At 68.6% G+C, this 55,474-nt stretch carries 52 protein-coding genes (2 of these 52 running past the window's edge); 29 read left to right on the top strand and 23 right to left on the bottom strand.

The window, feature by feature from the left end; genetic code table 11:
* The 4 genes from SJY11_RS04820 to SJY11_RS04805 all read right to left on the bottom strand — a co-directional run.
* Positions 1-106, bottom strand: partial view of an aspartate aminotransferase family protein gene (locus tag SJY11_RS04820; protein ID WP_376985281.1) — the 5' portion only. 1,340 nt of this gene lie to the left of the window's left edge; only the first 106 of its 1,446 coding nucleotides appear in the window; it begins with the start codon at positions 104-106; its stop codon lies off the left edge, out of view.
* Positions 103-1,107 carry an NAD-dependent epimerase/dehydratase family protein gene (locus SJY11_RS04815; RefSeq protein WP_376985280.1) on the bottom strand — a complete coding sequence of 335 codons (1,005 nt, stop codon included), beginning with the start codon at positions 1,105-1,107 and terminating at the stop codon, positions 103-105. Before SJY11_RS04815 ends, SJY11_RS04820 begins: the two co-directional genes overlap by 4 nt.
* Positions 1,108-1,245: 138 nt before the next feature.
* Positions 1,246-1,614, bottom strand: a complete 369-nt coding sequence (locus SJY11_RS04810) for a DMT family transporter (RefSeq protein ID WP_376985279.1) — start codon at positions 1,612-1,614, stop codon at positions 1,246-1,248.
* Positions 1,615-1,765: 151 nt separating this feature from the next.
* The gene (locus tag SJY11_RS04805; RefSeq protein WP_376989254.1) at positions 1,766-3,649 is read right to left on the bottom strand and encodes a sigma 54-interacting transcriptional regulator; all 1,884 of its coding nucleotides are present in this window, start codon (positions 3,647-3,649) and stop codon (positions 1,766-1,768) included.
* Positions 3,650-3,881: 232 nt separating this feature from the next.
* Between SJY11_RS04805 and SJY11_RS04800 the strand changes: the two genes are divergently transcribed.
* From SJY11_RS04800 to cynS, 4 genes are all read left to right on the top strand, one after another.
* Complete coding sequence (locus tag SJY11_RS04800; protein ID WP_376985278.1) at positions 3,882-5,255, top strand: CmpA/NrtA family ABC transporter substrate-binding protein; 1,374 nt, start codon at positions 3,882-3,884, stop codon at positions 5,253-5,255.
* 124 nt (positions 5,256-5,379) lie between these two features.
* Positions 5,380-6,225, top strand: coding sequence for a nitrate ABC transporter permease (ntrB, locus tag SJY11_RS04795; RefSeq protein ID WP_376985277.1), 846 nt, complete (start codon positions 5,380-5,382; stop codon positions 6,223-6,225).
* 7 nt (positions 6,226-6,232) lie between these two features.
* On the top strand, positions 6,233-7,117 hold the full coding sequence (locus SJY11_RS04790) for an ABC transporter ATP-binding protein (protein ID WP_376985276.1): 885 nt from the start codon (positions 6,233-6,235) through the stop codon (positions 7,115-7,117).
* 44 nt (positions 7,118-7,161) lie between these two features.
* Entirely contained in the window at positions 7,162-7,650 is a 489-nt protein-coding gene (gene cynS, locus SJY11_RS04785; protein WP_066717228.1) for a cyanase, read from the top strand.
* 18 nt (positions 7,651-7,668) lie between these two features.
* On the opposite strand, the gene SJY11_RS04780 is transcribed toward cynS, so the two are convergent.
* Positions 7,669-8,964: a DUF3422 family protein gene (locus SJY11_RS04780; RefSeq protein ID WP_376985275.1), complete on the bottom strand. Its 1,296-nt coding sequence runs from the start codon at positions 8,962-8,964 to the stop codon at positions 7,669-7,671.
* 164 nt (positions 8,965-9,128) lie between these two features.
* Between SJY11_RS04780 and SJY11_RS04775 the strand changes: the two genes are divergently transcribed.
* From SJY11_RS04775 to SJY11_RS04760, 4 genes are all read left to right on the top strand, one after another.
* A complete protein-coding gene (locus SJY11_RS04775; RefSeq protein ID WP_376985274.1) occupies positions 9,129-9,752 on the top strand; it encodes a hypothetical protein in 624 nt (207 codons plus the stop codon).
* Positions 9,753-9,854: 102 nt separating this feature from the next.
* Positions 9,855-10,361: a hypothetical protein gene (locus SJY11_RS04770; protein ID WP_376985273.1), complete on the top strand. Its 507-nt coding sequence runs from the start codon at positions 9,855-9,857 to the stop codon at positions 10,359-10,361.
* A gap of 354 nt (positions 10,362-10,715) precedes the next feature.
* Positions 10,716-11,642: an ABC transporter ATP-binding protein gene (locus SJY11_RS04765; RefSeq protein ID WP_376989253.1), complete on the top strand. Its 927-nt coding sequence runs from the start codon at positions 10,716-10,718 to the stop codon at positions 11,640-11,642.
* Positions 11,639-12,430, top strand: a complete 792-nt coding sequence (locus tag SJY11_RS04760) for an ABC transporter permease (RefSeq protein ID WP_376985272.1) — start codon at positions 11,639-11,641, stop codon at positions 12,428-12,430. Before SJY11_RS04765 ends, SJY11_RS04760 begins: the two co-directional genes overlap by 4 nt.
* Before the next feature lie 230 nt (positions 12,431-12,660).
* Here SJY11_RS04760 and SJY11_RS04755 read toward each other — a convergent pair whose 3' ends face one another.
* Positions 12,661-14,340: a methyl-accepting chemotaxis protein gene (locus SJY11_RS04755; RefSeq protein WP_376985271.1), complete on the bottom strand. Its 1,680-nt coding sequence runs from the start codon at positions 14,338-14,340 to the stop codon at positions 12,661-12,663.
* 162 nt (positions 14,341-14,502) lie between these two features.
* On the opposite strand from SJY11_RS04755, the gene SJY11_RS04750 reads away from it, so the two are divergent.
* The gene (locus SJY11_RS04750; protein WP_376985270.1) at positions 14,503-16,125 is read left to right on the top strand and encodes a peptide chain release factor 3; all 1,623 of its coding nucleotides are present in this window, start codon (positions 14,503-14,505) and stop codon (positions 16,123-16,125) included.
* Between the two features lie 153 nt (positions 16,126-16,278).
* Entirely contained in the window at positions 16,279-16,965 is a 687-nt protein-coding gene (locus SJY11_RS04745) for an OmpW/AlkL family protein (RefSeq protein WP_376985269.1), read from the top strand.
* 82 nt (positions 16,966-17,047) lie between these two features.
* On the opposite strand, the gene SJY11_RS04740 is transcribed toward SJY11_RS04745, so the two are convergent.
* Entirely contained in the window at positions 17,048-17,527 is a 480-nt protein-coding gene (locus SJY11_RS04740) for an Lrp/AsnC family transcriptional regulator (RefSeq protein WP_376985268.1), read from the bottom strand.
* A 180-nt stretch (positions 17,528-17,707) separates the two neighbouring features.
* Between SJY11_RS04740 and SJY11_RS04735 the strand changes: the two genes are divergently transcribed.
* Together SJY11_RS04735 and SJY11_RS04730 are read left to right on the top strand one after the other, a co-directional pair.
* On the top strand, positions 17,708-18,229 hold the full coding sequence (locus SJY11_RS04735) for a cysteine dioxygenase (RefSeq protein WP_376985267.1): 522 nt from the start codon (positions 17,708-17,710) through the stop codon (positions 18,227-18,229).
* Positions 18,230-18,342: 113 nt separating this feature from the next.
* On the top strand, positions 18,343-18,930 hold the full coding sequence (locus tag SJY11_RS04730) for a glycoside hydrolase family 19 protein (protein ID WP_376985266.1): 588 nt from the start codon (positions 18,343-18,345) through the stop codon (positions 18,928-18,930).
* 109 nt (positions 18,931-19,039) lie between these two features.
* On the opposite strand, the gene SJY11_RS04725 is transcribed toward SJY11_RS04730, so the two are convergent.
* Complete coding sequence (locus SJY11_RS04725) at positions 19,040-20,194, bottom strand: trans-sulfuration enzyme family protein (protein ID WP_376985265.1); 1,155 nt, start codon at positions 20,192-20,194, stop codon at positions 19,040-19,042.
* A gap of 118 nt (positions 20,195-20,312) precedes the next feature.
* Between SJY11_RS04725 and SJY11_RS04720 the strand changes: the two genes are divergently transcribed.
* Positions 20,313-20,816 (top strand): TspO/MBR family protein, encoded by a 504-nt coding sequence (locus SJY11_RS04720; protein ID WP_376985264.1) that lies wholly within the window; start codon positions 20,313-20,315, stop codon positions 20,814-20,816.
* Between the two features lie 7 nt (positions 20,817-20,823).
* On the opposite strand, the gene SJY11_RS04715 is transcribed toward SJY11_RS04720, so the two are convergent.
* The 3 genes from SJY11_RS04715 to SJY11_RS04705 all read right to left on the bottom strand — a co-directional run bounded on the left by SJY11_RS04715 (position 20,824) and on the right by SJY11_RS04705 (position 22,680).
* Positions 20,824-21,198, bottom strand: a complete 375-nt coding sequence (locus tag SJY11_RS04715) for a response regulator (protein WP_326910121.1) — start codon at positions 21,196-21,198, stop codon at positions 20,824-20,826.
* A 3-nt stretch (positions 21,199-21,201) separates the two neighbouring features.
* A complete protein-coding gene (gene hpt, locus SJY11_RS04710) occupies positions 21,202-21,762 on the bottom strand; it encodes a hypoxanthine phosphoribosyltransferase (RefSeq protein ID WP_326910124.1) in 561 nt (186 codons plus the stop codon).
* A 138-nt stretch (positions 21,763-21,900) separates the two neighbouring features.
* A complete protein-coding gene (locus tag SJY11_RS04705; protein ID WP_376985263.1) occupies positions 21,901-22,680 on the bottom strand; it encodes a zinc-ribbon domain-containing protein in 780 nt (259 codons plus the stop codon).
* Positions 22,681-22,916: 236 nt separating this feature from the next.
* On the opposite strand from SJY11_RS04705, the gene SJY11_RS04700 reads away from it, so the two are divergent.
* The 5 genes from SJY11_RS04700 to SJY11_RS04680 all read left to right on the top strand — a co-directional run bounded on the left by SJY11_RS04700 (position 22,917) and on the right by SJY11_RS04680 (position 26,746).
* Positions 22,917-23,540, top strand: a complete 624-nt coding sequence (locus tag SJY11_RS04700; protein ID WP_376989252.1) for a cell division ATP-binding protein FtsE — start codon at positions 22,917-22,919, stop codon at positions 23,538-23,540.
* Positions 23,533-24,501, top strand: coding sequence for a cell division protein FtsX (locus tag SJY11_RS04695; protein WP_376985262.1), 969 nt, complete (start codon positions 23,533-23,535; stop codon positions 24,499-24,501). Before SJY11_RS04700 ends, SJY11_RS04695 begins: the two co-directional genes overlap by 8 nt.
* A gap of 166 nt (positions 24,502-24,667) precedes the next feature.
* Positions 24,668-25,387, top strand: a complete 720-nt coding sequence (locus tag SJY11_RS04690; protein WP_376985261.1) for a YdcF family protein — start codon at positions 24,668-24,670, stop codon at positions 25,385-25,387.
* Between the two features lie 50 nt (positions 25,388-25,437).
* Positions 25,438-26,223: a lysophospholipid acyltransferase family protein gene (locus tag SJY11_RS04685; protein ID WP_376985260.1), complete on the top strand. Its 786-nt coding sequence runs from the start codon at positions 25,438-25,440 to the stop codon at positions 26,221-26,223.
* Between the two features lie 73 nt (positions 26,224-26,296).
* Positions 26,297-26,746 (top strand): hypothetical protein, encoded by a 450-nt coding sequence (locus SJY11_RS04680; RefSeq protein WP_376985259.1) that lies wholly within the window; start codon positions 26,297-26,299, stop codon positions 26,744-26,746.
* Positions 26,747-26,895: 149 nt separating this feature from the next.
* Here the strand turns inward: SJY11_RS04680 and SJY11_RS04675 are convergent, their stop codons facing one another.
* A complete protein-coding gene (locus SJY11_RS04675; RefSeq protein WP_376985258.1) occupies positions 26,896-27,456 on the bottom strand; it encodes a gamma-glutamylcyclotransferase in 561 nt (186 codons plus the stop codon).
* 141 nt (positions 27,457-27,597) lie between these two features.
* Between SJY11_RS04675 and SJY11_RS04670 the strand changes: the two genes are divergently transcribed.
* Positions 27,598-28,647, top strand: coding sequence for a DUF2125 domain-containing protein (locus SJY11_RS04670; RefSeq protein ID WP_376985257.1), 1,050 nt, complete (start codon positions 27,598-27,600; stop codon positions 28,645-28,647).
* A 67-nt stretch (positions 28,648-28,714) separates the two neighbouring features.
* Here SJY11_RS04670 and rpoH read toward each other — a convergent pair whose 3' ends face one another.
* The 4 genes from rpoH to SJY11_RS04650 form a co-directional block, all read right to left on the bottom strand.
* Entirely contained in the window at positions 28,715-29,611 is an 897-nt protein-coding gene (rpoH, locus tag SJY11_RS04665) for an RNA polymerase sigma factor RpoH (protein ID WP_326910260.1), read from the bottom strand.
* Between the two features lie 214 nt (positions 29,612-29,825).
* A complete protein-coding gene (locus SJY11_RS04660; RefSeq protein WP_376985256.1) occupies positions 29,826-30,869 on the bottom strand; it encodes an RluA family pseudouridine synthase in 1,044 nt (347 codons plus the stop codon).
* 58 nt (positions 30,870-30,927) lie between these two features.
* The gene (locus tag SJY11_RS04655; RefSeq protein WP_376985255.1) at positions 30,928-32,664 is read right to left on the bottom strand and encodes a heme biosynthesis protein HemY; all 1,737 of its coding nucleotides are present in this window, start codon (positions 32,662-32,664) and stop codon (positions 30,928-30,930) included.
* Between the two features lie 17 nt (positions 32,665-32,681).
* Entirely contained in the window at positions 32,682-34,769 is a 2,088-nt protein-coding gene (locus tag SJY11_RS04650; protein WP_376985254.1) for a uroporphyrinogen-III synthase, read from the bottom strand.
* Between the two features lie 294 nt (positions 34,770-35,063).
* Between SJY11_RS04650 and tsaD the strand changes: the two genes are divergently transcribed.
* From tsaD to SJY11_RS04630, 4 genes are all read left to right on the top strand, one after another.
* The gene (gene tsaD, locus SJY11_RS04645; protein WP_376985253.1) at positions 35,064-36,128 is read left to right on the top strand and encodes a tRNA (adenosine(37)-N6)-threonylcarbamoyltransferase complex transferase subunit TsaD; all 1,065 of its coding nucleotides are present in this window, start codon (positions 35,064-35,066) and stop codon (positions 36,126-36,128) included.
* Positions 36,125-37,138: an NAD(P)H-dependent glycerol-3-phosphate dehydrogenase gene (locus SJY11_RS04640; protein WP_376985252.1), complete on the top strand. Its 1,014-nt coding sequence runs from the start codon at positions 36,125-36,127 to the stop codon at positions 37,136-37,138. Before tsaD ends, SJY11_RS04640 begins: the two co-directional genes overlap by 4 nt.
* On the top strand, positions 37,138-37,473 hold the full coding sequence (locus SJY11_RS04635) for a hypothetical protein (RefSeq protein ID WP_326910247.1): 336 nt from the start codon (positions 37,138-37,140) through the stop codon (positions 37,471-37,473). Before SJY11_RS04640 ends, SJY11_RS04635 begins: the two co-directional genes overlap by 1 nt.
* Before the next feature lie 76 nt (positions 37,474-37,549).
* Complete coding sequence (locus tag SJY11_RS04630) at positions 37,550-37,957, top strand: EVE domain-containing protein (RefSeq protein WP_376985251.1); 408 nt, start codon at positions 37,550-37,552, stop codon at positions 37,955-37,957.
* Positions 37,958-38,117: 160 nt separating this feature from the next.
* Here SJY11_RS04630 and SJY11_RS04625 read toward each other — a convergent pair whose 3' ends face one another.
* Positions 38,118-39,245 (bottom strand): DUF2235 domain-containing protein, encoded by a 1,128-nt coding sequence (locus tag SJY11_RS04625; RefSeq protein WP_376985250.1) that lies wholly within the window; start codon positions 39,243-39,245, stop codon positions 38,118-38,120.
* Positions 39,246-39,467: 222 nt separating this feature from the next.
* On the opposite strand from SJY11_RS04625, the gene acs reads away from it, so the two are divergent.
* From acs to SJY11_RS04605, 4 genes are all read left to right on the top strand, one after another.
* The gene (gene acs / locus SJY11_RS04620) at positions 39,468-41,420 is read left to right on the top strand and encodes an acetate--CoA ligase (protein ID WP_376985249.1); all 1,953 of its coding nucleotides are present in this window, start codon (positions 39,468-39,470) and stop codon (positions 41,418-41,420) included.
* A gap of 132 nt (positions 41,421-41,552) precedes the next feature.
* Positions 41,553-42,467 (top strand): hypothetical protein, encoded by a 915-nt coding sequence (locus tag SJY11_RS04615; RefSeq protein ID WP_376985248.1) that lies wholly within the window; start codon positions 41,553-41,555, stop codon positions 42,465-42,467.
* A 623-nt stretch (positions 42,468-43,090) separates the two neighbouring features.
* A complete protein-coding gene (locus SJY11_RS04610; protein ID WP_376985247.1) occupies positions 43,091-44,227 on the top strand; it encodes a hypothetical protein in 1,137 nt (378 codons plus the stop codon).
* Positions 44,224-44,895, top strand: coding sequence for a hypothetical protein (locus SJY11_RS04605; protein ID WP_376985246.1), 672 nt, complete (start codon positions 44,224-44,226; stop codon positions 44,893-44,895). Before SJY11_RS04610 ends, SJY11_RS04605 begins: the two co-directional genes overlap by 4 nt.
* Here the strand turns inward: SJY11_RS04605 and SJY11_RS04600 are convergent, their stop codons facing one another.
* Genes SJY11_RS04600 through SJY11_RS04590 form a run of 3 tightly spaced genes read right to left on the bottom strand, consistent with a single transcriptional unit; the run spans position 44,896 to position 50,003 of the window.
* Entirely contained in the window at positions 44,896-48,123 is a 3,228-nt protein-coding gene (locus SJY11_RS04600; protein ID WP_376985245.1) for an efflux RND transporter permease subunit, read from the bottom strand.
* Between the two features lie 12 nt (positions 48,124-48,135).
* The gene (locus tag SJY11_RS04595) at positions 48,136-49,311 is read right to left on the bottom strand and encodes an efflux RND transporter periplasmic adaptor subunit (RefSeq protein WP_376985244.1); all 1,176 of its coding nucleotides are present in this window, start codon (positions 49,309-49,311) and stop codon (positions 48,136-48,138) included.
* 56 nt (positions 49,312-49,367) lie between these two features.
* The gene (locus SJY11_RS04590; protein ID WP_376985243.1) at positions 49,368-50,003 is read right to left on the bottom strand and encodes a TetR/AcrR family transcriptional regulator; all 636 of its coding nucleotides are present in this window, start codon (positions 50,001-50,003) and stop codon (positions 49,368-49,370) included.
* Positions 50,004-50,255: 252 nt separating this feature from the next.
* On the opposite strand from SJY11_RS04590, the gene SJY11_RS04585 reads away from it, so the two are divergent.
* Positions 50,256-51,041: a glutamine amidotransferase gene (locus tag SJY11_RS04585; RefSeq protein WP_376985242.1), complete on the top strand. Its 786-nt coding sequence runs from the start codon at positions 50,256-50,258 to the stop codon at positions 51,039-51,041.
* Positions 51,038-52,279 carry an NAD(P)/FAD-dependent oxidoreductase gene (locus SJY11_RS04580; RefSeq protein WP_376985241.1) on the top strand — a complete coding sequence of 414 codons (1,242 nt, stop codon included), beginning with the start codon at positions 51,038-51,040 and terminating at the stop codon, positions 52,277-52,279. Before SJY11_RS04585 ends, SJY11_RS04580 begins: the two co-directional genes overlap by 4 nt.
* Before the next feature lie 271 nt (positions 52,280-52,550).
* Here the strand turns inward: SJY11_RS04580 and SJY11_RS04575 are convergent, their stop codons facing one another.
* The 3 genes in view from SJY11_RS04575 to sdhA are tightly spaced (at most 12 nt apart) and all read right to left on the bottom strand, a layout consistent with a single transcriptional unit that may run on beyond the window.
* Complete coding sequence (locus tag SJY11_RS04575; RefSeq protein ID WP_376985240.1) at positions 52,551-53,336, bottom strand: succinate dehydrogenase iron-sulfur subunit; 786 nt, start codon at positions 53,334-53,336, stop codon at positions 52,551-52,553.
* A complete protein-coding gene (locus tag SJY11_RS04570) occupies positions 53,329-53,637 on the bottom strand; it encodes a hypothetical protein (RefSeq protein ID WP_376985239.1) in 309 nt (102 codons plus the stop codon). The genes SJY11_RS04575 and SJY11_RS04570 overlap by 8 nt, the downstream gene beginning before the upstream one ends.
* A 12-nt stretch (positions 53,638-53,649) precedes the next feature.
* Positions 53,650-55,474: the 3' portion of a succinate dehydrogenase flavoprotein subunit gene (gene sdhA, locus SJY11_RS04565; protein ID WP_376985238.1), read on the bottom strand. 8 nt of this gene lie beyond the right edge of the window; only the last 1,825 of its 1,833 coding nucleotides appear in the window; its start codon lies beyond the right edge, outside the window; its stop codon occupies positions 53,650-53,652.

Here is a 55,474-nt window from a genome sequence, read left to right as displayed (position 1 = left end):
GCTCCTTCACCGTCTGCACGTCGAGCTGCTTGGCCTCCTCGACGCTGTAGAGCTTCGGGCGAGCCGGCGTGGCCATGTCGTCGGTCTTGAAAGCGGGCATGCTCATGCGGCGACACTCCTGGGCGCGTGCTGGGAGGGCGCTTTGGCCCGGCGATATTCGGTGTAGGCGGCGAGCAGCATGTCCTCGTCGCGATGCAGCGGCTTCCAGCCCAGTTCGCGCTTGGCCTTGGAGGTGTCGAGGATGCAGATCTCGTCGGCGATCATGTACTGCTCGGGGTCCATGATCGGCAGGTTGATCGCATCGAGCGCGTTCAGCGTCAGCTTGACCAGCGGCGCCGGCGTCGGCAGCAGGATCGACTTCGAGCCGGCATGCTTGATCAGGTCGCCGAGCAGCTTCTTCACCGGCGGCGGATCGTCCGAGCCGAGATTATAGGCCGAGTTCGGGAAACCCGCCTTCCAGGCCGCGATGCAGGCGCTGGCGCAGTCGAACACCGAGATGAACTGGTAGGGGTTCTTGCCCGAGCCGATCATCGGCACCGGCAGGTTGAGGTCGATCAGCTTGAACAGCTTGACCAGGATACCCAGCCGCCCGGGCCCGATGATCAGCCGCGGCCGGAAAATCGGGATCTGGAAGCCGCGGTCGCGATAGGTCTGGGCCAGCGTCTCGGTCGCGAGCTTGCTCTCGCCATATTCGCCCAGCGGCTTGGCGGGATGCGTCTCGTCCTGCGGCACGGTCACCGAATGGCCGTAGATCATGTCCGTGGTGAAGTGGACGAGCCTGTGGGCGCCTCCCTTCTCCATCCAGCTCAGGATGTTCTGCGTGCCGTGATAGTTCACCGGCCAGAAGAAATCGTGCCGCTCCGCGCGGGTCACGATCGGCGAGAGCATCTTGGCCGAGAGATTGTAGACGAGGTCGTCCTGGCGCAGCGGAATGCCGGCGACGCTCTGCGCATCGGTCACGTCGATGCGATGGAAGGGCACCTTGGCATAGTGCGGATGCGGGCTCTTGACGATGTCGGCGACCAGCACCTCCTCGCCCATGGCCGCGAGATCGGCCGCCAGATGCGAGCCGACGAAGCCGTCGCCGCCGATGATGATGTGCTTCATCTGCAGTCTCTCCGGCTCAACGGGGCTGGCGCGGACGCGGATTGCGCACCGGGACCGGGATGGGCTTGAGCACAGGCTGGGGCTCGAGCAGCGCGCCGAGGCGCATGAACAGGCGAACGATCAGATCCATGATGTCCCTCAGCTTTGTGCGATGAAGATGGTGCCGAGCACGATGAGACCGATGCCGGCGAGGCGCGCCGGCCCGAGATCCTCGTGGAAGACGAAGAAGGCGTAGGCCGCGACCACGACATAGGCGAGGCTCAGGAAGGGGTAGGCGTAGGAGATCTGCACCTTCGAGAGCACGATCAGATGCGAGGCCATGCTGATGACGAAGGTGCACAGCCCGGCGAAGACGAAGGGGTTGAAGACCACGCGGAAGACCGTCGAGACCAGCCCGTCGCCGGCCACATCGAGCGTTCCCACGCCGGTCATGCCGCGCTTCAGCATGAGCTGGGCCGCGGCGTTGGTCAGCACCGTGAACAGGATCAGGGGCAGATAGGCGTTCATCGGCGCAGGAGCACTTTCGCGGTCATCCGCCGTTCCAAGTCATCGGGCGGCTGGTGTGTCGTCGGGCCTCTGGATGACGTGGAAAATACTTCAAATGCGTTGCGCCGCGGGTCTTACCTCGGCGTAACGTTAAGATGATCCTGACGAGATCTCAGAAAGACGCGCTTCCCCCACTGGGGCGCTCGGGCGCCAGCCTCGTCCCGCTGCGCGGCGCGATGCCCAGCGTCTTCATCCGCGAGGCCAGCGTGGTCGCGGGCACGCCGAGAAGGGCGGCGGCGCCCTGCGGTCCGCTGACCCGGCCGCGACATGTCTCCAGCGCGGCGAGAATGCTGGCGCGGTCGCGCTCGCGCCGCTCCGCCTCGGTCAGAATGGCGCCGGGCGCAGGCAGCGGCAGCGGCGGCGCCTGGACCTGGCGCCCGCCCTCCGGCAGCGCGATGAAGAGCCGCCCGTTGCGCGCCAGGATCGCGGCACGCTCGATGACGTTCTGCAGCTCGCGGACATTGCCCGGCCAGTCATAGGCACGCAGCCGCGCGACATCGCCCTCGCTGAGCTTCAGCCCCTCGGTCTTCAGCTTGCGCTGCGCCCCACCGAGGAAATGCAGCGCCAGCAGCGGAATGTCCTCCACCCGCTCGCGCAGCGGCACGGACAGGATCGGGAAGACGTCGAGCCGGAAATAGAGGTCCTCGCGGAAGCGGCCCTCCCGCACCTCGCGGCGCAGATCTCGATTGGTCGCTGCGATGATGCGGACATTGACGTGCCGCGTGCGTTCCTCGCCGACGCGCTCGAACTGCCCCTCCTGCAGCACGCGCAGCAGCTTGCCCTGCAGCTCGAGCGGGATCTCGCCGACCTCGTCGAGGAAGAGCGTGCCGCCATCCGCGAGCTCGAAGCGGCCGATGCGGTCGCGCAGCGCGCCGGTGAAGGCGCCCTTCACATGGCCGAAGAACTCGCTCTCGAACAGCTCGCGCGGGATCGCGGCGCAGTTCACCCGGATCAGGGGCCGCACATGGCGCTCGCTCGCCTCGTGGATGGCGCTCGCGATCAGCTCCTTTCCGGTGCCGGATTCGCCTGTGATCAGCACGGCGGCGTCGGTGCGCGCCACCAGCTCGACCTGGCTGAGAATCTTCTGGATCGCGCCCGAGCGCCCGACGACGCCGCGATGGTTGCGCTCCAGCCGCATCTCCTCTTGCAGATAGGCGTTCTCCTGCTGCAGCCGCTCGCGCAGGCTGTCGACCTCGGCCAGCGCCGCCCGCAGGCGCTCATCGGCCTCGTGACGCTGGCTGATGTCGCGAAAGATGATCACCGCCCCCACCAGCCGGCCCCGGTCGCGGATCGGCGTCGAGGTGTACTCGACCCAGAACCCCGTGCCGTCCTTGCGGAAGAACATCTCGTTCTCGACATGGTGCACCGCCCCGTCGCGGAAGGCGGCGTAGATCGGGCACTCCTCATGCGGGTAATGCGTGCCGTCGGGCCGGTGGTGATGCACGCAGGCATGCATATCACGCCCGATCAGCTCGCCCGTCTCCCAGCCCAGCATTGCCTCGCCGGCCGGATTGACGAAGGTGGTGCGGCCCTCCGCATTGACGCCGAAGATGCCTTCGCCCGCGGCGCGCAGGATCAGCTGGTTGCTGCGCTCGATCTCCTGGAACAGCCGCTCCGTGCGCCGCCATTCGGTCAGCCCGGCGCGGACATGCTCCTCGGCATCGGCATCGAGGTCGCGCCGGTGGCGCGCATCGAGATCGTAGAGCGTCAGCAGGATCGACGGGTCGGGCTGGGTCAAAAGCCGCGCGCCGATGCACTCGGCATGGAACGCCGCGCCATCGGCCCTCTGCGGCGAGAGCGAACGTGTCCAGTAGCGGCCCTTGTGCAGCACCGCCTCGGTGAAGACCGTCAGCGCCGCCGCTTGGCCCGCAAACACTGACAGGACCGAGGCGCCGACGAGTTCGCGTTCCGGCGGCGTCAACAGGCGCCGGGCCTCCTCATTGGCCGCCAGGATCCGGCCCGTCGTCACATCCACCGCCAGCGCGGCGTCGACCATGCTCTCGAACAGCCAGGTGGTCTGCGGCGATACGGGTGAAGCGATCACGGCAGCTCACGAAATGTCGTTATCGGGAACACGAATTCTCGTCATTTACGAGAATTCGTCAAGCGCGATCCGCCGCTAAGTCCCTGATGTTTCGACCGCCATTCCGGTCGGCCGGGTTGGCCCGCCGCTTGCTAATCCCCTTGCAGCGACCAGCCGCCCACTCGATCAGCCGGAGGACACGCGCATGGCCTTGTTCAAGAACCCGTTCGACGCCGACCGCCGCATCCGCCGCGGCTGCGATTGCGGCCGACACGAGAGCCAGTCCGTGCATGAGCGGGCGATACGGGCCGAGGCCGTCGAGGTTTCCGCGACTGAGGACGGACGTTACACCCGCGTCGTCGAGAACGCCGTCATGCGGGCGCTGTTTCCACAGGATGCGCAGCGCCGCTTCTTCCTGAAGCAGGTCGGCGCCTCGACCGCCCTGGCGGCGATCTCGAGCCTGTTCCCGCTGGCGGCCGCCACCGAGGCCTTTGCCCAGGCGGTGCCGGAAAAGAAGGACCTCAAGGTCGGCTTCATCCCGATCACCTGCGCGACGCCGATCATCATGGCCTCGCCGATGGGCTTCTATGCCAAGCATGGCCTGAACGTCGAAGTGATCAAGACCGCCGGCTGGGCCGTCGTCCGCGACAAGACGATCAACAAGGAATACGACGCCGCCCACATGCTCTCGCCGATGCCGCTGGCGATCTCGATGGGCGCGGGCTCGAACCCGATCCCCTATACGATGCCGGCAGTCGAGAACATCAACGGCCAGGCCATCACGCTGGCGATGAAGCACAAGGACAAGCGCGATCCGAAGTCGTGGAAGGGCTTCAAATTTGCCGTGCCCTTCGACTATTCGATGCACAACTACCTGCTGCGCTACTATCTCGCCGAAAACGGCATCGACCCCGACACCGATGTCCAGATCCGCGCCGTGCCGCCGCCGGAGATGGTCGCCAACCTCCGCGCCGACAACATCGACGGCTTCCTCGCCCCCGATCCGGTGAACCAGCGCGCGGTCTTCGATGGCGTCGGCTTCATCCACATTCTCTCGAAGGAAATCTGGGACGGGCACCCCTGTTGCGCCTTCGCCGCATCCAGGGAGTTCGTGACGCAGACCCCCAACACCTATGCCGCGCTGTTGAAGGCGATCATCGACGCCACCGCCTTCGCCTCCAAGGCGGAGAACCGCAAACAGATCGCGGAGGCGATCGCGCCGGCGAACTATCTCAACCAGCCGGTGACCGTGGTCGAGCAGGTGCTGACCGGAACCTATGCGGACGGGCTCGGCAACATCAAGCGCGACCCCAAGCGGATCGATTTCGACCCCTTCCCCTGGGAGGGCTTCGCCGTCTGGATCCTCACCCAGATGAAGCGCTGGGGCCAGATCAAGGGCGATGTCGACTACGCCAAGGTGGCGAAGGAGGTCTTCCTCCAGACCGATACGGCGCGGCTGATGGCCGAGGTCGGACTGACGCCGCCCGCCGGCTCGAAGACCATCGTCGTGATGGGCAAGACCTTCGATACCACCAAGCCGGAGGACTACATCAAGAGCTTTGCGATCAAGCGGACATGAGGCGCTTGATGTCGCACGAAGCGCCAACCGTCATTGCGAGCACAGCGAAGCAATCCAGCGCCTCGCCCCGAAGCTGGATTGCTTCGTCAGCTGCGCCTCCTCGCAATGACGGCGGAGCCGTGACATGACCCTCCCCCTCAACCTGCGTGCGCTGGTGCTTTCGCTGGCGATTCTCGTCGTATTCCTCACCGCCTGGCATATCGCCACGCAGACCGGCGGGGCCGGGCCGGCCGCCAATATCGACCCCGAATACGCCAAGCTGATGGGCCTCGAGGTCACACAGGGCAAGTCGGCGATGCCGGGCCCTCTCGACGTCGCCGCGACGATCTGGGGCCATCTGCGCGACCCGTTCTACGACAAGGGCCCCAACGACAAGGGGCTGGGCATCCAGCTCGCCTATTCGCTCGGCCGCGTCCTGCTCGGCTATGCGCTGGCGGTGCTGGTCGCCGTCCCGCTCGGCTTCCTGATCGGCATGTCGCCGCTGATCTCCCGGGCGTTCGACCCGTTCATCCAGGTGCTGAAGCCGATCTCGCCCTTGGCCTGGATGCCGCTCGCGCTCTACACGATCAAGGATTCGAGCATCTCCGCGATCTTCGTGATCTTCATCTGCTCGGTCTGGCCGATGCTGCTGAACACCGCCTTCGGCGTCTCCGCCGTGCGCAAGGAATGGCTCAACGTCGCCCGCACGCTCGAGGTCGGCCCGATCAGGCGCGCCTTCACCATCATCCTGCCGGCGGCGGCGCCCACCATCCTGACCGGCATGCGCATCTCGATCGGCATCGCCTGGCTCGTCATCGTCGCCGCCGAGATGCTCGTGGGCGGAACCGGCATCGGCTACTTCGTCTGGAACGAGTGGAACAACCTCTCGATCACCAATGTCATCGTCGCGATCTTCGTCATCGGCGTGATGGGCATGATGCTCGACCAGACACTCGCCCGCCTGCAGCGCGCCGTCACCTATCCGGATTGAGGCGACCATGAGCGACCGCTTCATCTCGATCGAGGGCATCGCGCGCGGCTACCCCAGGGCCGGCGGCGGCACCACCACCGTCTTCGAGGACCTCTGGTTCTCGATGAAGAAGGGCGAATTCGTCTGCGTCATCGGCCATTCCGGCTGCGGGAAGACGACCGTCCTCAACATCCTCAACGGGCTCGACGCGCCCGATGCCGGCGCAGCCATCGTCGACGGCCGGGCGATCGAGGGCCCCTCGCTCGACCGCGCCGTGATCTTCCAGGGTCATTCGCTGCTGCCCTGGCGCAGCGTGCTCGGCAATGTCGCCTATGCGGTCGCCGCAAAACACCGCGACTGGCCGAAGGCGAAGGTCACGGCCCACGCCCTGGCCTTCATCGAGACGGTCGGCCTCAAGGGCTCGGAGCTGAAGAAGCCCTCAGAACTCTCCGGCGGCATGAAGCAGCGCGTCGGCATCGCCCGCGCGCTCTCGATCGAGCCCAAGATGATGCTGATGGACGAGCCCTTCTCGGCGCTCGACGCGCTCACCCGCGGCACGCTGCAGGACGAGGTCCGCCGGATCTGCCTGGAGACCGGCCAGACCGCGTTCATGATCACCCATGACGTCGACGAGGCGATCTATCTCGCCGACCGCATCGTGCTGATGACCAACGGCCCGCAGGCGATGATCGCCGAGATCGTCGAGAACCCGCTGCCGCGCGAGCGCATCCGTACCGAAGTCCACCACCACCGCGACTACTACGCCATCCGCAACCACCTGATCGACTTCCTCGTGGTGCGCTCGAAGAGCTTCAGGGACGCCATCCCCGAGGGCTACGACCGCCGCCACCCGCCGGTCGTGCGACCCAGCGCCGACGGGCCCGGCCCCGACGCCGGCCGCAAGGCGGCCTGACGACCACCACCTCAAGAAACTGACACGCCAAGGAGACCGACCCCATGAAGCGCGAAGAGCTCACCGAGAAGATCCTCGACATCAAGCGCGAGAAGGGCTGGAGCTGGAAATACATCACCGAGGAAATCGGTGGCATGTCCGAGGTGCTGATCGTCGGCGCCCTGCTCGGCCAGATGAAACTGGTCAAGCCGCTCGCCGAGAAGGCCGCCGCTCTCTTCGGCCTGACCGAGAATGAGAAGCGCATGCTCAACGAGGTGCCCTATCGCGGCACCGGCACGCCGATGCCGCCGACCGACCCGCTGATCTACCGCTTCTACGAGATGGTGATGGTCAACGGCCCGGCCTGGAAGGCGCTGATCGAGGAGGAGTTCGGCGACGGCATCATGTCGGCGATCGACTTCAACATCGAGTTCGAGCGCGAGCCGAACCCGAAGGGCGACCGCGTCAAGATCGGCATGTCCGGCAAGTTCCTGCCCTACAAGTACTATGGCAACGAGCAGGGCATCCCCGATTACGGCTTCAAGGAAGCCTGAGCCCAGTGGCGGGGGCGCTCAGCCCTCGCCATGGCCGCGGCGGATGCGCCGCACCGCCGCCCAGACGCCGAGCAGCGCGACCGGCACGAACAGCGCGGTTGCGAGGCCGGGCTCGATCTTGAGCCAGCCCGAATCCTTCGCGCCCTTGGCGAGATAGCCGAACAGGCTGACGATGTAATAGGCGATCGCCGCGACCGAGAGCCCCTCGACCGTCTGCTGCAGGCGCAATTGCAGCCGCGTGCGCTCGTTCATCGCCGCCAGCAGGTCGCGGTTCTGCTGTTCGAGCGCGACGTCGACGCGGGTGCGCAGCAGGTTGGCGGCGCGCGCCAGCTTGGTCGCGAGATCGGCCTGGCGCTCCTGCAGCATCTGGCAGGTCCGCATCGCCGGCGCCATCCGCCTTGCCAGGAAGGCCTGAATCGTCGGCCAGCCGCCATGCCCCTGCTCGCCGATGGCGACGAGCCGCTGCTGGACGATGTTGTCATAGGCGCGGCTCGCCCCGAAGCGGTAGTTCGAGGAGGCGGCTTCCGCCTCCAGCTTCGAGGCAAGCGCCGTCATCTCGTCGAGCAGCGCATGGTCGGCCGCCAGCCCGTCCGTCTGCGTCATCGTGCCGGCGATGCGCACCAGCGTTTCCTCCGCACGGCGCACGGACGGGCCGATCCGCTGCGATTCCGGCATGCCGAGCAGCGCCAGCGTGCGATAGGTCTCGATCTCGAGCAGCCGCTGCGCCAGCGCGCCCGCCCGCGCCGGTGTGAGTTCGCGGTCGAGCACCAGGATGCGCACGAATCCGTCCGCCCCCGCCCGGAAATCCGTCGCCGCGATCGCTCCGCCATTGTCGACCAGCGAGGCGGCGAGGCTCGCGGGATCGAACAGCGCGCCGAGATCGGGCTCGGCCGCCGCCGGCATCAGATGCAGATCGGCCGCGACGAGATGCGGACCCGGCTGCGCCAGTCCGCGCATGCCATGCGGCAGCGCTCCCGTCGGCGGCAGGAAGGGCGTCGCCTCCGTGCCCGGCAACTCCCAGCTATAGGTGGTGAACTCGCTGTGCTGCTCCCAGCGCAGGCTGGTCTCGCCGAAGCGGGCGCGGTGATGCTTGGCCTCGTCGAGCGGGCCCGGCACGCCGCGCTCGGCGCAGAAGCGGCCGAGCGCGATGCGGTCGGCGGCGGCTTGGCGGGAATCGGTCATGAAGGCGAAGTGTAAAAGCCGCCGCGGCGTCTCCAGGGGCGCGAAGGGTCGGGCATGCACCTCCGCCAGGATGGCGCCGCGCTCCGGATGCGGAACAAGCGACGCCGGATCGTCGAAGCTGCTGGCCGCCATGCCCCACCCCTCCGGAGCGGGTCTGCGCCCTCTCCCACCGGAAGCTTGCGTCATGGCAGGGCAGCTTGCCAAGCCCACCCGCCGCCGCAGCCTGATCCGCGCAGCCTGCTGTCGCGATCGGGCCGGTCAGTCCCTAGGATGCGGCGCCGGATCAGGAGACCGTCATGCCCCTGCCCAACCGCGTCGCGCCCGATGGCAGCCTGCTCGCCGTGCCGGCCCGCGGCCTGCTCATGGGCAATCGCGGCGGGCGCTTTCATGATGCGCAGACCCGCGCTGTCCCGCGCAGCATCCAGGCGAGCCGGCAATGGATCTGCTGCGTCCTCACCTTCAAGGAGCGGCGCCGGACCGTCTGGAGCCAGGGTTACACCGAGCTGTTCTTCTGCGACGAGGTCACCGCGCTTGCCGCCGGCCACCGCCCCTGCATGGAATGCCGCCGCAAGGATGCCCTCGCCTACCGCGCTGCGCTGGTCGAGGGGCTGGGCTTCAGCGAAACCCCGCTCTTTCCCGAAATCGACCGCCTGCTGGATGGCGAGCGACGCGACGGCCGGGGCAAGTGCACGCATCGGCGGCCGGCCGAGGCCCTGCCGGACGGAGCGATGATCCGCGAGGACGGCCGCTTCCTGGCGCTGAAGGGCGACAAGGCCCTGCTCTGGTCGCCCGCAGGCTATGTCGGCGAGGCGAGCCGGCCGACGGGAACGGTGACGGTGCTGACCCCGCCGGCCTCGCTCGCCGCCCTGGCAAAGGGCTATCGCCCGCTCTGGCATCCCAGCGCATACCCCGCATCCTGACCATTTTTGCCAGGCGCACGCTTCGCCGTTGATTTCGGCCACCCTCTGCCCAATCTGCGCCGGCATTGCGGGAAGGACCGCAGCAAGGCAGGGGGATTCGCGATGAAGACGTTATTGGGTGCGCTGGCACTGGCGGCGGCTCTCGCCGGCCCAGCCGCGATCGGTGCGGCCATGGCGGGCGCGGTCGCCATCACCGCGGCGGAGCCAGTGGCCGTGGTCACGATTCCCGACGACTGGACGCAGTCCAAGGTCGAGCGCGGAGTGCAGATCCAGACGCCCGACGAGGAGATCTACATCTGGTTCGAGCTCGTGCCTGCCGACCAGATCGACGCGCTGCAGAAGGAACACGACGCCTATTTTGCGCGGGAGGGCGTCAAGTTCACCGGGGCGACCGAAACCCTGACGCGGGAGGTCAACGGCCGCCCCTGGTCTTTCACCGAGTTGAAGGCGACCAGCAGCGACGGTCCCTCCATCGTCCGCTATCTCGCCATCAACCCCAAGGTCGCCAGCGGCAAGATCATCATGATGACCTACTGGGCCTCCGAAGAGGGCCACGTTGCGCATGACAAGGCAATGAAGGCGATGATCGACAGCATCGCCTTCAAATAACCGGAGGCGAAAACGGGCCCGGAACCTTCTGCGCGCGGCCTGCGTTGCATCCGCATCGTTATCACCATCATTGGGGGCTGATTTCCATGCGTTCCATTGCTCTCTGGCTTCTCGGCGTTCCGATTCCGATCATCATCCTGCTCTGGTTCTTCATGCGCTGAGCAGGCGATATCGCCGAAAGACCACATGGCCGGGCTTTGCCCGGCCATTTTCGTAGGCGGGATGCTGCTCCCGACACCGGCCGGCAGGAGCCATCGGGCAAGGGATTTGGCGAGCGACCGGGCGCGGCGACGCATTGCAGACCTGCGTCCCCGCGCCATCGCATCCCTGCGGGAGCCCGCCTATATGCCGCCCATGACACCGATCATCTCCGTCTCCGGCCTGTCCAAGACCTATGCTTCCGGCTTCCAGGCCCTGAAGACGGTCGATCTCGAAATCCGTCAGGGCGAGATCTTCGCGCTGCTCGGCCCCAACGGGGCCGGCAAGACGACGCTGATCAGCATCATCTGCGGGCTGGTCAATCCGAGCACGGGCAGCGTCCGCGCCGACGGTCATGACATCGTCGCCGATTATCGCGCCGCCCGCGCCAAGATCGGCCTCGTACCGCAGGAGCTGACCACGGACGCCTTCGAGACCGTGCGCGCCACCGTCTCCTTCAGCCGCGGCCTCTTCGGCAAAGGCAAGGACCCGGCGCTGGTCGAGCGGGTGCTCAAGGACCTCTCGCTCTGGGACAAGCGCGACACGCAGATCCGCCGGCTCTCGGGCGGCATGAAACGGCGCGTCATGATCGCCAAGGCGCTCGCCCATGAGCCGCGCATCCTCTTCCTCGACGAGCCGACGGCCGGCGTCGATGTCGAATTGCGCCAGGACATGTGGCAGCTGGTGCGGCGGCTGCGCGAGAACGGCGTCACCATCATCCTGACCACGCATTACATCGAGGAGGCAGAGGAGATGGCCGACCGGGTCGGCGTGATCAGCAAGGGCGAGATCATCCTCGTCGAGGACAAGACCGAGCTGATGCGCAAGCTCGGGCGCAAGCAGCTCACGCTCAGCCTGCAGACGCCGCTGTCGGCCCTGCCCGAGAGCCTCGCGGGCTACGACCTCACGCTGTCCGCAGGAGGCGACGAGATCGTCTTCACCTACGACACCAAGGCGGAGCGCACAGGCATCACCGCCCTGTTGCAGGCGGTGGGCGAGGCCGGCATCCGCTTCCGGGATCTGAACACGAGCCAGAGCTCGCTCGAGGACATCTTCGTCAGCCTGGTCAGGGGCCGCTCATGACATCCGTTTCCGACGCCCCGCCCGCCTTCAACGGACGGGCCATCGCCGCGATCTATCGCTTCGAGATGGCGCGCACTCTGCGCACGCCGCTGCAGAGCGTGGTGTCGCCGGTGCTCTCAACCTCGCTCTACTTCGTCGTCTTCGGTGCCGCGATCGGCTCGCGCATGCAGGAGATCGACGGCATCGCCTATGGCGCCTTCATCGTGCCCGGGCTGATCATGCTGACGCTGCTCACCCAGAGCATCGCCAACGCCTCCTTTGCGATCTACTTCCCGAAATTCACGGGCACGATCTACGAACTCCTGTCCGCGCCGGTCGCGTGGTGGGAGGTGGTCCTCGGCTATGTCGGCGCAGCCGCGACCAAGTCGGTCGTACTCGGCCTGATCATCCTGCTGACGGCGACGTTCTTCGTGCCGCTGCGCATCGAGCACCCGCTCTGGATGCTGCTCTTCCTTGTGCTGACGGCGGTGACCTTCAGCCTGTTCGGCTTCATCATCGGCATATGGGCCGACGGCTTCGAGCGGCTGCAGGTCGTCCCGCTGCTGGTCGTGACGCCGCTCGCCTTCCTCGGCGGCTCCTTCTACTCGATCGACATGCTGCCGCCGCTCTGGCGGACGGTCGCGCTGTTCAATCCGGTCGTCTACCTGATCAGCGGCTTCCGCTGGAGCTTCTTCGGGGTGGCCGATGTCGGCGTCGGAGTCAGCCTCGGCATGACGCTCGCCTTCCTGCTCGTCTGCATCGTCGCGACCGGCTGGATCTTCCGCACCGGCTACCGCCTCAAGAACTGAGGCGGCCACCGGCGCGGATTCCGTTCAGCTGTTGCTGCGCGTCGCCTGCCAGTCCTGGGCCTGGCCGGCCCCTTCGCTGCGCCCGCTCATCCGCCCATCCGCGACGCTGCCGGTATAGCGCCGGCCATCGGCGACGAAGCTGATCTCGCTGCCGCGGCATCGTCACGAGGCCGCTCGAACGCGTCAGCAGGACAAGGGACCGCGGCCACCGCCGCCGAAACTTGCTCCGTTCAGGCGGCCTTCATGTCGGCAAAGAACCTCTGGACCGCGCTGCGCAGCGCATGCGCCTCGCGCGCCAGGCTCTCCGCCGTCGTCAGGGCGCGGTTCGCCGACAGCCTCGCCGCCTCGGAGGTCGCGGTGACATCCTCCATCTGCCGCGCGACGCCGGCCGTCCCGGTCGCGGTCGCCTGGGCGCTGCTCGCGATCTCCGAGGTCGCGGCCATCTGCTGGGACGTCGCCCCGGCGATGACCACGGTGTGCTCGGCGACCTCTCCCATCACCCGGGCGATCGTCTCGATCGCCGCCACAGCGTCTTTCGTCTCGCTCTCGAAGGCCGCGATCCGCTCGGCGATCTCGTCTGTGGCCTGGGCGGTCCGGCTCGCCAGCAGCTTGACCTCGCCGGCGACGACCGCAAAGCCCTTGCCGGCGTCCCCCGCCCGCGCCGCCTCGATCGTCGCATTCAGCGCCAGCAGGTTGGTCTGGGCCGCAATCTCGCGGATCAGCTCGACGACCCGCGCGATGCTCTCGGACGCGCCCAGCAGGTTGGCGACATTGCCGCGGGCCCTCGCCGCGTCGCCGGCCGCATCCCTGATGACGCCGTCGGCGTGACCGATGCGCTCGGCGATCTCGGCGATCGATTCCGAGAGCTGTTCCGATGCGGCCGCAATTGAACGCACATTGTCCGACGCGTCGAGCGCCGCCCCCCGCGCCTCGTTGGCCTGCGATGTGGCACTGGTCGCAACAGCGTTCAGGCTGCGGGCCGTCTCCTCCATTTCGTCGGCGCTGCCGTGGACCGTCTCAAGGATCCTGTCGATTCGGATGTTGAACTCGGCGGTGAGGTCCTCGCGCCGGGCGTGGCGGCGGCTGCGGGCCTGATCGGCGTTTTTCGCTTCGTCTTCCAGCGCCGCCCGCGCGACCGCGGTTTCATGGAACACTGCGACCGAGCGCGCCATGTCGCCGATTTCGTCGCGTTGCTGGACGAAGGGAAGCTCGCCCACCTCCTGCCCCGAGGCGAGGCGCTGCATCGCCTTCGCCAGCCCGCCCAGCGGACGGGCGACGCGGACATGCACCAGCACCAGCGCGATCACGAGGCCGAGGCCCATCAGCAGCGCGCCAGCCGCCTGCAGCCACAGGCTGTGGCTCTGCAGCACGTCCCGCTCGGCATCCGTCGCAGCGGCCCGGCTTTCGTTGAGCAGGGCGACGTTCCTGAGCGCCATGTTGAGCGCCTTGCGGTTGCTGCGGTTGTCCTCGTTGTTGCCGAAGTCGTTGGCGGCGGCTGGGCCCGACTCCCGCCCCCGTCTGACCAGTTCGGCTCTGAAGGCGATGAAATCGTCGAGCTTCTGCGCCACCGCCTCGAAGGCGGCCTGCTCATGGGGACCATGGAGAGCCCGCCACTCGCCGGCGAGCCGCTTCATCTGCGCGAGATCGGCGAGCAGCGGCAGGGCAAACCGCTCCGCGTCCTGCGTGTCGGCGCTCATATAGATCCCGCGCGATTCCATCACGATCGCATTGACGAGCCCATCCATCCGCTCGGCCAGGACGGTGCGGCGCGTCACGGCCTCCATCTCGCTCGTCATCGCGGCGTATCGCGACAGCGCATGACCGCCGATGCCGACCGCCACGAGGGCAGCAAGCGTAAACACCGCGAAGGCGCCGAAGATCTGCGTCGAGATTTTGCGCGGGCCGGCCATTGCAGTGCCTTCCGTAAGGGAATCATGGCCCCCCATTGGCGCAGATGATGGAAGCAAAGGGTTAATGCGATCTGACGATTGCGCCGGCGGTCCGCCTCCGGAAGGCGCGGAACTGCCTGCCGACGATTGACTTCACCGCCCCCATCCTGTTCTCACACCGCCATGACCGACATCCAGACCTCCGCCGCGCCGGCAGGCGACGCCGCCCCGCATGCGCGCCGCCGCACCTTCGCGATCATCTCCCACCCCGACGCCGGCAAGACCACGCTGACCGAGAAGCTGCTCTATTTCGGCGGCGCGATTCAGCTCGCCGGCGAGGTGCGCGCCAAGCAGGGTCGGCGCCAGACCTCCTCGGACTGGATGAAGATCGAGCGCCAGCGCGGCATCTCGGTCGTCACCTCGGTGATGACCTTCGAATATGGCGGCCACGTCTTCAACCTGCTGGACACGCCGGGCCACGAGGACTTCTCGGAGGACACTTACCGCACGCTCACCGCCGTCGACTCCGCCGTCATGGTGATCGACGCCGCCAAGGGCATCGAGGCGCGCACCAAGAAGCTGTTCGAGGTCTGCCGCCTGCGCGACATCCCGATCGTCACCTTCATCAACAAGGTCGACCGCGAGACGCGCGACCTGTTCGACCTGATCAACGAGATCGAGACCACGCTGGCACTCGACGTCGCGCCGATGACCTGGCCGGTCGGGCGCGGCCGCGAATTCGTCGGCACCTATGATCTCAAGGCCAACAGCTTCCGCCGCAACCAGAAGGGCGACGAGAGCGCCGAGGATCTCGCCGTCACGGGTCCCGACGACAAGCTCTTCGACGAACTCCTGCCCCATGGCGCCGCCGAAACCTGGCGCGAGGAGGTCTTCCTCGCCAGCGAGGGGCTCAAGCCCTTCGACCTCGAAGCCTTCCGCGAAGGCCACCTGACGCCGCTCTATTTCGGCGCGGCGCTGCGCGACTACGGCGTGCGCGACCTGATCGACGCACTCGGCGCGCTGGCACCGAGCCCGCGCGCGCAGATCGCCGACAAGCGCACGATCCAGGCCGGCGAGCCGAAGATGACCGGCTTCGTCTTCAAGATCCAGGCGAACATGGACCCCAACCATCGCGACCGCATCGCCTTCATGCGCGTCTGCTCGGGCAAGCTCTCGCGCGGCATGAAGGCCAAGCTCGTCCGCACCGGCAAGCCGATGCCGCTCAACGCGCCGCAGTTCTTCTTCGCGCGCGACCGCTCGATCGCGGAGGAAGCCTATGCCGGCGACATCGTCGGTCTGCCCAACCACGGCACGCTGCGCATCGGCGACACGCTGACCGAGGGCGAGGACGTCGTCTTCAAGGGCGTGCCGAGCTTCGCGCCGGAAATCCTGCGTCGCGTCAAGCTCAAGGACGCCATGAAGGCCAAGAAGCTGCGCGAGGCGCTGCAGCAGATGGCCGAGGAAGGCGTCGTCCAGATCTTCCTGCCCCATGACGGCGCGCCCGCCATCGTCGGCGTCGTCGGCGCGCTGCAGCTCGACGTGCTCAAGGAGCGCATGGACGTCGAATACTCGCTGCCCGTCGACTTCGAGCCCTGCCAATATGCGATCGCGCGCTGGGTCTCCTCGGAGGACAAGGCGGCGCTGCAGAAATTCGTGTCGTCGAAGCCGTCTTCCATGGCCGACGACCTCGACGGCGACCCGGTCTTCATGGCCTCCAGCCAGTTCACCCTGAAATACGACGCCGAGCGTGCGCCCGACGTCACCTTCTCCGACATCAAGGACTACCAGAAGGTCGCCAGGGCCTGAACCACCCCGGACTGTGGCGCCGAAGCCACAGTTTCCGCGCAGCGCTGTCGGACTTGATCAGGGTCAAATCAATCGCGGCGGGATTGAGGCTGTTGGGAGGCATGAGCCGCGAGCGCGCAGACGCGCCGCGCTCCGATCCTGGGGGCCTTCGCCATGTCACATATCGTCCGTCTCGCCACCTGCGCCGCGCTGCTCACCGGCACGGCCCTGACCTCCGCCGGGGCTGCCGATCTGCCGTCCGCCAAGACGGCCCCGCTCGCGCCGGTCATGACGCAGTGGAGCCCGTGGATGATCCGCGGCCGCGCCCTCTTCGTCGTCCCGCAGGAAAGCGCCAAGCTCAAGCTCGGCGGCGCGCCGATCATCGGCGGCGATGTCGACATCTCGAACTCGGTCGTGCCCGAGCTCGACATCAGCTACTTCTTCACCCGGAACATCGCTGTCGAGCTCATCCTCGGCGTCACCCCGCACAATGTGAAGGGCTCCGGAACGCTGGCCGGCGCGCGCATCGGCTCGGCCTGGCTGCTGCCGCCGACCCTGATGCTGCAGTATCACTTCACCGATCTCGGCGCCTTCAAGCCCTATGTCGGCGTCGGCGTGAACTACACCGTCTTCTTCAACGAGAAGGCCAAGGGCGGCTTCGCCAGCTTCGATCTGAAGGACAGCTTCGGCCTCGCCCTGCAGGCCGGCTTCGACTACATGATCGACCGTCACTGGGGCATCAACTTCGACGTCAAGAAGATCTTCCTCGAGCCCAAGGTCAAGGTCAACAACGGCCTGATCTCGGGCAAGGTCAAGATCGATCCCTGGCTGATCGGCGCCGGCGTCACCTATCGGTTCTGAAATCCGCTCCCGTTCGGCTGGGGGGTCTCCGGGGGCTGGGGGAGGAAGGGAGCGGTTCGCCGCTCCCTTCTTCGTTTCGGCCTCAGCCTTCGGGCTGCACGAAGCCGAGCGGGATCGCCGTGGTCGATTTCAGCTCCTCCATCGCGAACATCGAGGTCACGTCGTTGAGGTCGATGCGCGAAATCAGCTTCTTGTAGAGTGCGTCATAGGCCGCGATGTCCGGCACGCAGGCCTTGAGCAGATAGTCGATCTCGCCGCTCATCCGGTAGAAGTCGACGATCTCGGGCAGGTCGCGCACTGCCGCGTGGAAGCGTTCGAGCCACTCCATCGAATGCCGCGCCGTCTTCACCGCGATGAAGACCGTGACGCCCGCCTGCAGCTTGCTGCGGTTGAGCAGCGCCACGCGCTTGCGGATATAGCCGGCGGCCTCAAGCTTCTGCACCCGCCGCCAGCACGGCGTTGCGGACAATCCGACCGCCTCCGACAATTCGGCCAGCGGCAGGCTCGCATCCTCCTGCAGGCAGGCGAGAATCCGCAGATCGAAGGCGTCGAGCTTGGCCATGGCACCCCGGGAATCGCAAAGGAATCGCCTTGTCGGCGCTCTGCCCGCAAATCAATTCTCAGTTCGATGCCACAAACGACATCCATTTCCAAGATCACGGCATTAACGCGCAAGATAGCAAACCATTTTCCCGCCGCATCGCTATCCTGAGCAGGTGGACGATCCGACGGGAGTTGCGGGATGCAGGGGTTCTTGAACGCGGAGCGGCGAGGCGCGGTGCTCGCCAGCCTGCGGAGCGATGAGGGCACGTGCTCGCGCGATTATCTCGCCGCCGCCCGCTCGGTCCTGCGCGAGCTCGTCGCGCTGCCCGACCTCGTCGCGCGCCTCCCGCTCGAGCGCAAGCCCGGCGGCTACACCCGCAATCTGCTGGCGGGTGACGAGTCTGTCAGCGTCTGGGCGATCGTCTGGGCGGCCGGTGCCACCACCTGCATCCACGACCACCATTGCTCCTGCTGCTTCGGCGTCGTCAGCGGCACCGTGACCGAAACCTGGTATCGCGCCATCGATACGCAGCGCGCCATCGCCACCGAGCAGCACGACCGCGAGGCCGGCTATGTCGCCTGCATGCTGCCGACCGGCCCCAACATCCACCGCATGCGCAATCTCGGAACCGAAGACGCGATCTCGATCCACATCTACGGCTTCGACCACGAGGCCCACGACTCCTCGATCGAGACGCAATACACCGCCGTCGAGGGCTGAGGTTGAGCGTCGGTCTCCGGGTCGGCGGGCGTCTCGCCGGGGACAAGCCGCCCCGCCAATCCCCTCTCTCCTGCTCCCGGCGATGATGGCCCCTCGTCACGAGGGAGCCAGCCATGTCGATGCAAGGAGCCCGGCCGGCCTCACCCGTGCCGACGCAGCCGAGACCTCTCTCCGTCACCACGGAGCGCCTATTGCGCCTCGCCCCCGCCGGCCGGCGCGCGATCGTCGAGGGCATCGCTGTCGATTTCGACAAGCTGGCGGCCGCCGCCGGCATCACCACGCACCTGCGGCTCTGTCACCTGCTGGCCCAGGCCGCGCATGAGACGGACCGATTCCGGACGCTGGAGGAATATGGCGGCCCGGCCTATTTCGCCCGCTATGACGGGCGCCGCGATCTCGGCAACACGAAAGGCGGCGACGGCGCGCGCTATCATGGCCGTGGCATCTTCCAGCTCACCGGCCGCGCCAATTACCGCCGCTACGGAGCCCTGATCGGCCTCGATCTCGAGGCCGCGCCCGAACGGGCGAAGGAGCCGGCGGTCTCGCTGGCGATCGCCTTCGCCTATTGGCGTGACCGCGGCTGCAACGCGGCCGCCGATGCCGACGACGTCGTCGCCGTGACCCGGCTGATCAATGGCGGGCGCAACGGGCTGGCGCAGCGCGCGCAGTGGCTGGCGCTGGCGAAGACGATCTGGGTGTAGGGCTGCTCCCCGTCATTGCGAGGAGCGTAGCGACGAAGCAATCCAGGGACCGCTCGCGCCTCGTCCTCCTGGATTGCTTCGCTTCGCTCGCAATGACGGTTCCGTCTCTTCAGCCGTGCCCGGCCTTCAGCGCCTGGTCGAGATCGGCGTAGAGATCCTCGAGATCCTCGATGCCGGTCGAGAGGCGCAGCAGGTCCGGCGGGCAGGGGGAGCCCGCGCCCTCGATCGAGGCGCGGTGCTCGATCAGGCTCTCGACGCCGCCGAGCGAGGTCGCCCGCTTGTACAGTTCGACATGCGCGGCCGCCTTCACCGCCGCCGCCTCGCCGCCGACCACCTGCACCGAGAGCATGTAGCCGAAGCCGCCTTCCATCTGGCGCGCCGCGATGTCGTGGCCGGGATGCTGCGGCAGGCCGGGATAGAGCACGCGCGCCACCAGCGGATGCGCCGAGAGGCGCTGCGCAAGCGCCATCGCCGAGGCGCTCTGGCGCTCCTGCCGGACATGGAGCGTGCGCATGCCGCGCATCAGCAGATAGGCCTCGAACGGGCCGAGGATGCCGCCCTGGCCCTTGCGCACGGTCTTGATGCGATTCAAGAACTCGTCGTCCTCGCGGGCGCAGAGCGCGCCGGCGACCACGTCGGAATGGCCGTTCAGCACCTTGGTCGCCGCATGCATCACGATGTCGGCGCCGAGCTGCAGGGGGCGCGTATGCACCGGCGAGGCGCAGGTCGAATCGACCGCAAGCTTGGCGCCCGCCTTGTGGGCGATCTCGGCGGCGGCCGCGATATCGGTGATCGTCCAGAGCGGGTTCGACGGCGTCTCGGCCCAGACCAGCTTGGTCCGGCCGGGCTTCACGGCGGCGGCCAGCGCGGCGAGATCGTCGGTCTCGACGAAGTCGATGACGAGGCCCCAGCGCGTCGCTTCCGTCAAAAGCCAGGAGCGCAGCGCCCAGTACATCACCTTGGAGGCGACGACATGGTCGCCCGGCGAAAGCGCCTGGAACACGGCGGTCGCCGCCGCCATGCCCGAGCCGAAAAGCAGTGCGCCGGCCTTGGCCTGCTCCAGCATGGCGAGCACGCTCTCCGCCTCGCGCGTCGTCTCGTTGTCGGGCCGGCCATAGATGAAGCCGCCGGAATAGCCGTTGTCCTCGTCGCGGATATAGGTCGTCGAGACATGGATCGGCGGCACCACGCCCTTGGTCAGCGGGTCGATCTTGCCCATGGCCTGCGCGGCGAGGGAGCGGGGGTGCAGGGTGCGCTTTGGCATGACGATCCGTGAAAGTTCCAGGAGGGACTAAAAAGGCATCTGGCGCAGGCAACGGCCCGGATGCAAGAGCCGCGACCTTGCCAGGAGCGCAGGACGCCTCCATGTCACGATCATGAGCATGTCACCATCATCGCCCGCGGCCGCCCCGCGCCCGTTCTGGATCGACGCGCTGATCGCGGTCGCGCCCGTCGTCGCCGTCTCCCTGCTCGGCAACGCCGTCACCATCCCGCAGGTGCTGACCTGGTATCCGACGATCGCCAAGCCACCCTTCAACCCGCCCAACTGGGTGTTCGGCCCAGTCTGGACGACGCTGTTCGCGCTGATGGCCTATGGCGTCTATCGCATCCTGAGGGCACCGGCGGGCACGCCCGGCAAGCCGCAGGCGCTCATCGCCTATCACGTCCAGCTCGCGCTCAACCTCGCCTGGTCCTGCGTCTTCTTCGGGCTGAACAGCCCGCTCGGCGGCCTGCTGGTGATCCTGCCCTTCCTGGCGATGATCCTCGTCACGATCGCGCTGTTTGGTCGCGTCGACCGTCTCGCCGCGAATCTGCAGTGGCCCTATGTCGCTTGGGTCTCCTTCGCGACGCTGCTCAACGTCTCGATCTGGTGGCTGAACCGCTGAAGGCCGCTCAGCCGATCGAGCGCTCGATCACGTTCAGCACGGCGGTGCGCAGCTCGGCAATGGTGAAGGGCTTGGTCATCACCTCGGAGACGATGGCGTCGAGGCTGCGGGCGCGCTCGCGCTGCTCGGCATAGCCCGTCATCAACATGATCGGCAGGTCCGGAAAGGCCTGCTTGGCGGCGAGCGCCAGCGCGATCCCGTCCATCAGCGGCATGCGGATGTCGGTCAGCAGCAGGTCGAAATGCCCCCGCTCCGCCATCAGCGTGTCGAGCGCCTCGGCGCCGTCGGCCGCCGTCAGGCAGGAATGGCCGTCCATGGTCAGGCCGCGGGCCACCAGCGTCCGCAGCGGCTCCTCGTCATCGACCACCAGAATGCGCGACATGGCTCAGATCCCCGGAAGACCGGCCTGGTCGGCGGTCTCAATGACGCCGACGAAAGGCAATTGCCGGTAGGAATGGGCAACATCCATGCCATAGCCGACGACGAAATAATCGGGGCATTCGAAGCCGACATAGTCGGCGACGATGTTGACCGCGCGCTTGCCCGGCTTCTCCAGCAGCACGACGGAGGAGACCTTCGCGGCGCCGCGCGCCGCCAGGAGATCCTTGGCGAAGGCGAGCGTGCGGCCCGATTCCAGGATGTCGTCGACGAGCAGGACCTCGCGTCCGCGCACGTCGCTCTGCACGTCCCTCAAAATCTCGACCTGACCGGAGGAGACGGTCGCGGCGCGGTAGCTCGACAGATGCACGAACTCGACCTGCGGCGCCATGCCGACGCGGTGCATCGCGCGGATCAGATCGGCCACGAACATGAAGCTGCCCTTCAGGACGGCGACGACGAGCAGATCGGCCGGCGCGGTGGCGGCGATAGCCTCGGCCATCTCCTCGTTGCGGCGGGCGATCGTCGCCTCGTCGTAAAGCACCCTGATGCGCCGTGGCTCCGACATGGTGTGGTCATCCTCTCGCATCGCGGTAGCGCACCGAGAGGCAGGCTCCTGCGGACGCGTTTCGTGGGGTCTGTCGTCAGAGGTTTAGAGCGACCGGCGCTGGCTGAACAGGCCCCCTCGCGGAAAGCCGCCCGGGGCTCAGCGGCGGGGTTCGCCGGGTTCAGCCGAGGTGGAGGAGGCGAAGCGCACGAGGACGGACTGTCCCGCCGCGGGCGGCGCCGCCAGCCGTGCCCGAAACCGGATCAGCTCGGCGGGCTCGAGCTCCTGTCGGGGCGGATCGGTCTTCCAGCTGTAGAGCGTCTGCCCCGCCGCGTCCTTGACCGCGACTTCGATCGGCGGAACCCGGGTCTGGCTCTTGGTGATGTTGGTGACATCGCCTTCGACGACGAGGAAGCGGCCCGTCGCGTCCTCGACCAGGCCGCTCTCCACGGCCCCGAGTTTCAGCCCGTGAACATTGATGGGATAGCCGAGCATCTCGAACACGCCCGCCAGTTGCGGCGCGATCCGGGAAGCGAGCGTGCGCTGCCAGACCAACCCGCCCAGCAGGACCAGCCCGACGACGGACAACGACGTAGCCAGGACGACGGGACTATACGCCTTCTTATGGGCTTTGGGCCGCGGCTTGCGGGCCGTCTTTGGACCGCTGCGCTTGCGCGGCTCAGATGCAGCGGCAACGTCCTCGCTATCGCCTTCGGCGACCTGAGCCGAGACCTGGGCCGCGATCGCCGCGGCCTGTTCGAGCTCCTCGTTCAGCAGCGCCTGCGTCTCCTCGGCGCTGGGCACCGGGGGCAGCTCGGGTTCGGGGGCGACATGCCACAGCGTCTGGCAGCTCGCGCAGCGCACTTTGCGGCCGTCGGGGCCGAGCTTGGCACCGTCGAGTTCGTAGCGGCTGGCGCAGGAGGGGCAGACGATCAGCATGGTGGCGGCCGGCGGTTCCCGTTCGGTGCGGTTCGAGCCTTGCGCCCGCCATCGGGGCGCGCCTCTCATTGGCGACCGCGATGGTTAACGTCGCGTGAAGAACTTCGCGCCATGCTGGTCGGGACGGTTCTCCGCGCCACCGGCAACGGGTGTAGGATCGGTCGCGAAGATTCGCAGTCTGGCCCCGAGGAAGCAGGCATTTGGTTCGGTTCGAGAATGTCGGCCTGCGATACGGCATGGGCCCGGAGGTGCTGAAGGACATCAACTTCAGCATCGAGCCACGCTCGTTCCAGTATCTCACCGGCCCATCGGGGGCCGGCAAGACGACGCTGATGCGCCTCGTGCTGATGGCGCTGCAGCCGACCCGCGGCCTCGTGCATCTCTTCGGCCAGGACGTCTCGCGGCTCGATGCCGGGACGCTGACCGCCTTCCGGCGCCGCATGGGCGTGGTCTTTCAGGATTTCCGCCTGCTCGACCATCTCACCCTCTATGAGAACGTCGCGCTGCCGCTGCGCGTGCTCGGCAAGGAGGAGGCGAGCTACCGCGCCGAGGTTGTCGAACTGCTGCGCTGGGTCGGGCTCGGCGAGCGCATGCACGCCGTCCCGCCCGTCCTCTCCGGCGGCGAGAAGCAGCGCGCGGCGATCGCGCGCGCCCTGATCGGCCGCCCGGAACTGGTGCTGGCGGACGAGCCGACCGGCAATGTCGACCCCGCGCTCGGGCGGCGGCTGCTGCGGCTGTTCATGGAGTTGCAGTCGCTCGGCACCGCCGTGGTGATCGCGACCCACGATCTCGGCCTGATGGAACTCTACGACGCACCGCGCCTGGTCCTCGCGGACGGACATCTGCACGTCGATGCCTGACGCCGCCGCCCATGATGCCGAGCGCGACGAGCGGCCGCTGCCGAGCAATCTGCGGCGCGACCAGCCGCTGGTGCCGATCGACAATGTCGCGGGCCGGGCGCTGATGGCGGTGATCGCGATCCTGACCTTTCTGGCCGCGTTGAGCGCCGGTGCCGCCGTGCTCGCCGCGCGCGCCTCGGAGCAGTGGCGCGGCGCCGTCGCCAACGAGATGACGATCCAGATCCGCCCCGATTCGCGCCGCGACATCGAGGCCGACATCGCCCGCGCCGCGACCATGGCGCGCGCTGTCCCGGGCATCACCGCCGTGCAGCCGGTACCGCGCAGCGAATCGGACAAGCTGCTGGAGCCCTGGCTCGGCACCGGGCTGGACCTTGTCGAGCTGCCCGTGCCGCGGCTGATCGTGCTGAAGCTGCAATCGGGCGCCGGCCCGGATCTTGCTGCCTTCCGCGAGGCGCTGCGGCGCGAGGTTCCCACCGCGATCCTCGACGACCACCGCCTCTGGATCCGCAGGCTCTCGACGATGGCGAGCACGATCATCCTCTCGGGCGCGGCCGTCGTCCTCCTGGTCCTGGCCGCCGCCGCCCTGGCGGTGGCCTTCGCCACCCGCGGCGCCATGGCCGGCAGCCGCGACAGCGTCGAGGTGCTGCATCTGGTCGGCGCCGACGACGATTTCATCGCGCGGGAGTTCCAGAGCCGCTTCGTCCGGCTGGGCCTGCGCGGCGGCACCATCGGAGGCATCGCCGCCATTCTCGTGATCGCGCTGCTCGGCTTCCTCTCGTCGCGCCTCAGCGCCGCGCCCGAGGCCGAGCAGTTGCAGGCGATGTTCGGCGCCTTCGAGATCGGCTGGGCCGGCTATGGCGCGGTCATCCTCGTCGCCATCGTCGTCGCGGCGATCTCCGGCCTCGTCTCGCGCATCACCGTCCGGCACCACCTGCGCGCCCTGGCCGGAGGCGCACCGTGAGTTGCGTCCGGGGAGACGAGGGGGTGGGCCGGGCCGGGCGAAGCCCTGCCGCTCTTATGCCAGATTGCCGCGCTAGCCTGGGGTCAGGATGGCGATGATCGGTCTCAGGCAGGAGCCGCAGGCCCGTGCAGCGGGCTCGCTCGCGCCCCGCTCCGTGAGCAGGGGGGTGAAGATTCGGCGCGCGGTCGCTCTGGCGGTGCTCGCCCTGTCGCTGGCCTGCGGGCTGGCGCTTGCTCTTGGATATGTTCGTTTCGCCTCCGCCATCGCCAACCGGGAGCCCGTCGCGGTCCCGCGCACGGACGCCATCGTCGTGGTCACCGGTGGTTCGCAGCGCGTCGGCGATGCGATCGGCCTGCTCGGCGCCGAGCGCGGCGCGCGCCTGCTGATCAGCGGCGTCAACGAGAAGACCGGCCGCGAGGAACTGGCCAAGCTCAACCCCTCGGCCCGCGATCTGCTCTCCTGCTGCGTCGATCTCGACTACCGCGCCCGCAACACCATCGGCAACGCGATCGAGGCCCGCCGCTGGGTGCGCCACCACGGCTTCCGGTCGCTGCTGGTGGTGACCTCGAACTATCACATGCCGCGGACCATCGCCGAGTTCTCCCATGCCATGCCCGGACTCAGGCTGGTGCCGCACCCGGTCGTGACCGACCAGATCGACACCACCGGGTGGTGGCATCGCTGGAGCGCGATCCGCGTGCTCCTGCCCGAATATGCGAAATACCTGGCGGCGCGCCTGCGCAGCGCCGTCGAGACCGATCCGGAGACCTCGCGCCTCTCGGTGATCATCGGCGGCCGCAAGCCCGTCTCCTCCAAGCCGGCGGAGCTGATGGGGCCGGAGCAGGAAAGACGCAGTCAGTTGAAAAGCGGCCATCATGACGGCTGAGGGCAGCCGCCGCGCTTGACGGCGGCGGGGCTGCGGGGTCTTTGCGCGCCATGCTCGTCCTGCGCTCGCTCCTCTTCAACGTCCTCTTCTATCTGAACCTCGCCCTGTGGCTGGTCTTCGCCGCCACGCCGGCCCTGTTGCTGCCGAAGAGGATGCTGCTCGCCGTCGCCGTCGCCTGGGCCCACAGCGCCCTCTGGCTGATGAAGGTCGTTGCCGGGACCGATTACGAGATCGTCGGGCGCGAGAACATCCCCTCGGGCGGCATGATCGTCGCGGCCAAACACCAGTCCTTCCTCGAGACCTTCGCGCTCGTCACCGTCTTCCGCGACCCGGTCTTCATCCTCAAGCGCGAGCTGACCTGGATTCCGTTCTTCGGCTGGTGCCTGATGAAAATGAGGATGATTCCGGTCGACCGGGGCGGCAAGGCCCGCGCGCTCGCCCAGGTGACGAAGCGTGCCAAGACCGAGCTGCGCGAGAACGGGCGCCAGCTGCTGATCTTCCCCGAGGGGACGCGCCGCGCACCCGGCGCGCCCCCGGCCTACAAATTCGGCGTCGCCCATATCTATGGCGAACTCGGGCTGCCCTGCGTACCCGTCGCGCTCAACTCCGGGCTCTACTGGCCCCGGCGCAAATTCCTGCGACGGCCGGGCACCATCCGCATCGAGATCCTGCCACCGATCGCGCCGGGCCTCGACAAGGCCAGCTTCCACGCTCTGATCCAGGAGCGGATCGAAACCGCCAGCGACCGTCTTCTGGCGCTCGGTCGGGCCGAACTCGCCGCACTCGGGCTCGATCCGCTGGCGACGACTGCTGACATTCCGCGGCAGCAGAGCTGATCCCCGCCCTCCGCACTGCTTGACTTGTATCCCCGTCGTTCTCATTTTGTTTTCAGAACAAAGGAGGAACGACATGGCCGCCCTCGCCCACCGCCCGCAGATCCGGCACCAGCACCGCCCCCTCCCCGGCGGGCAGCGCCAGCGTGATCTCTTTCTCGTCGACCTGATGGCGGAGGCCCGGCCCGAGATCGTCCGGGAGCTGCCGATGCGCAGCACGGCCGCCCTCGGCGAGCGCCGCTTCACCGCCTGGCGCGGCCGCTCCGGCCGGCGCTACGTCGCATCCGTCTTCGCGGTCGCCGACGAGCATGCGCTCGGCTTCACCGACGCGGTGCTGCTGGCCGTGTCACCCGACCGGCGCATCCTGGCGGCGCGCGAGAGCGGCCCCTTCGGCATCGAGGCGGCGCTGTCCCGCTGGCGCGACGCGGTCGCCCTGGCCGGGGCGAGCGAGATCCACGTCCATCTGCTCGCCGAGGACGGGATCAGCCGCCGCGCCGCCCTGCTCGACCTGATGCCGGAGGTGTGAGAAAGAACCGCCGCCGTCATCCTGGGCGACCGAAGGTCGACCGGGATCCATCATAGGGTAGGCCGTCACCCTATGATGGATCCCGGCCTGCGCCGCTGCGCGGCTTGCCCAGGATGACAGGGAGATTTTCGGCAGATAGCCGCCCCGACCTACAGCTTCGGCCGTGGCGCCGCGCCCGGCGCCAGCGCCTGGGCGAGCCCGGCCAGGACGGGGTCGAAGATGCCCATCTTGCGCAGATGCTCGTCGGTCAGGAGCACGTAATCGGGGTTCTCTCCGGAGCTGCCGCGTCCGTGCCGGACCAGTTCGAGCTGCTGCTCGCGCGGCAGGCGTCCGGCATATTGCAGATGCTTGCGATCGGCGATGTAGACCAGCGCCGTCACATGGCGCCCGTCCCCCAGCCGCACCGGCAGCCGCCGCTCGAGATAGACCGCGGTCGCCTGCTCGCGGGCCCGCAGATAGTCCACCGTCTCCTGCGCCCGCGCGGCCGCGACGCGGAAGGCCAGCCCCCGGCAGATGCCGCCGCGGTCGAGCCCGAGCACGAGCCCGGGGCGATCGGGCGTGCCGCGATGCACATGCGAGAAGATGCACAGCGAGCGGTGATAGCCGTGCAGCCGCGCGGGAACGCTCTCCTCGAAGGCGAAGCCGGGCCGCCAGATCAGCGAGCCATAGCCGAAGACCCAGAGTTCCGTCTCTCCCAGCGCGGCGGTCATGCCCGTCCCAACCCTCTCGCCATCCCATAATTTGGCCGCGGCGGCCTGCTTGAAAGCCGCACCGGCGACCGATGCCGGCTGGCCTCCGTCCACGGGCGGAGCTAACAATCCCGCCGCATCCGCGCAATGGACCGTTCCCGCATGACAGCCCCCGCTTCCAGCCGCAGCAGCCGCGCCTGGCTCTATGCCCCCTTCGGACTGCTTCTCGTCCTCGCGCTGGGCTGGACCGCCTTCTGGTTCGTCGTCCGCAGCCGCGTCATCGACGCCGTCGATACCGCGCTCGCCCGCGAGGCGGGGCTCGGCCGGAGCTGGAGTTGCACGGACCGTTCCGTCACCGGCTTTCCCTTCCGCGTCGAGTTGCGTTGCGGTTCGCTGGCGCTCGCCTCGGCCCGCTGGGGCGAGGCGGTCCGTGTCCAGACCGGCCCGGCCGTGGCGGTCGGGCAGATCTACACACCCAATCTCGTCATTGCGCAGATCACCGGCCCTTTGCAGGCCACTCTGCCCGAGGGCCGTACGCTCGACCTCGGCTGGACGCGGCTCGAGGCCAGCCTGAGCCATGCCGCCGGCGGACCCGAGCGGGTTTCGCTCGTCGTCACCGCTCCCGATGCCCGACTGAGCGCGCCGGGTCTCGCCCCCGAAACCTGGAAGGCCGCGAGCCTGGAGGCGCATCTGCGCCGCAATCCGTCCCGGCCCGCCGCGGACCAGGCCGTCGATCTCGCCATCGCGGTCAAGGGCTCGGTTCTGCCGGCGCTCGACGCACTGCTGGGGACGACGGAAGCCGGCGACGTCGACATCCAGGCGACGCTGACCCAGGCGGAGGCGTTCCGGATCGGCCTCAACCCGGATGCCCTGGAGGCCTGGCGCACGGCCGGCGGCCAGATCGAGGTGACGAAGCTGGTCTCGGTCAAGGGTCCCGCCCGGATCGAGGCGACCGGCCAGTTCCTGATCGACCAGACGCACCGCCCGGCCGGCCAGCTCCAGGCCTCGTTGGCCGGCATCCGCCAGATCGCCGGCATCCCGGTCGGCGGGCTCGCGGCGGGCCTCGGTGGCCTGCTCGGCGGACGGCTCAGCGCACAGCTACCGGGTGCGGCGCCCGGCCTCACCGCCCTGCCGCCCATCGTGCTGCGCGAAGGCCGCGTCTATCTCGGCCCGATCCGCCTGCCCCTGCAGCCGCTGCCGGTACTGTACTGAGAGGCGGGCCATGAAAAAGGGGCGCGGAAAACCGCGACCCTGAAGTCGTCGCCGTTGTGAGAACCGCTCAGGCCGCCGGCAAAGCCGCACGCGGCGCCTCGATGCGCACCAGCGCCTTCTTGACCGCGTCCTGCACCTTCTCGAAGGCGCGGACCTCGATCTGGCGGACGCGCTCGCGCGACACGCCGAATTCCTCGGACAGCTGTTCGAGCGTGATCGGGTCGTCGGCCAGCCGGCGCGCCTCGAAGATGCGCCGCTCGCGCGGGTTCAGCACCTCGAGCGCCTCGCGCAGCGCCGAATGGCGGTTGTCGGCCTCCTCGGCGTCGACGAGGCGGCGCTCCTGGCTCTCGCTGTCGTCGACCAGCCAGTCCTGCCACTCGCCGTCGCCATCCTCGCGCAGCGGCGTGTTCAGCGAGGCGTCGCCGCCGAGCCGGCGGTTCATGTCGATCACGTCCTGCTCGTTGACGCCGAGCTTGGTCGCGATGCTCTTGACCTGCTCGGGGCGCAGATCACCCTCGCCCAGCGCCGAGATCTTGCTCTTGGCCTTGCGCAGGTTGAAGAACAGCTTCTTCTGATTGGCCGTGGTGCCCATCTTCACGAGCGACCAGGAGCGCAGGATGTACTCTTGAATCGAGGCCTTGATCCACCACATCGCATAGGTGGCGAGGCGGAAGCCCTTGTCGGGCTCGAAGCGCTTCACCGCCTGCATCAGGCCGACATTGCCCTCGGAGACGACCTCACCGATCGGCAGGCCGTAGCCGCGATAGCCCATGGCGATCTTGGCCACGAGACGCAGATGCGAGGTGACGAGCTGGTGCGCGGCTTCGCGGTCACCATGCTCCCGCCAGCGCTTGGCCAGCATGAATTCCTGATTCGGTTCCAGCATGGGGAACTTGCGAATCTCGTCGAGATAACGTGAAAGCCCGCCCTCTGCGGACAGGACGGGAAGCGAGGCACTCGCCATGCGCGTTCTCCTTCTCGGGCCCCCGCTTCGCGGCAGACCCACCGCGCGATCAACCTTCGCGCAGGTTCGGATGTCGTGAACAGACCCAACGTCTCAACCTTACGCAGGTTCGATCGGGCCGGTTCACCTGCGGCGCCCCCTTGGCCATCCGCATCCGATCGCCAGTATATGCCAAGACAGCTTGGCGGAAAGTGGGCAAACGGACCAGATCGGCTCACAGAGCCGCGAGCGTATCTTGCAACTGCGCAAACTCGGGCGGTGGATCGGACTCGAACAGCAGTTCCTCCCCGGTCGCCGGATGCTCGAAGCCGAGCACGGCCGCATGCAGGGCCTGGCGCCCCAGGGCGGTCAGCGCGTCTCGGGCCGCCTCGGGCAGGCGCGCGGCCTTGGTGGCAAAGCCCGAACCGTAGAGCGCGTCCCCCAGCAGGGGGTGGCCGAGATGGCTCATATGGACGCGGATCTGGTGGGTCCGGCCGGTCTCCAGCCGGCATTCGACCAGGCTCGCCAGCGCCTCGGTCTCCTCGCCGGCCTTGAGCAGCGGCGGATAGCGCTCAATCACGGTGTAATGGGTGATCGCCTCGCGCCCGCGCTCCTCGCCGACGACCATCATCTTCTCGCGGTTCTTGTTGGAGCGCTCGATCTGCGTCTGGATCGTGCCATGCGGCCGGCGCGGCGCGCCCCAGACGATCGCCAGATAGGCGCGCTGCAGCGGCCCCGTACGGCCATGATCGGCGAATTGCTTGGCGAGCTTCTGATGTGCGCGGTCGTTCTTGGCGACGACCAGAAGCCCGCTCGTGTCCTTGTCGAGCCGATGCACGATGCCGGGCCGCCGCACCCCGCCGATGCCCGAGAGGGACTCGCCGCAATGGGCGATCAGCGCGTTGACGAGCGTGCCGTCCTCATGGCCGCCCGCCGGATGCACCACCAGCCCCGCCGGCTTGTCGATGACGATCAGGTGCTCGTCCTCGAAGACCACCTGCAGCGGGATGTCCTGCCCCACCGGATCGGGCGGCCGCGCCGCCGGGATCACCAGCGCGATCACGTCGCCCTCGGACACCTTGCGCTTGCCGTCTCCGGCGACGACGCCGTTGAGGGTGACGCCGCCCTCCTTGATGACCTGCTGCAGCCGCGCCCGCGAGATCTCGCTGGCGAGCATGGCCAGCGCCTTGTCGAGGCGCTCGCCCGCCTGCTCGGGGCCGACGTGAAGGATGGAGCCGGCGCCTGCGGCCCCGGTGTCGTGCGTCGCATCTGAAGTCATGCCCGACGCTATAGGCCGGGCGGCGACGCGCCGCACGCCTTTTCGCGTCCCAGGGCGATTAGCCGAACAGGCGGAACTTGCCCTTCTTGTCCTCCACCGGCGGCGCCTCGTCGGGGCCCGGATCATCCGGCGCATGGGCAACCGGGAAGATCACCGGCTTGAGCCGCGCATCGGCGGGGGGCGCCACGGCCTCGGCCGGGGCGGAGGCTTTCGCTTCGGGCTTGTTCTCCGCGACAGCCTCGCCCTTCGGCGCCGGCTCGGCCGCGGGGGTAGGCTCGGCTGCAGGGGCAGACTTGGACTCGGGCGCAGGCTTGGGCTCGGGCGCAGGCTCGGGAGCCGAAGCCGCCTTCGGCGCCTCCACCGGCTGCTCCGGGGCCGGCGCGGGCGCGGGCGCAGGCGGCGGCGCGACCGCCACGGGCTCCGCTTCGACCGCCTCGGCCTTCGCCTCGATCAGCGGCGTCGGATGGTCGAGATCGCCGAGAACGTCGTCGAGCGCCGGCGCCTGGCTGCCCAGCGTCGCCGGCGGCACGGTCCAGACGAAGGCGTCGAGCCGGCCCGAGATCGGCGAGAGCGGCATCCAGTGGTCGGAGACCAGCCCATCGGCGACCCAGGCGGCATCGCGCGGCGCGCGCGTCGCCCGCGCAAGCCATTCGCGCACCCGCCCGGCCGCACCGTGTTCGGCTTCCTCGAGTTCCGCCATCAGCAGGCAGGCCCGCACCGAGGCGCCGCCCGCCAGCAGCGGCTTCAGCGTGCTGCGCGCCTTGGCGAAATCGCGGGCATGGATGGCGGCGCCGGCCAGCGCCAGAACGCCCTCGGGATCGGCCGGACGCAGCTTTGCCAGCGTCGTCGCGCGGGCCAGCCGGTCCTGCGCACTGTCGCCGGGGCGGACATCGAGATAGGCGGCGGCGATGTCGGGATGCGAGACCTCCTTCCAGGCGGCCTCCAGCAGCTTGACCGCCTTGCGGACATCGCCACGCTCGGCGAGCATCCGCCCGGCGAGCGCCGCGGCGGGCGTCAGCCCCGGCGCGAGCTTCACCGCTTCGAGGGCGGCAGCGAGCGCCTTTTCGGGCGCGTTACCGCGGGCTTCGAGCGCCTCGGCGGCGAGCAGGACCGCCCGCTGGCGCTTCGCGTCCGCCTTGTCGGCGAGGCGCAGCGCGGCGCGGCGCTCGACGGCGGTGCGCGCCGCCTGCCAGTCGCCGGCGTTGGTGTGGAAATCGAGCAGGGCGTCATTGGCCCAGGCCAGCGAGGGCGAGCGCCGCACGGCATCGTCGGCGAAGGCGCGGGCGGCGGCCATGTCGCCGCGGCGCTTGGCCTCGACGAAGAGTCCGCGCAGGCCGAGCACCCGCGTCTCCGGCTTGTCGAGCATGGCCTTGAAGGCAGCCTCCGCCCGGCCGCGATCGCCCGAGAGCTGCGCCGCCTGGGCTTCCAGCAGCAGGGTCAGCGGCTCATTGCCGGCATAGCGGCGGGCATCGACGGCGTGACGGCCGGCGGCGACGGGATCGCCCGCACCGATCGCGACCATGCCGCGCGACACGGCCTCGAAACCGCGCGCCCGGCGCCGCGACCGCGAAGCGAAGCTGAAGGCGCTCGGCAGGCCCAGAAAGAAGCGCAGCAGGCCGAAGCCCAGCATCGTCAGCAGCGCGAGAACGACCACGGCGATCGCCGCCAGCGCGACGCTGGTGTCGATCCGCCAGCCCTGCCAGACGACCGAGACCTCGCCCGGCCGGTCCGCCAGCCAGACGGCACCGACGGCGAGCGCGGCGAAGACGGCGAGATAGAGCAATACGCGAACCATTGGACCCCTATCCTCCGTCAGCCGGCCGCGCCGAGCGCGGCCACTGCATCCTGTGCGATGGTGGCGATCGCGGCATCAGCCGCAGCCCGCTTGCGCAGCGCCTCACCGAAATCGGCACTCGCGCGCCGCGCCGGCTCGGGCAGCTGCGCCCAGGCGGCGGCGGCCGCGCCGTTGTCACCCCTGGCGATGGCGTTCTCGATCCGCGTCGGCAGCGTCGCGGGATCGTTCGTACCGGCGTCGCCGACCGGGCGGATGCTGATGACGCGGCTGGCGAGGGCGAGCAGCTTGTCCTGCCAGCCGGCCGAGGCCGGCGTCAGCTCGCGGGCATACATCGCCCTGTGCGTGCGCAGTTGCGCCAACAGCGCGTCGCGGGTCGGGGCGCCGCTCGCCGCGACCGCATTGAGTGCCGCGATCTGCTCGGGCGAGCCGCCGCCCTTGGCCAGCGCGGCGACATCGGCGGCGAAGGGCCGGCCCGAGGCCAACGCGCCTCTCACCCGCTCGGCGAGCACGATGCGTGCCGCAGCCAACCCCTCCGGGCTCGGTTCCGCCGCGGCCTTGGCGAGCGTCTCGACGCTGCCGATGCGGGCGCCGGCGCGTTCGAGCTGCTGGCCGACGGCCGCGACCGCGGCCTCGGCCCGTTTCGCCTGCGCGTTCAGTTCCTCGAGCGCGGCGGCATCGGGACCGCGTGCGCTGGCGACCTCGTTCGCCCGCGCCGTCGCGCCCTGCGCCGCGGCGCCGGCCTTGGCGGCGGCTTCGGAGGCGGCGGTGGCCTTCCTGTCCAGGTCGGCGGCGGCACTCTGCAGCGCATCGAGGCGGCTCTGCAGCTGCGCGATCTGCTCGGGCGACACCGCCGGCGTCGTGCGCGACATGACCAGCATCACCAGCCCGGCCGCGACGGCCCCGCCGACCAGCCCCGCCAGCAACAGCGAAGGCAGCCGCGAGGGAGAGGCCGCGGGCGCGGCGGCCGGTGCCGGCTCCTCGCGCAGGGCCTCGGCATGGGCCGCCGGCTCGGCGTTGGTGGCACCCGGATATTCGCGCGGCAAGGCCTCGGTGGGCAGGACCGCCTCGGGCGGCACGTCGCGGCCCAGCTCCGCGGCCTGTGGGGCGGGATCGACGGCAGCCGGCGTCTCATCGCCGGGCGGGGTCGTCTCGACGGGCGCAGCCGCCTCAGGCGCCGGCGGCGTCACCTCCGTCGCGGTCGCCTCGATCGTCGGCGGAGTGCGGCCGGAGCGCGGCCCGCCCTTGCCTTTTCGCGTGCCGGCGCTGGCCGGTTTCTCGTCCGAGGGACCGGCGGCCTTGCCGTCCGGCGTAACGGGATCGTTCATCGCGTCCTTGTCCGTCTCGACGCCCGACGGCGCAACATCGCCTTGTGTAGCATCCTCGCCGCGGCGATTGCGAGCGGACACTTGGTCCAGTGCCGCCAGCAGCGCCGCCTCCTCGGGATGCTCGGCCACGAGCACGGTGCTAGCGCCGGCCGCGATCAGGGGAGCGGCGACATCGGCCGAAAGCGCGACATGGGTGAGGTCGAGCAGCGGCTCGAGCACGCCGGCCTCGCGGGCCAGCGCGAGGCAGGTGCGCACGCCCCTCGCCGAATAATGCAGCGCGCCCTCGACGCCGCCTTCGCGCAACGCCGTCACCGCCTGCGCCGGAAAGGCCGGCTCCGCCTCGGCTGCATAGGCGACCCAGGTCGCGACCTCGAAACCGGCTTCACCCAGGCGCTCGCCGACATCCTCGTGCCGGTCGCGCCCGACGATCAGCAGGAGCCGCGCTGGCGCGGGCAGCGCGTCGCGGATGAGCGCGATCAGATCGTCACGGTTGCCGCCGGCGCTGCGCGACTCCGCGAAACCCGCCTCGCGCACCTTTCCGGCCGTCCGGCCTCCAACGCTGAACACCGGCAGCGACCGCATCGAGGCCGGCAGATCGGCCAGCGCCGCCACCGCATTGCCGCTGGTCAGGACGAGCGCAGAGAAGGGTCCATCCGGCGCCGGCTCCGACAGGCGCGACACGGTAAAGAGCGGCGCCAGAACGGGCTCATGGCCGTGGGCGCTGAGCGCGGCGGCCGTGCGGTCGGCCTCGGCCGGCGGTCGGAACACGAAGATGCGCATGCACTGTCCTTCTCGCTCGGGCATCAGTCGCCCGCCCTCGCCGCCATCCATCCCGCGCTGCGCGGCCTCGCGCAAGGTGCGGCGTCCCGCCCCCGCCGGCCCATGACGGGGCGAACGGTTCCTGCTTTCCCAAGCGACGACCGGCGCTTCGGTTCCGTCGGCCTGGTTTGAACGCCCTCTTGGCCTCAGGGCCGCTCGCGCACTATAGGTGGACATCCTCCGCCCGCTCGTGCCGGGCGATCCGCCGGCTTCAAGCCCTTTGCCATCCCCTTTTCGAGACCTGACCCACCGATCATGCGCGTTTTGGGCATAGAGACGACTTGTGACGAGACCGCGGCTGCGATCGTCTCCGTCGAGCGCTCCGGCGAGGTCAGGATCCTCTCCAACGAGGTGCTCAGCCAGATCGCCGCCCATGCCGCCTATGGCGGGGTCGTCCCCGAAATCGCCGCGCGCGCCCATGTCGAGGCGATCGACCGCATCGTCGCCCGCGCCTTCGAGACCGCCGGCCTCGAACCCTCCGAGATCGACGCGGTCGCGGCGGCCGCCGGCCCCGGCCTCGTCGGCGGCGTCATGGTCGGCCTGACCACCGCCAAGGCGATCGCGCTGGTGACGGGCAAGCCCTTCATCGCGGTCAACCATCTCGAGGCCCATGCGCTGACGGCGCGGCTGACCGACAATCTCGCCTTTCCCTATCTGCTGCTGCTCGTCTCCGGCGGGCATACGCAACTGCTCGCCGTGCGCGGCGTCGGCGACTACCTCAAGCTCGGCGGCACCATCGACGACGCCGTCGGCGAAGCCTTCGACAAGATCGCCAAGATGCTCGGCCTGCCCTATCCGGGCGGCCCCTCGGTCGAGCGCGAGGCGGCCAAGGGCGATCCCGAGCGCTTCGACTTCCCGCGTCCCATGCAGGGCCGCCCAAACCCGGATTTCTCGCTCTCGGGGCTGAAGACGGCGGTGCGGCTGGTGGCGGAACGGATCGCGCCGCTGTCGGACCGCGACGTCGCCGATCTCTGCGCCTCCTTCCAGGCGGCGGTCGTCGACGTGCTCGTCGACCGGACGCGCGCAGGCATGCGGGCCTGCGCCGCGGCGGGCATCACGCCGAGTGCGCTGGTCGTCGCCGGCGGCGTGGCGGCCAACCAGCCGATCCGGCGCGGCTTGACCCGGCTCGCCACCGAAGCCGGACTGGCGATGATCGCCCCGCCGCTGCATCTGTGCGGCGACAATGGCGCGATGATCGCCTGGGCGGGACTCGAGCGGCTGCGACTCGGCCTCGTCGACGACATGAGCGCGCTCGCCCGTCCGCGCTGGCCGCTGGACGAGCTGAAGCCCCTCGGAGACGCGGCTGCGGCTACCGGATGAGCGGCGCCGGGAGCCTCCATACGATCGGCATCGTCGGCGCCGGTGCCTATGGCGCGGCGCTCGCCCTGGCCGCCGCCCGGGCCGGCCGCGACGTCCTGATCTGGGCCCGCGACGCTGCGGCGGTCGAGGCGATCCGGTGCACGCGGCAGGCCCCGCGCCTGCCGGGCGTGACGCTGCCCGAGAGCGTCTCCGCCACCGCCTCCCTCTCCGACCTCGTCGCGGCGGATGCCCTGCTGCTGACCGTGCCGACCCAGAGCCTGCGGCAGGCCTGCGAGGCCCTCGCCCCGCTGCTGCCTGATGACAGGCCGGTGATCTCCGCCGCCAAGGGAATCGAGCAGCGCACGGGGCTGTTCACCACCCAGATCATCGCGCAGGCGCTGCCGGGCGCCCGGCCCGCCATCCTCTCGGGGCCGAGCTTCGCGGCCGATATCGGCAGGGGCCTGCCGACCGCGGTGACCCTCGCCGCCACGGACGCGCAGCTGGCGCAGGCGCTCGCCGAGGCGCTGAGCTCGCCGGCCTTCCGCATCTATCACAGCGCCGACCCCCGCGGCGTCGAGATCGGCGGCGCCGCCAAGAACGTGCTCGCCATCGCGGCGGGCATCGCCATCGGCCTCGGCTATGGCGAGAGTGCGCGCGCGGCGCTGGTCGCGCGCGGTTTCGCCGAACTGCGCCGCTTCGGCCAGGCGCATGGCGCCCAGAGCGAGACGCTGATGGGGCTGTCGGGGCTCGGCGACGTGGTGCTGAGCTGCGCCTCGCCGCAATCGCGCAACTTCGCCTTCGGGCTCGCACTCGGCCAGGGCCGCAGCGTGACCGACGCGGCCGGCGGCGCTCTGGCGGAAGGCGCCTTCACCGCCCAGATACTGGCGCAGATGGCGCGGGCAGGCGGCGTCGACATGCCGATCGCGGACGCGGTCGCCGGCATCATCGACGGCACGATCGGCGTGCGCGAGGCGGTGACCGGGCTGCTCGCCCGGCCGCTGCGGGCCGAACGGGAACGGGAGAGCGAGTGATGGCGGGCGACTGGTCGGATCTGACGAAGCGGGTGGCGCGAGGCATCGCCGAGGTGCGCAAGACGACCGGCTCGGACCTCGTCGCCGAGAGCGAGCCCGTGCCGCTGGCGGGCCGCATCGCCCAGCCGGTGATCCAGCATCGCCGCCGCAGGGCGGAAGGAACGCATCGCTTCGTGCTGATCCTGCCCTTCGGCGAGGCCGAGGTCCGCGTCGAACTCGACCCGCAGGATTACGCCGCCCTCACCCGCGAGATGGTGCGCTTCTGGAACGTGCAGGGGCCGGAGGCCTCGAAGCCGCCGGTGCCGCTGGCGCAGGAGGCGGACGGGGACGAGTGAGCGCGCGCCCATAGGCAGCCGACCCGGATTTCGCTATCGACGGGTCTCGTCCACACCACCCCCGCGAGAGCACGCCATGGCCCATTGGCTCGTCAAATCCGAACCCTCGAAATGGTCCTGGGACCAGCAGGTCGCGGCCGGCGCGGCCGGCACGCATTGGGACGGCGTCAAGAACCACACCGCCAAGCTCAACCTGATGGGCATGAAGCGGGGCGAGCAGGTCTTCTTCTACCATTCCAACGAGGGGCTCGAGGTCGTCGGCATCGTCGAGGTCATCAAGGAGGCCTATATCTGGATCCCCGGCGAGCCCTGGGTGCTGGTCGATTTCAAGGCCGTGAAGCCGCTGCCGAAGCCCGTCAGCCTCGCTCAGGTCAAGGCCGAGCCGAAGCTCGCCGAGATGTCGCTGGTGAAATCCTTCCGCCTCTCGGTCCAGCCCGTCACCGACGCCGAATGGGACATCGTCTGCAGGATGGGCGGGCTGTAGCCCGGGCGTGCCTGCCGGCATTTCTGGGAAACATGCCGTCATTCCGGGCTTGTCCCGGAATCCATCGGAGGGCTCCGGAGCCTTACGATGGATCCCGGAACGGCGCTGCTTCGCGGCTTGTCCGGGATGACGTCGCGTTTCAGGCGGAGATCCGTCTGCCCTATGGGTAATGATGGCCGTAGTCCGGATGCCCCTCCAGCGCCTTGGGGCGATAGGGCCGCTGCTCGTCGAGGATCGGCACGGCGGGCGCCTTGAAGCGGGGCGGCACCGAGTCGAACACCGGTCGACCCGCTTGCGAGGGCCGGTGCGGAATGAAGGCCTCCCGCGTGCCGGGCGTGAACGGAATCCAGCCGCTTTTGAGCTGGTCGTGCTGCTTGCCGAGCGGGTCCCGCACCAGCGAGGCCGGCAGTGCCGGGTCGACGATGAGCGGCTTCGGGATCGCGGTCGCCTCGGTCAGCATCCAGTCCAGCGTGATGTCGGAGAGGCCCATCTTCAGCCCGTAACCGCCGCCGACATCGGTGTGGACCCCGGCGAACCAGACCTGCTTGATCCGGTCGGGGTTCGCCGCGTCCTCCTCCCAGAGTTCGGGCTTGAAGGTCTTGCGGTTCTCGTCGATGGCCAGCGCCTGGCGGCCATGGGGCACGCCCTTGTGCAGCGCGTTGTTGTTGAAGCTGTGCCGGCCGAGAGTGAAGCTGTTCAGCCCCTTGACGCCGAGCGCCCGCACCGTGTCCCAGACACCGACGAAGGTGGGCGGCAGCTCCTGCGAGCCGAATTTGCGCCGGAACGCCACCGCGGCCTCGAGCCGCTTCGTCTCGTCGCGTTCCTGGTAGACCGTCGTCACCGCCTCGGTGGCGATCGCGCGAACCTCGTGTTCGAGATTGCGCTGCAGCTCGGTCCAGCCCGCGAACTTCGGCAGGCCCGGCGGCACGCCACACAGCCCGATGGCGCCGCCGAGGCTGCGGACCGTATAGGCGCCGCGGCTGAAGCCGAAGAGGAAGACCTGGTCGCCCGGCTCGTAACTCAGCAGCAGCGCCGTGTAACAGTCGATGATATTCCGGGTGATCCCATAGCCGGTCGCTTGCGAGAGGACGTTGACCGCGCGCCGCAACGGCCCCGGCTTCTCGCCATCGGGATGGGCGCCCAGCCCTGGATCGTAGAAGCAGATCTGCCGCGCGGGGTCGGCGTCGCGCGTGTGCTTGTAGAGGCGATAGACATTGGTCCAGTTGATCGGGTTGTCGCCGCCGGCCTGCCCCGTGCCGTCCGAGAAGATGCAGATGTTTCTGGCCATGGTCGCCCCCGATGGCGTGATGAGAAGACGCTATCGCATCTCCGCCATAACGCAATCATAGGTTGCGGAATCAAGGGCGGGGACAAGCGCCTCTCCCCCGAAAGTGCGAGGCCGCGCGGCTTGCTGCGCCGCGCCATGGCCCTATGATGACGGCAGCGAACAAGAGGCCCGGACGCGCGCGTCCGCACCATCGCAAGGCCCAAGTCTGGGGAGGCGCCTGCCATGACCGAGATCATCTATGACGTGCCGGCCGCCTGGTCGAAGAAGGCCTGGGCGAGCGACGCCAAATACAAGAAGCTCTATGCCGCCTCGATCAAGGACCCCGACGCCTTCTGGGGCGAGCAGGGCAAAAGGATCGACTGGTTCAAGCCCTACAGCAAGGTGCGCAACGCCAGCTACAAGCCCGGCAAGGTCTCGATCAAATGGTTCGAGGACGGCACCACCAACGTCGCCTATAACTGCATCGACCGGCACCTGGCGACGCGGGCCAAGCAGACCGCGATCATCTGGGAGGGCGACGACCCGTCCGAGTCGAAGAAGATCTCCTACGGCCAGCTCTACACCGAGGTCTGCAAGTTCGCGAACGTGCTGAAGGCGCAGGGCGTCAAGAAGGGCGACCGCGTCACCATCTACCTGCCGATGATCCCGGAAGCGGCCTACGCGATGCTGGCCTGCGCCCGCATCGGCGCGATCCACTCGGTCGTGTTCGGCGGCTTCTCGCCGGATTCACTCGCCAGCCGCATCGAGGATTCCGATTCGAAGATCGTCATCACCGCCGATGAGGGACTGCGCGGCGGCCGCTCCGTGCCGCTGAAGAAGAACGTCGATGCCGCCAGCGACAAGGTCAAGGGCGGCATCCCCACCGTCATCGTCGTGAAGCGCACCGGCGGCCATGTTTCGATGCAGGAGGGCCGCGACCTCTGGTATCACGAGCAGGCGGCCAAGGCGTCCGGCCACTGCCCCCCGGCCGAGATGAAGGCGGAGGACCCGCTCTTCCTGCTCTACACCTCGGGCTCGACCGGCAAGCCCAAGGGCGTGCTGCACACCACCGCGGGCTACCTCGTCTACACCTCGATCACCCACCAGTACGTCTTCGACTACCATGACGGCGACATCTACTGGTGCACGGCCGATGTCGGCTGGGTGACCGGGCACAGCTACATTCTCTACGGGCCGCTCGCCAATGGTGCGACGACCCTGATGTTCGAGGGCATCCCGACCTATCCGACGATCTCGCGCTTCTGGGAGGTCATCGACAAGCACAAGGTCAACACCTTCTATACCGCGCCGACCGCGATCCGCTCGCTGATGGGCGCCGGCGAGGAGCCGGTGAAGAAGACCAAGCGCAAGTCGCTGCGCCTGCTCGGCTCGGTCGGCGAACCGATCAATCCGGAAGCCTGGGAGTGGTATCACCGCGTCGTCGGCGACCGCCGCTGCCCGATCGTCGACACCTGGTGGCAGACCGAAACCGGCGGCATCCTGATTACCCCGCTGCCGGGCGCCACCAAGCTCAAGCCGGGCTCGGCGACGCGGCCCTTCTTCGGGGTGAAGCCCGAGATCGTCGATGCCGAGGGCAAGGTGCTGGAGGGCGCCTGCGAGGGCAATCTGGTCATCGCCGAGAGCTGGCCGGGCCAGATGCGCACGGTCTATGGCGACCACAAGCGCTTCGAGGAAACCTATTTCGCGACCTATCCGAACAAGTACTTCACCGGCGACGGCTGCCGGCGCGACGCCGACGGCTATTACTGGATCACCGGCCGCGTCGACGACGTCATCAACGTGTCGGGCCACCGGATGGGCACGGCCGAGGTCGAATCGGCGCTGGTCGCGCACCCGTCGGTGTCGGAGGCCGCCGTCGTCGGCTATCCCCACGACATCAAGGGCCAGGGCATCTACGCCTATGTCACGCTGATGGCCGGCGAGACGCCGACCGAGGCGCTGCGCAAGGACCTCGTCGCCTATGTCCGCAAGGAGATCGGCCCGATCGCCTCGCCCGACCTGATCCAGTTCGCGCCCGGCCTGCCCAAGACCCGCTCCGGCAAGATCATGCGCCGCATCCTGCGCAAGATCGCCGAGGACGAGTTCGGCGCGCTCGGCGACACCTCGACGCTGGCCGACCCCGCCGTCGTCGACGACCTCATCGAGAACCGCCAGAACAAGCGCAAGGCGGGCTGAGCGGAGGGGCAGGCTGGCCACCGTTCCGGGTCGGGCCGAAAGGTCGGAGCCCGGAACCCCGGCCCGTCTTCCGCATTGCCTCGCAGGGCGCCGGACGTCATCCTGAGCGCCTGATCACGGCGAGGTGTCGCAATGCTGCGTGGGTGTGTTCTGGCGTCGCTGCTGCTGCTGGCCCCGGGAGCGGAAGCGGCAGGGCCCTTCGGCAAGATCGTCGTCGGCAACTGGACCGGCGGCGCCTACACCAATGACGCGACCGGCGCCTTCTCGCATTGCGCCGTGAATGCCGGCTATCGCAACGGCACGCGGATGTTCACCTCGATCACGGCCGATTTCAAATGGCTGATCGGCTTCGCCCACCCCAACTGGAAGCTTAAGCCGGGCAGCAGCCTGAACCTGCAGCTCGTCTTCGACCGGACCTCCCGCATCGACGTGAGGGCCGAGGCCAGGTCGCCGACCTTGCTGGCGATCGCGATGCCCGCCGATTCGCAGCTCATCGGCGCATTCCGCCAGGGGCATCGTCTGGAGCTCGTCGCCAACGACCAGCGCCTCACCTTCGCCCTCACCTCCACCCGCGAGATGCTGCCGGCGCTGGTCGAATGCGCCAGGCAGAGCGCGAGCCTGCGCGGACCGGTGAACCCCGCCGCCCGTTCCAGCCCGCTCGCCGCGCCGACCGAAGCGGAGCGTCAGGCGCGGGCGGAGAAGCGAACGGTGCTCGAAAAGACGCGCGACCTGATCCGCGCGCGCATGCTGACCTGCATCGGCCGAGAGGGCGGCCCGATGCTCGCCACCGACGAGAAGGCCGAGGTCGTGGCCAAGGCGGCCATGATCTTCTGCAAGGCCGATGTCGACGCGCTCGCCCAGGCGATCATCGAGATCCGGGAGCATGACGGCGCCCGCCCGGTCGATCGCGAGGCGGTGCGCCGCGCCGCGACCCAGAGCGTGCAGGACGTCGTTGTCGCCCAGATCGTCAAATCGCGCGGCGAAATGCTGAACCGCCGCAACCAGCCGCCGGCCCGGCCGTCGCAAAGCGGCGAGAAGGCGATCTAGAGCGGGCTGGGTAGTCTCGGAACCACCGCCGTGATCCCGGGCTTGCCCCGGAATGACGGTCTGTTTCCGAGTGAAATCAGCATGCTCTCAAGCGGGCGGGGGCGGACATCGGAACGCGCGCGCCGGCACCCTTATCCCCGCAACGCCAACCCGTGCCTATGCTCGTCCCGCTCCGCCCGACCAAGGGGGCTGTCGCGAGGCATCGTGCGGCCGGGCGGAATGCGGTGTTCGGGATGGACGGCCCTCGCAAGGCCGGCCGCCCGGAGGGGCTGCTCGTCGCCGGGGCCTTCAGCACTCCCGGTCGTGACCGACCTTAATGGGCGGCGGGCGAAACCACAGAGAACCGCGCGCGGAGCCGGACGGCGGGCAGCCCCGCCGCTTCGACACTCGACATCGACACTCGACATCGGCACGCGGCCAAAGCCGCCGCGCCGCCCGGCTCCGCGCACCCCTCAGGGGGATGGGAGTGAAGCGAAACCCCGCGGCGGGAGCCGGTCGGGGGATTTGGGTGTGGGCGATAAGGCCGCCCCCTGGTGGACGGGGCGCGCCTGCGCCCGTCACGCCCGCTTATCCCCGCCTCGCAGAACCCACCGACAATGGCGTCCTTTCCCGAGGAGGCCGCCATGTCGATCCACCACCGCTGTCACCTCCACGAGGGCGCCGAAGCCGCCGCGATCAGCCGCCTGCGCCGCAGCCTGATCCGCCTGCAGGACGAAACGCGGCTGCTGCGCCGCGATCTCCTTGGTCGCAAATACGACCCCTCCCAGCCGCGCGTCCCGGCCGGCAGCAGCGGTGGCGGGCAGTGGACCAGCGGCGCGGGCGGCGGCGGTCGCAGCCACAGTCCCATGCCCGGCTTCGGCCCGGAGGGCGGGCTGGCAGAGGGTGGTCCCGGGGACGGCTTTGTCGTCGACGAGACCGGCGAGGAAACCTGGGCCTTCTACGAGGAAAGCCGCGACGAGGAGGGCGATGTCGCGGAACGCGCGATCGTCAACCGCGACGGCAGCACGATCCATTCCGAATACGCCGAGCGCCACACCGTCACGACGCCCGAGGGCGAGAAGGTCACCTTCGAGACGACCGAGCGCACCCAGACGATGCGGGTTGGAGGGCCCGACGGCGATGTGATTGCGAGGTCCGTCTGGACGCCGGATGGAGCGTCAGCGCAGGTCACGGTGCAGCCGGTCTTTGCCGACAAACTCCTCGCCAACGGAGCGGTCCTTTTCGGCTGGCTGTCGTCCCAGAACGGCGATGGCCTGCAAGCCGTTATGGGCTTCAATGCCCGCGAGTTCAGGCCCGGCACCAGCAATAGCCTCCAGCTTGGCTATGTCGGGCAACTGAGCGAAGAGGAGGTCGAAGCGGCCTGTTATCGCTGGCGCCAGGTCGAGGGCTTTGCGGCAAGGGCCGCCAATGCGGCAGGGCCGGTCTCGCAGTATCCTTCGACGGCCGTCTACGGGACGGCCGTCCATAGTCGCTTCAAAACATATGTTGACGACCAGCACGACTGGAGATTCCAAGCCGAACGATCATTCCTGAAAGAACAAGCCGAGCCAATGGTTGACCCGGTCCCGTATGGTTATCGTGGATCCGTCCGCGTAGATGCATATGAGTATCGGGACGACGGCACACTATGCATTTACGATCTGAAGACAGGTAAATCGATAGTTCAGGACCGACGGGCGGAAATTCTAGCGACCGCTGCCTCTCGCGGCTTAGCTCCCATCCGGCGCGTCATTGTCACGGAGGTCAGACCACTGCGATGACGACGAAGAAGCAGGTCAAATCGCTGTGGTCTGAACTGCTCGCACGGCAGGACGACCTCTTCCTCGCGGATCGGTTCGTGATTCTAAAGCCGCAACGGCATGTCACGCGGTCGATTTCGATCGACCGCAGTTGGGATGCGGATTACCCGCGCTTCTACTGGCATATCGGGCCTGCCTTCGATCCCGTTGGAGGCCTGGGCGGGCTCGGTCAGCAACCGATCTTTCTGGAGCGTGGCAAGCCGAACCGCTGGTCGCAGCAAGGGTTCGTCGACACGGTGTTCGATGCGCTCGAACGCCGCATCCTGCCCATGCTGCGGGGTGTTCACGATATCGATGACATGATGCAGCTCGAGGGCGACGACTTCGAGTACATGCGGTGGCTCAACCACGATCAGCCCTGTCGGATCGCGTTCCTCGCTGCGCAGGGACGCTTCGAAGACGTTCTCCCCATCTATGAGACCATCAAGGACTGGCACCTGACGATGACGGATGCCTGGCAGCCCCGTTTCGAGCGGGCCAGCCGGCTGGGCGCGCTCGTGGCGGCCGGGGATCGGGCGGGCGTCGCCGCCCTCCTCCATCAATGGGAAGAGGCGTTTATCGCCCGCAATCGGCTCGAAGCCATCTATGAGAAGACGCCTTTTCCCTGTGAGGTCGAACGCCCCGCCTGATCACTCCGCCGCCAGTCGCGGCGGCGGCAGCGGCAGCTTCATCTGGGCGGTCCCGGTCTCGGGCCTGGTGTGGCCCTCCTCCGGCATCGCCTCCCACAGGCTCTCATCCTCCGGCTTGCTGAAGAAGCGGCCGAAGACGCGGCCCGTCAGCTTCGAGAGGTCGTCCATCACCGCGTAGAAGGACGGCACGAAGACGAGGGAGAGCACGGTTGAGACCAGAAGCCCGCCGATCACCGCGATCGCCATCGGCGCGCGGAACTCGCCACCATCGCCGACGCCATAGGCCGAGGGCGCCATGCCGGCGGCCATCGCGATCGTCGTCATCACGATCGGCCGGGCGCGCTTGCGGCCGGCCTCGAGCAAAGCGGTGCGGCGGTCCTTGCCGCGGCCCTCCTCCTCCACCGCGAAATCGACCAGCATGATCGCGTTCTTGGTGACGATGCCCATCAGCATGAGCAGGCCGATATAGACCGGCATCGAGACCGGCTTGCCGGTTGCCAGCAGGGCGATGACCACGCCGCCGAAGGAGAGCGGCAGCGAGAGCAGGATCGTGATCGGCTGGAAGACCGAGCCGAAGAGCAGGATCAGCACGGCCAGCACCAGCATCAGCCCGGTCGTCATCGCCTGGATGAAGCCGGCGACGACCTCCCCCTGGATTTCGGCATCGCCGGTGGCGGCGATCCAGACGCCCTCGGGCAGGCCGACCTCCTTGACGATCTGGTGGAAGGTCTCCTGCGCGGTGCCCAGTTCGAAGCCGCGCTTGAGATCGGCGCCGATGGCGGCACGGCGGACGCGGTCATAGCGGTCGATCGATGACGGTCCCTCGCCGAAGCCGATCTCGGCGACCGCCGTGAGCGGAATCGAGACGCCGCTGCTGTTGGTGACGCGCAGCGCCGCGATGTTGCGGATGTCGGCGCGGGCGGCCTCGTCGAGCTGCACGCGGATCGGCACCAGCCGGTCGCCGGCATTGAACTTGGCGAGATTGGCGCCGACATCGCCGATCGTGGCGACGCGAACGGCCTCCGAAATCGCCTCGGGCGTGACGCCGAGGCTGGCGGCCGCCTCGAGCTTGGGCCGCACCGTCAGCTCCGGGCGCGAGAGCGAGCCCGAGGTCGCGACGTTGAGATAGCCGTCGACCTTGCGCATCTTGGTCTCGATGCGGGCCACGGCCTCGTCCAGTGCCGCGCCGTCCTTGGACAGGATCGAGAAGGCCATTTCGCGCTCGCCGCGCTCATTGACATACCAGGCGCGCACATCGGGCACGCTGGCGAGCTTCTCGGCGATGACGACCTTGAGGTCCTTCTGGCGGGCGGTGCGCTCGGCCTTGGGCTTGAGCTTGATGGTCACGGCGGCGCGCCGCACCTCGCGCTGGCCGGTCGGCGAGGAGCCGCCGAGCACGAAGACCTGCGTCACCTCGGGAATCGTGCGCAGCGCATCGACGATCTGGTCGGTGGTGACGCGGGTGTCCTCCAGCGTCGAGCCCGGCGGCAGTTCCACCGAGGCGACGACGCGCGAGGTGTCCTCGTCGGGGATGAAGCCGGTCGGCAGCAGCGCGGTGGCGTGGATCGAGGCCCAGAGGAAGCCGAAGCCCACCACCAGCGTGACATAGGACATGTTGAAGGGCATCGAGCGCCAGCGCCCCGTGCCGTCGAAGCGCGGCACGAGCGGGATGCGGCGCGAGGCCGTCGTCGCTTTCAAGAGCCCGACATAGCCGCGCATGACGACCCCGTCCTTGGGGTCCTCATGCTTCACCGGCTTCATCAGATAGGCCGCCATCATCGGCGTGATCAGCCGCGCCACGAGCAGCGAGAACAGCACCGCGACCGCAACCGTGAGCCCGAACTGGCGGAAATACTGCCCGGCGACGCCGCCCATGAAGGACACGGGTGCAAAGATCGCGACGATGGTCAGGGTGATCGCGATGACCGCGAGCCCGATCTCGTCGGCGGCCTCCATCGCGGCGCGATAGGGCGATTTCCCCATTCGCATGTGCCGGACGATGTTCTCGATCTCGACGATGGCGTCGTCGACCAGGATGCCGGTGACAAGCGTGATGCCGAGCAGGCTGACGAGGTTGAGCGAGAAGCCCATCAGCTCCATCGCCCAGAAGGTCGGAATCGCCGAGAGCGGGAGCGCGATCGCGGTGATCAACGTCGCCCGCCAGTTCTTCAGGAACAGGAAGACGACGAGCACGGCCAGGCCTGCGCCCTCCAGCAGCGTCGTCATCGCAGCCTTGTAGTTGCCATAGGTGTAGGCGACCGCGTCGTCGATGGATTTGAGCGTGATGTCGGGATAGCGCTTGTTCAGCTCGGCGATGCGCGCGGCGACGACCTCCTTGACCGAAAGCTCGCTCGAGCCCTTGGAGCGGAAGACGGCGAAGGAGACGACCGGGCTCTTGTCGAGCCGGCCGAAGGAGCGCGGCTCGGAATTGCTGTCCTCGACGCGGCCGAGTTCCTTGAGCCTGACCTCGCGGCCGCCGCTCAGGATGATCTTGGTCTCGGCCAGTTCGGCGACGGTTCGCGCGCCGGCGAGCGTGCGGATCGCCTGTTCCTGCCCGCCGACCTCGCCGCGCCCGCCGGCGAGATCGACATTGGTCGCGCGGATCTGGCGGTTGACCTCGCCGGCCGTGGTGCCCAGCGCCAACAGCCGGTCGGGATCGAGCGAGATGCGGATCTCGCGGTCGACGCCGCCATAGCGGTCGACGCGGCCGACGCCCTTCAGCCCCTGCAATTCGCGCGCGACGACGTCGTCGACATGCCAGGAGAGCTGTTCCAGCGTCATCCCCGCCGAGAAGGCGCCATAGCTCAGGATCGACTGCCCCTCGACATCGATGCGCTGGATGATCGGCTCGTCGATGGTGCGCGGCAGGTCGGCGCGGATCTTGGCGATCGCATCCTTGACGTCGTTGACGGCACGGTCGGTGTTCACCTCGAGCCGGAACTCGATCACCGTCGAGGACTGGCCATCGGTCAGCGTCGACATGACGTGCTTGACGCCGGTGATGTTGGCCACCGCGTCCTCGACGCGCTTGGAAACCTGGCTTTCCAGCTCGGATGGCGCCGCGCCCGACTGGGTGATCGTGACCGAGACCAGCGGCACGTCGATGTTCGGGAAGCGCGTCACCGGCAGCTTCGAGAAGGACAGCAGCCCGAGCACGCAGAGCACGACGAAGAGCAGGATCGCGGGAACCGGCTTGCGGATCGACCAGGCTGAGAAGTTGATGTTCACCGGCCGCTCCCGTCAGTTCGTCGCGACGGGGGTGATGATGTCGCCGTCGCGCACGAAGGTTCCGGCGCGCGCCACCACCGTCTCGCCCTCGGCGATGCCGGAGAGGATTTCGGCGCGCCCGCCGCCGGCCAGCCCGAGCTTCACCGGCTTGGTCGTGACCTTGCCGTCGGTGACGCTCTGCACCGTCGGGCCCGTCCGCGCATAGGTGATCGCCGAGAGCGGCAGCGTGACCGCGTTCTTGCGCCCGGTCTCGATGATGCCCCGCGCGAAGGAACCGATCGCGACCGGCGGGTTGCCGACCAGCGCGACGCGCACCCGGCCGAGCCGCGAGGCCTTGTCGACCTCGGGCGCGATCAGGCGGATCGTGCCCTCCAGCGCCTGCGTCGCCCCGGCCGGCATCACCGCCACGGGCTGGCCGACCTTCAGCCCCGGCAGCTCGACTTCCGCGACCTCCGCCTCGAGCTCGACCGCACCATCGGCGATGATCCGGAACAGAGGCTCGGCCGCGGCCATCGCGGCGGTGCCGCCGAGCTTCGCGCTGCGGCGGCTGACGATGCCGCCCTGCGGCGCCTTGATCTCGGTGCGGCCGAGCTTGACCTCGATGTCGCGGCCCTGCGCCTTCGCCAGCGCGAGATCGGCCGTGGCGATGGCGAGCGCCTGGTTGGCGGAGTTGACCCGTGCCCGCGCCGCCCGCGCCGCGGCCGCCCGCAGGTCGAAGGTCTCGTTCGAGGCGTTGCCGCTGTTGCGCAGCGTCTGGGTGCGCTCGAAATTGTTCTCGGCCGCGACGAGATTGGCCTGTGCCTCGCCGATCTGCGCATTGGCCTGGGCGATCGACGCTTCGGCCCGGGCGATCTGCGCCTCGTTCTGCATCTGCTGGACCTCGAGCGTGGTGCGCGAGAGCCGCGCCAGCACCTGGCCCGTCGCCACCCGGTCGCCCTCCTCGGCGAGCAGGGCGACGATGGCGAGCCCGTCGACCTCCGGCTGCACCAGCACCTCGCGGCGCGCGATCATCGAGCCGGAGACGACGACGCTCTGGACGATCTCCGAGATTTCGGCCCGCGTCACGGTCACGGACGGCCCGGCCGTGGAGCCAGCCGGCGCGGCGGGCGCCTGGGCGAGGGCCGGCGAAACCGCCGAGACCAGCAGCGACAGCGCCAGGAGACGCGCTCCGGCAAGCAGGGCCGACATGAGAAAGGATCCTCGTTGAACGTCGCCGCGGCGACGGGTGGAAACGGTTGCGCTCATCATACGTCCGCCGGGCCGGAACGGAGCAGCACGCGGGCGAGGCCGCGCATCGCCGCGAACAGTGTCTCGGCCGCCATGGCCGCGTCGAAGGTCGGATCGGTCGCGCGCCGGCAGAAGAAGCCGTCAGCCATCATGAAGACGGCCTGGAGGAAGCGCGCATCATCGAGATCGGCCGGCAGCTCGCCCTGGGCCTTCGCCCCGGCGATGGCCTGCGCCAGCCCACCCGCGACGGTGCCGTCGATCGCCGCGCACATCTGCGCCATCGCCGGGTTGCGCGCGGCCTCGGCCCAGATCTGCAGGCAGATCACCGCCTTTTCGCGCGGCTCCTCGACCAGATGACGCCGCCCGAGCGCCTCGAGCTGGTCCAGCAGTGGGCCCTTGCCGGGCTCCAGCGCCGCAAAATCGGCCGCGATCTGGTTGCGGTCGCGCTCGGCCATGCCAGCGATGATCGCGTCCTTGGAGGCGAAGTAGCGATAGAGATTGCCTGGGCTCATCCCGGCTTCGGCCGCGACGTCCTGCATCGTCGCCGCATGGAAACCGGCCCGCGCGAAGACGCGCTCCGCCGCATCGAGAATGCGGGTCTGGCGCTCGGAGGGCGTGCGCTCGGGCGCGATGGCGGTGACGGTCGGCGGCACGCGAAGCCTCAAGGCATGAGAATGAACGTTCATTCTCATGCGCTTTCGGTGCTGTGGAGTCAAGCTCGGGCCATCGCGGGGGCCTTCACGCCCTCGACGTCCGAGTGCCATGCGGCCGCGGCAGCATCGCCATGCCGCCGCCGGCTCACAAATTGCTTGCGTGGCGGAGGCCGCCCCCACACAGTCAGGGGCGGCGCTGGTACGCCGCTCATGCCCGTTTTTTCACCGCCAATGGCCGACGCCGATTTCGCGATGACCGCTCACGCCCTGCCGGCGCGCCCCTCCCGCATTTCCCGCCCGGCCCGCCGCCGCGCCCGCCCGGCTCCCAAGCCGGTGCTCATCGTGCTCCATCAGGAGCATTCGACGGCCGGTCGGGTCGGCCGGCTGCTGCAGGCGCGCGGCCATGCGCTCGACATCCGCAAGCCGCGCTATGGCGACCCGCTGCCGCAGACGATGCGCGACCATGCCGGCGCCGTGATCTTCGGCGGGCCGATGTCGGCCAATGACCCCGATGATTTCGTCAAGGCCGAGATCGACTGGATCAATGTCTGCCTGAAGGAGGCCGCACCCTATCTCGGCATCTGCCTGGGCGCGCAGATGCTGGCGCGGACGCTGGGCGGCCGGGTCTACACCCATCCGGAGGGGCGGGCCGAAGTCGGCTATTACGGGCTCGACCTCACCGATCACGGCCGCGACCATGCGGCGGAAGCCGGCTTCGACTGGCCCGGGACCGTCTATCAATGGCACCGCGAGGGCTTCGACTGCCCGCCCGGCGCGGAGTGCCTGGCGACAGGCGGCGATTTTCCGGTCCAGGCCATCCGCTCGGGGCCGCGCGCCTATGGCATCCAGTTCCACCCTGAGGTGACGCCGGCGATGATGTGCCGCTGGTCGGTGCGCGGGCATGAGCGCACGCTGATGCCGGGCGCCCAGCTGCGCCATCTGCATCTCGAGGGCTGGTACCAGCATGACCCGGCGATCCGCCGCTGGCTCGATGGCTTTCTCGACCACTGGCTCGCCGTAGAAACGGACCCCGCGTGACCCGCACAGCTCTCGTTCTCGGCGCCGGCATGGTCGGCGTTTCCTGCGCGCTCTCGCTTCAGAAGCGCGGCTTCGACGTCACCCTGATCGACCGGCGCGAGCCCGGCCGCGAGACCTCCTATGGCAATGCCGGCGTGCTCGCCCGCTCCTCGATCGTGCCGCTGAACAACCCCGGCCTCTACGGCAAGATCCGGAGCTATCTCGGCAACCGCCACCCGGCGCTGAACCTGGACTGGTCGCGCGCGCTGACCCGACCGGGCTGGTTGCTGCGCTTCCTCTGGGAGGCCCGCGCCTCGAAGGCGGCAGCCCGCATCGCCGCGCTGGAATCGCTGACGAGCAGCACGGTCGAGCGCCATCGCGCGCTGATGGCGGAGGCAGGCGTCACCCATCGCCTGCGCGAGACCGGCACGCTCAAGCTCTGGCGCAGCGAGGCCGGCCATGCGGCGGCTCAGGCCGAGCACGACTTCCTAAAGGCGCATGGAATCGCCTCGCAGGTGCTCGACCGCCAGGGCATTTCGGGCGTCGAACCGGCGCTGAACCCGATCTTCCACGCCGGGCTGCTCTGCCTGGAGAACGCCTCGGTGGATTCGCCGGGCGCCGTGACGCAGGCCTATGCCGAGCTGTTCGCTCAGCGCGGCGGGCGGATCGAGCGGGCGGAAGCCCAGCGGCTGGAGCGCAGCGCATCCGGCTGGCGGGTGGTGACGGCGGAGGGCGGCTTCGAGGCCGACATCGCCGTCGTCGCGCTCGGGCCCTGGAGCATGGATCTCCTGGCGCCTTTGGGCCTCGACCCCAGGCTCGACGTCGAGCGCGGCTATCACCGCCATCTGCGGGCAAAGCCGGGAGCCAAACTGTCGCGGCCGGTCTACGACGTCGACGCCGCCTATTTCATGGCGCCGATGGAAGAGGGCTACCGCGTCACCAGCGGCGTCGATCTCAGCCGCCGCGACGCGCCCGACAACCACCGCCAGATCGACCAGGTCACGATGAGCGCGCGCGAGGCCTTCCCGCTCGACGAATTCGCCGGAGAGACCTGGCGCGGCGCAAGGCCGACCTTGCCGGATTCACTGCCGATGATCGGCGAGGCGCCTCGGAACCCCGGCCTCTGGCTGGCCTTCGGCAACCAGCATCTCGGTTTCTCGACCGGGCCGATCACGGGCGAGATCGTCGCCACGCTGGTCTGTGGCGAGACGCCGCCGGTGGACCCGACGCCGTTCGCGCCAGGGCGTTATATCCGCTGACGCGGGTCGCCACGTTCACTGGAAAAGCGCGGGAACCCCTCTCCCGGGTGGGAGAGGGGTAGGGGTGAGGGCCCGCCGCTGTTCCAGTTGGGCGGGACGCCAAAGCAGCGTCGGCGGCGCGGATTCCTCTGAAAGGGCAGGCCCTCATCCCTGCCCTTCTCCCACACGGGAGAAGGGATCCCCGCGCCCTTCATCGCGGTCTAACCGATAGCGGAAAACAAAACGCCAGCCCAAAGGCTGGCGTCATGAACATTTGAACGTCGGCGTCGCCTCAGACCTGGCGCGCCACCATCATCTTCTTCACCTCCGCGATCGCCTTGGCCGGGTTCAGACCCTTGGGGCAGGCGTTCGCGCAGTTCATGATGGTGTGGCAGCGATAGAGCCGGAACGGGTCCTCGAGATTGTCGAGGCGCTCACCGGTCTGCTCGTCGCGGCTGTCGATCAGCCAGCGATAGGCCTGCAGCAGGGCGGCCGGGCCAAGATAGCGGTCGCCATTCCACCAGTAGCTCGGGCAGGAAGTGGTGCAGCAGGCGCAGAGGATGCACTCATAGAGCCCGTCGAGCTTCTCGCGGTCCTCGCGGCCCTGCTTCCACTCTTTTTCGGGCGCCGGCGTCGTGGTCTGCAGCCAGGGCTCGATCGAGGCGTGCTGGGCGTAGAACTGGGTCAGGTCCGGCACCAGATCCTTGATTACCGGCATATGCGGCAGCGGGTAGATCGCGACGCGGCCCTTGGAGCCGCATTCGTCGATGCCGGTGGTGCAGGCGAGCCCGTTCTTGCCGTCCATGTTCATGGCGCAGGAGCCGCAGATGCCCTCGCGGCAGGAGCGGCGGAAGGTCAGCGTCGGGTCGATCTTGGACTTGATCCAGATCAACGCGTCCAGAACCATCGGCCCGCAATCCTCGCGGTCGACATAATAGGTGTCGGTGCGCGGATTTGCGGTGTCGTCGGGGCTCCAGCGATAGACCTTGAACTCGGTCAGCTTGGCGGCCCCGGCGGGCTTCGGCCAGGTCTTGCCCTCGACGAGGCGGGAGTTCTGTGGGAGATTGAATTCAGCCATTTTCTCTTCCGTTGAGCCCCGGGGACGTCAGCTTCTTCCAAAGTGGCTTGGCGGTCATGCAGCCAACCGCGAACGAAACTGCAAATCCGGATACTGCGCAAAGCAACAAAACAATTCCGGGCCAGCCATCGTCAACGTTGGCGCTTCCGAAATCGAAGATATACTCACCCAAGTTAACCAGCGCGTATATCGACAGAAGTGACCCTGCTATCGATATGAACGCAACATAAGTTAGCGCGGCGACCGTTTCAAAAGCGAAGATCGTCAGCTGATGACCCGTTACGTTGAGTCGATCAGCCAACTCCATTCCTCCTCAGTACACCCGCGCCTTGGGCTTGATGTACTCGATGTCGTTCGAGAGCGTGTAAGTGTGGACCGGCCGGTCGTCGAGCGTGACGGTGCGGTTCTCGTCGTCGATCCAGGACAGGGTGTGCTTCATCCAGTCCTTGTCGTCGCGGTTGGGATAGTCCTCGCGGGCATGGGCGCCGCGGCTCTCGGGGCGGTTGAGCGCCGAGTCCATGGTGACGACGGCCTGGGTGATCAGGTTGTCGAACTCCAGCGTCTCGATCAGGTCCGAATTCCAGATCAGCGAGCGGTCCTTGGTGCCGATGTCCGTGATGCCGGCCCAGACTTCGTGGATGAGCTTGTGGCCCTCTTCCAGCGTCTCGCCGGTGCGGTAGACGGCGCAGTTGTCCTGCATCGTGCGCTGCATCCGGCCGCGCAGATCCGCGGTCGGCGTGCCGCCCGAGGCATTGCGGTACTTGTCGAGGCGCGAGAGCGAGAGGTCGGCCGAGTTCTTCGGCAGTTCGGGCTGCTTCTCGCCCGCGCTCACCGTGTCGGCGCAGCGCAGGCCGGCCGCGCGGCCGAAGACCACGAGGTCGATCAGCGAGTTCGAGCCGAGACGGTTGGCGCCGTGGACGGAGACGCAGGCCGCCTCGCCGATCGCCATCAGGCCGGGCACAACGGTGTCCGGGTTGCCGTCGACCTTGGTCAGCACCTCGCCGTGGAAGTTCGTGGGGATGCCGCCCATGTTGTAGTGAACCGTCGGCAGCACGGGGATCGGCTCGCGGGTGACGTCGACACCGGCGAAGATCTTGGCGCTCTCGGAGATGCCGGGCAGGCGCTCGTGCAGGATCTTCGGGTCGAGATGGTCGAGATGCAGGTAGATGTGGTCCTTGTTCTTGCCGACGCCGCGGCCGCCGCGAATCTCCATCGTCATCGAGCGCGAGACGACGTCGCGCGAGGCGAGGTCCTTGGCGGACGGGGCATAGCGCTCCATGAAGCGCTCGCCTTCCGAATTGGTCAGATAGCCGCCCTCGCCGCGGGCGCCCTCCGTGATCAGGCAGCCGGCGCCGTAGATGCCGGTCGGGTGGAACTGCACGAACTCCATGTCCTGCAGCGGCAGGCCGGCGCGCAGCACCATGCCGCCGCCGTCGCCGGTGCAGGTATGGGCCGAGGTCGCCGAGAAATAGGCGCGGCCATAGCCGCCGGTCGCCAGGATCGTCTGCTGCGAGCGGAAGCGGTGGATCGTGCCGTCGTCCATCTTCAGCGCGACGACGCCGCGGCAATGTCCGTCCTCATCCATGATGAGGTCGATGGCGAAATACTCGATGAAGAACTCGGTGTTGTAGCGCAGCGCCTGGCCATAGAGCGTGTGCAGCATGGCGTGGCCGGTGCGGTCGGCGGCGGCGCAGGTGCGCTGGGCCGGCGGGCCCTCGCCATATTCGGTGGTCATGCCGCCGAAGGGGCGCTGGTAGATCTTGCCGTCCTCGGTGCGCGAGAAGGGCACGCCCCAATGCTCGAGCTCATAGACGGCGGCCGGCGCGTTGCGGACGAGATACTCGATCGCGTCCTGGTCGCCGAGCCAGTCCGACCCCTTGACGGTGTCGTACATGTGCCACTGCCAGGTGTCCTTGCCCATGTTGCCGAGCGAGGCGGCGACGCCGCCCTGCGCCGCAACGGTGTGCGAGCGGGTCGGGAACACCTTTGAGATGCAGGCGGTGCGCAGGCCGGCCTGCGAGCAGCCGACGGTGGCGCGCAGACCGGCGCCGCCGGCGCCTACCACGACGACGTCGAAGGTGTGGTCGGTGATCGGATAGGCCTGGCCGGTATAGGCCGGGCTCTGTCGGGACTTGGTG

Origin of the sequence: Allobosea sp. R86505, assembly GCF_042466375.1 — a bacterium.
Lineage (GTDB): Bacteria > Pseudomonadota > Alphaproteobacteria > Rhizobiales > Beijerinckiaceae > Allobosea.
Note: the sequence above shows the minus strand (reverse complement) of the source record. Positions and strands in the feature narration are given on the sequence as shown.

Bases quoted from the DNA above. Each gene is read 5' to 3' on its own strand.
- SJY11_RS04575 (WP_376985240.1), bottom strand. From the start codon at position 53,336: ATGGCTGAATTCAATCTCCCACAGAACTCCCGCCTCGTCGAGGGCAAG.
- SJY11_RS04720 (WP_376985264.1), top strand. From the start codon at position 20,313: ATGTCACCATCATCGCCCGCGGCCGCCCCGCGCCCGTTCTGGATCGAC.
- SJY11_RS04660 (WP_376985256.1), bottom strand. From the start codon at position 30,869: ATGACTTCAGATGCGACGCACGACACCGGGGCCGCAGGCGCCGGCTCC.
- SJY11_RS04615 (WP_376985248.1), top strand. From the start codon at position 41,553: ATGCTGCGTGGGTGTGTTCTGGCGTCGCTGCTGCTGCTGGCCCCGGGA.
- SJY11_RS04765 (WP_376989253.1), top strand. From the start codon at position 10,716: ATGACACCGATCATCTCCGTCTCCGGCCTGTCCAAGACCTATGCTTCC.
- SJY11_RS04595 (WP_376985244.1), bottom strand. From the start codon at position 49,311: ATGTCGGCCCTGCTTGCCGGAGCGCGTCTCCTGGCGCTGTCGCTGCTG.
- rpoH (WP_326910260.1), bottom strand. From the start codon at position 29,611: ATGGCGAGTGCCTCGCTTCCCGTCCTGTCCGCAGAGGGCGGGCTTTCA.
- acs (WP_376985249.1), top strand. From the start codon at position 39,468: ATGACCGAGATCATCTATGACGTGCCGGCCGCCTGGTCGAAGAAGGCC.
- hpt (WP_326910124.1), bottom strand. From the start codon at position 21,762: ATGTCGGAGCCACGGCGCATCAGGGTGCTTTACGACGAGGCGACGATC.
- ntrB (WP_376985277.1), top strand. From the start codon at position 5,380: ATGACCCTCCCCCTCAACCTGCGTGCGCTGGTGCTTTCGCTGGCGATT.
- SJY11_RS04695 (WP_376985262.1), top strand. From the start codon at position 23,533: ATGCCTGACGCCGCCGCCCATGATGCCGAGCGCGACGAGCGGCCGCTG.
- SJY11_RS04790 (WP_376985276.1), top strand. From the start codon at position 6,233: ATGAGCGACCGCTTCATCTCGATCGAGGGCATCGCGCGCGGCTACCCC.
- SJY11_RS04700 (WP_376989252.1), top strand. From the start codon at position 22,917: ATGGGCCCGGAGGTGCTGAAGGACATCAACTTCAGCATCGAGCCACGC.
- SJY11_RS04640 (WP_376985252.1), top strand. From the start codon at position 36,125: ATGAGCGGCGCCGGGAGCCTCCATACGATCGGCATCGTCGGCGCCGGT.
- SJY11_RS04635 (WP_326910247.1), top strand. From the start codon at position 37,138: ATGGCGGGCGACTGGTCGGATCTGACGAAGCGGGTGGCGCGAGGCATC.
- SJY11_RS04805 (WP_376989254.1), bottom strand. From the start codon at position 3,649: ATGGTCGACGCCGCGCTGGCGGTGGATGTGACGACGGGCCGGATCCTG.
- SJY11_RS04585 (WP_376985242.1), top strand. From the start codon at position 50,256: ATGACCGCTCACGCCCTGCCGGCGCGCCCCTCCCGCATTTCCCGCCCG.
- SJY11_RS04625 (WP_376985250.1), bottom strand. From the start codon at position 39,245: ATGGCCAGAAACATCTGCATCTTCTCGGACGGCACGGGGCAGGCCGGC.
- SJY11_RS04725 (WP_376985265.1), bottom strand. From the start codon at position 20,194: ATGCCAAAGCGCACCCTGCACCCCCGCTCCCTCGCCGCGCAGGCCATG.
- SJY11_RS04750 (WP_376985270.1), top strand. From the start codon at position 14,503: ATGACCGACATCCAGACCTCCGCCGCGCCGGCAGGCGACGCCGCCCCG.
- tsaD (WP_376985253.1), top strand. From the start codon at position 35,064: ATGCGCGTTTTGGGCATAGAGACGACTTGTGACGAGACCGCGGCTGCG.
- SJY11_RS04760 (WP_376985272.1), top strand. From the start codon at position 11,639: ATGACATCCGTTTCCGACGCCCCGCCCGCCTTCAACGGACGGGCCATC.
- SJY11_RS04715 (WP_326910121.1), bottom strand. From the start codon at position 21,198: ATGTCGCGCATTCTGGTGGTCGATGACGAGGAGCCGCTGCGGACGCTG.
- SJY11_RS04810 (WP_376985279.1), bottom strand. From the start codon at position 1,614: ATGAACGCCTATCTGCCCCTGATCCTGTTCACGGTGCTGACCAACGCC.
- SJY11_RS04815 (WP_376985280.1), bottom strand. From the start codon at position 1,107: ATGAAGCACATCATCATCGGCGGCGACGGCTTCGTCGGCTCGCATCTG.
- SJY11_RS04670 (WP_376985257.1), top strand. From the start codon at position 27,598: ATGACAGCCCCCGCTTCCAGCCGCAGCAGCCGCGCCTGGCTCTATGCC.
- SJY11_RS04675 (WP_376985258.1), bottom strand. From the start codon at position 27,456: ATGACCGCCGCGCTGGGAGAGACGGAACTCTGGGTCTTCGGCTATGGC.
- SJY11_RS04605 (WP_376985246.1), top strand. From the start codon at position 44,224: ATGACGACGAAGAAGCAGGTCAAATCGCTGTGGTCTGAACTGCTCGCA.
- SJY11_RS04770 (WP_376985273.1), top strand. From the start codon at position 9,855: ATGAAGACGTTATTGGGTGCGCTGGCACTGGCGGCGGCTCTCGCCGGC.
- SJY11_RS04780 (WP_376985275.1), bottom strand. From the start codon at position 8,964: ATGGCGGCCAGCAGCTTCGACGATCCGGCGTCGCTTGTTCCGCATCCG.
- SJY11_RS04800 (WP_376985278.1), top strand. From the start codon at position 3,882: ATGGCCTTGTTCAAGAACCCGTTCGACGCCGACCGCCGCATCCGCCGC.
- SJY11_RS04705 (WP_376985263.1), bottom strand. From the start codon at position 22,680: ATGCTGATCGTCTGCCCCTCCTGCGCCAGCCGCTACGAACTCGACGGT.
- SJY11_RS04610 (WP_376985247.1), top strand. From the start codon at position 43,091: ATGTCGATCCACCACCGCTGTCACCTCCACGAGGGCGCCGAAGCCGCC.
- SJY11_RS04680 (WP_376985259.1), top strand. From the start codon at position 26,297: ATGGCCGCCCTCGCCCACCGCCCGCAGATCCGGCACCAGCACCGCCCC.
- SJY11_RS04730 (WP_376985266.1), top strand. From the start codon at position 18,343: ATGTCGATGCAAGGAGCCCGGCCGGCCTCACCCGTGCCGACGCAGCCG.
- SJY11_RS04735 (WP_376985267.1), top strand. From the start codon at position 17,708: ATGCAGGGGTTCTTGAACGCGGAGCGGCGAGGCGCGGTGCTCGCCAGC.
- SJY11_RS04740 (WP_376985268.1), bottom strand. From the start codon at position 17,527: ATGGCCAAGCTCGACGCCTTCGATCTGCGGATTCTCGCCTGCCTGCAG.
- SJY11_RS04755 (WP_376985271.1), bottom strand. From the start codon at position 14,340: ATGGCCGGCCCGCGCAAAATCTCGACGCAGATCTTCGGCGCCTTCGCG.
- SJY11_RS04630 (WP_376985251.1), top strand. From the start codon at position 37,550: ATGGCCCATTGGCTCGTCAAATCCGAACCCTCGAAATGGTCCTGGGAC.
- SJY11_RS04775 (WP_376985274.1), top strand. From the start codon at position 9,129: ATGCCCCTGCCCAACCGCGTCGCGCCCGATGGCAGCCTGCTCGCCGTG.
- cynS (WP_066717228.1), top strand. From the start codon at position 7,162: ATGAAGCGCGAAGAGCTCACCGAGAAGATCCTCGACATCAAGCGCGAG.
- SJY11_RS04650 (WP_376985254.1), bottom strand. From the start codon at position 34,769: ATGCGCATCTTCGTGTTCCGACCGCCGGCCGAGGCCGACCGCACGGCC.
- SJY11_RS04745 (WP_376985269.1), top strand. From the start codon at position 16,279: ATGTCACATATCGTCCGTCTCGCCACCTGCGCCGCGCTGCTCACCGGC.
- SJY11_RS04655 (WP_376985255.1), bottom strand. From the start codon at position 32,664: ATGGTTCGCGTATTGCTCTATCTCGCCGTCTTCGCCGCGCTCGCCGTC.
- SJY11_RS04685 (WP_376985260.1), top strand. From the start codon at position 25,438: ATGCTCGTCCTGCGCTCGCTCCTCTTCAACGTCCTCTTCTATCTGAAC.